This window comes from Actinoplanes campanulatus, assembly GCF_014647795.1.
Lineage (GTDB): Bacteria > Actinomycetota > Actinomycetes > Mycobacteriales > Micromonosporaceae > Actinoplanes > Actinoplanes campanulatus.
This window is the reverse complement of the sequence record NZ_BMPW01000002.1, coordinates 228,473-283,566: the sequence shown is the minus strand read 5'-3', so window position 1 is coordinate 283,566 and position 55,094 is coordinate 228,473. Positions and strand designations below refer to the sequence as shown.

At 71.6% G+C, this 55,094-nt stretch carries 57 protein-coding genes (2 of these 57 running past the window's edge); 22 read left to right on the top strand and 35 right to left on the bottom strand.

The window, feature by feature from the left end; genetic code table 11:
* Positions 1-839, top strand: the 3' portion of a protein-coding gene (locus IEZ13_RS06150) for a serine hydrolase domain-containing protein (RefSeq protein ID WP_183218359.1). It extends 469 nt beyond the left edge of the window; 839 of the gene's 1,308 nt are visible here — the last part of the coding sequence; its start codon lies beyond the left edge, outside the window; the stop codon is at positions 837-839.
* 321 nt (positions 840-1,160) lie between these two features.
* Here IEZ13_RS06150 and IEZ13_RS06145 read toward each other — a convergent pair whose 3' ends face one another.
* Complete coding sequence (locus IEZ13_RS06145) at positions 1,161-2,123, bottom strand: DMT family transporter (protein ID WP_183217677.1); 963 nt, start codon at positions 2,121-2,123, stop codon at positions 1,161-1,163.
* A 66-nt stretch (positions 2,124-2,189) separates the two neighbouring features.
* Between IEZ13_RS06145 and pdxR the strand changes: the two genes are divergently transcribed.
* The gene (gene pdxR, locus IEZ13_RS06140) at positions 2,190-3,611 is read left to right on the top strand and encodes a MocR-like pyridoxine biosynthesis transcription factor PdxR (protein ID WP_183218357.1); all 1,422 of its coding nucleotides are present in this window, start codon (positions 2,190-2,192) and stop codon (positions 3,609-3,611) included.
* Here the strand turns inward: pdxR and IEZ13_RS06135 are convergent.
* Positions 3,592-4,398, bottom strand: coding sequence for a DUF3097 domain-containing protein (locus IEZ13_RS06135; protein ID WP_183217675.1), 807 nt, complete (start codon positions 4,396-4,398; stop codon positions 3,592-3,594). The genes pdxR and IEZ13_RS06135 overlap by 20 nt on opposite strands.
* A 90-nt stretch (positions 4,399-4,488) precedes the next feature.
* Between IEZ13_RS06135 and IEZ13_RS06130 the strand changes: the two genes are divergently transcribed.
* Both IEZ13_RS06130 and IEZ13_RS06125 read left to right on the top strand, forming a co-directional pair.
* Positions 4,489-5,271 carry a hypothetical protein gene (locus IEZ13_RS06130; protein WP_183217673.1) on the top strand — a complete coding sequence of 261 codons (783 nt, stop codon included), beginning with the start codon at positions 4,489-4,491 and terminating at the stop codon, positions 5,269-5,271.
* Positions 5,268-5,798 carry an NUDIX domain-containing protein gene (locus IEZ13_RS06125; RefSeq protein WP_183217671.1) on the top strand — a complete coding sequence of 177 codons (531 nt, stop codon included), beginning with the start codon at positions 5,268-5,270 and terminating at the stop codon, positions 5,796-5,798. The genes IEZ13_RS06130 and IEZ13_RS06125 overlap by 4 nt, the downstream gene beginning before the upstream one ends.
* Here the strand turns inward: IEZ13_RS06125 and IEZ13_RS06120 are convergent.
* From IEZ13_RS06120 to IEZ13_RS06085, 8 genes are all read right to left on the bottom strand, one after another.
* Entirely contained in the window at positions 5,772-6,173 is a 402-nt protein-coding gene (locus tag IEZ13_RS06120) for an NUDIX hydrolase (RefSeq protein ID WP_183217669.1), read from the bottom strand. The two genes, IEZ13_RS06125 and IEZ13_RS06120, sit on opposite strands and share 27 nt — an antisense overlap.
* Complete coding sequence (locus IEZ13_RS06115) at positions 6,170-7,006, bottom strand: HAD-IIA family hydrolase (protein WP_372441843.1); 837 nt, start codon at positions 7,004-7,006, stop codon at positions 6,170-6,172. Before IEZ13_RS06115 ends, IEZ13_RS06120 begins: the two co-directional genes overlap by 4 nt.
* On the bottom strand, positions 6,949-7,977 hold the full coding sequence (locus tag IEZ13_RS06110; protein ID WP_183217666.1) for a ferrochelatase: 1,029 nt from the start codon (positions 7,975-7,977) through the stop codon (positions 6,949-6,951). The genes IEZ13_RS06115 and IEZ13_RS06110 overlap by 58 nt, the downstream gene beginning before the upstream one ends.
* 20 nt (positions 7,978-7,997) lie before the next feature.
* Complete coding sequence (gene fabI / locus IEZ13_RS06105) at positions 7,998-8,765, bottom strand: enoyl-ACP reductase FabI (RefSeq protein WP_183217664.1); 768 nt, start codon at positions 8,763-8,765, stop codon at positions 7,998-8,000.
* A 35-nt stretch (positions 8,766-8,800) separates the two neighbouring features.
* The gene (gene fabG, locus IEZ13_RS06100) at positions 8,801-9,505 is read right to left on the bottom strand and encodes a beta-ketoacyl-ACP reductase (RefSeq protein WP_183217662.1); all 705 of its coding nucleotides are present in this window, start codon (positions 9,503-9,505) and stop codon (positions 8,801-8,803) included.
* Positions 9,506-9,970: 465 nt separating this feature from the next.
* The gene (locus tag IEZ13_RS06095; protein ID WP_183217660.1) at positions 9,971-10,921 is read right to left on the bottom strand and encodes a VWA domain-containing protein; all 951 of its coding nucleotides are present in this window, start codon (positions 10,919-10,921) and stop codon (positions 9,971-9,973) included.
* Positions 10,918-11,931 carry a DUF58 domain-containing protein gene (locus tag IEZ13_RS06090; RefSeq protein ID WP_183217658.1) on the bottom strand — a complete coding sequence of 338 codons (1,014 nt, stop codon included), beginning with the start codon at positions 11,929-11,931 and terminating at the stop codon, positions 10,918-10,920. Before IEZ13_RS06090 ends, IEZ13_RS06095 begins: the two co-directional genes overlap by 4 nt.
* On the bottom strand, positions 11,928-13,181 hold the full coding sequence (locus IEZ13_RS06085) for an AAA family ATPase (protein ID WP_229794482.1): 1,254 nt from the start codon (positions 13,179-13,181) through the stop codon (positions 11,928-11,930). The genes IEZ13_RS06090 and IEZ13_RS06085 overlap by 4 nt, the downstream gene beginning before the upstream one ends.
* Before the next feature lie 351 nt (positions 13,182-13,532).
* On the opposite strand from IEZ13_RS06085, the gene IEZ13_RS06080 reads away from it, so the two are divergent.
* The 4 genes from IEZ13_RS06080 to IEZ13_RS06065 are packed head-to-tail and all read left to right on the top strand — an operon-like array spanning position 13,533 to position 16,099.
* The gene (locus IEZ13_RS06080; RefSeq protein WP_183217656.1) at positions 13,533-13,754 is read left to right on the top strand and encodes a hypothetical protein; all 222 of its coding nucleotides are present in this window, start codon (positions 13,533-13,535) and stop codon (positions 13,752-13,754) included.
* 9 nt (positions 13,755-13,763) lie between these two features.
* Positions 13,764-14,279, top strand: coding sequence for a PH domain-containing protein (locus IEZ13_RS06075; RefSeq protein WP_183217653.1), 516 nt, complete (start codon positions 13,764-13,766; stop codon positions 14,277-14,279).
* Positions 14,276-15,697 carry a PH domain-containing protein gene (locus tag IEZ13_RS06070; protein WP_183217651.1) on the top strand — a complete coding sequence of 474 codons (1,422 nt, stop codon included), beginning with the start codon at positions 14,276-14,278 and terminating at the stop codon, positions 15,695-15,697. The genes IEZ13_RS06075 and IEZ13_RS06070 overlap by 4 nt, the downstream gene beginning before the upstream one ends.
* Before the next feature lie 3 nt (positions 15,698-15,700).
* Positions 15,701-16,099, top strand: a complete 399-nt coding sequence (locus IEZ13_RS06065) for a thioesterase family protein (RefSeq protein WP_229794481.1) — start codon at positions 15,701-15,703, stop codon at positions 16,097-16,099.
* Between the two features lie 45 nt (positions 16,100-16,144).
* On the opposite strand, the gene IEZ13_RS06060 is transcribed toward IEZ13_RS06065, so the two are convergent.
* Positions 16,145-17,068 (bottom strand): carbohydrate kinase family protein, encoded by a 924-nt coding sequence (locus tag IEZ13_RS06060; RefSeq protein WP_183217647.1) that lies wholly within the window; start codon positions 17,066-17,068, stop codon positions 16,145-16,147.
* Between the two features lie 91 nt (positions 17,069-17,159).
* On the opposite strand from IEZ13_RS06060, the gene IEZ13_RS06055 reads away from it, so the two are divergent.
* Together IEZ13_RS06055 and IEZ13_RS06050 are read left to right on the top strand one after the other, a co-directional pair.
* The gene (locus IEZ13_RS06055) at positions 17,160-17,759 is read left to right on the top strand and encodes a superoxide dismutase family protein (RefSeq protein WP_183217645.1); all 600 of its coding nucleotides are present in this window, start codon (positions 17,160-17,162) and stop codon (positions 17,757-17,759) included.
* A gap of 74 nt (positions 17,760-17,833) precedes the next feature.
* Entirely contained in the window at positions 17,834-19,300 is a 1,467-nt protein-coding gene (locus IEZ13_RS06050; protein WP_183217643.1) for an aminopeptidase P family protein, read from the top strand.
* Between the two features lies 1 nt (position 19,301).
* Here IEZ13_RS06050 and IEZ13_RS06045 read toward each other — a convergent pair whose 3' ends face one another.
* From IEZ13_RS06045 to pulA, 3 genes are read right to left on the bottom strand one after another with little or no spacing between them, the layout of a single operon-like run.
* A complete protein-coding gene (locus IEZ13_RS06045; RefSeq protein ID WP_229794480.1) occupies positions 19,302-19,808 on the bottom strand; it encodes a hypothetical protein in 507 nt (168 codons plus the stop codon).
* A 47-nt stretch (positions 19,809-19,855) separates the two neighbouring features.
* Positions 19,856-20,965, bottom strand: coding sequence for a DUF6891 domain-containing protein (locus tag IEZ13_RS06040; RefSeq protein WP_183217641.1), 1,110 nt, complete (start codon positions 20,963-20,965; stop codon positions 19,856-19,858).
* A gap of 12 nt (positions 20,966-20,977) precedes the next feature.
* Positions 20,978-24,109, bottom strand: coding sequence for a pullulanase-type alpha-1,6-glucosidase (gene pulA / locus IEZ13_RS06035; RefSeq protein WP_229794479.1), 3,132 nt, complete (start codon positions 24,107-24,109; stop codon positions 20,978-20,980).
* Between the two features lie 207 nt (positions 24,110-24,316).
* Between pulA and acnA the strand changes: the two genes are divergently transcribed.
* Complete coding sequence (gene acnA / locus IEZ13_RS06030) at positions 24,317-27,094, top strand: aconitate hydratase AcnA (RefSeq protein WP_183218353.1); 2,778 nt, start codon at positions 24,317-24,319, stop codon at positions 27,092-27,094.
* A 383-nt stretch (positions 27,095-27,477) separates the two neighbouring features.
* On the opposite strand, the gene IEZ13_RS06025 is transcribed toward acnA, so the two are convergent.
* Together IEZ13_RS06025 and IEZ13_RS06020 are read right to left on the bottom strand one after the other, a co-directional pair.
* Positions 27,478-27,963 carry a GNAT family N-acetyltransferase gene (locus IEZ13_RS06025; RefSeq protein ID WP_229794517.1) on the bottom strand — a complete coding sequence of 162 codons (486 nt, stop codon included), beginning with the start codon at positions 27,961-27,963 and terminating at the stop codon, positions 27,478-27,480.
* Between the two features lie 8 nt (positions 27,964-27,971).
* Positions 27,972-28,562, bottom strand: coding sequence for a sugar O-acetyltransferase (locus IEZ13_RS06020; protein WP_183217634.1), 591 nt, complete (start codon positions 28,560-28,562; stop codon positions 27,972-27,974).
* Between the two features lie 76 nt (positions 28,563-28,638).
* Between IEZ13_RS06020 and IEZ13_RS06015 the strand changes: the two genes are divergently transcribed.
* The gene (locus IEZ13_RS06015; protein WP_183217632.1) at positions 28,639-28,884 is read left to right on the top strand and encodes a DUF2630 family protein; all 246 of its coding nucleotides are present in this window, start codon (positions 28,639-28,641) and stop codon (positions 28,882-28,884) included.
* A gap of 70 nt (positions 28,885-28,954) precedes the next feature.
* Here IEZ13_RS06015 and IEZ13_RS06010 read toward each other — a convergent pair whose 3' ends face one another.
* Complete coding sequence (locus IEZ13_RS06010; protein WP_372441836.1) at positions 28,955-29,860, bottom strand: serine protein kinase RIO; 906 nt, start codon at positions 29,858-29,860, stop codon at positions 28,955-28,957.
* Between the two features lie 145 nt (positions 29,861-30,005).
* A complete protein-coding gene (locus tag IEZ13_RS06005; RefSeq protein WP_183217630.1) occupies positions 30,006-30,653 on the bottom strand; it encodes an HAD family hydrolase in 648 nt (215 codons plus the stop codon).
* A gap of 164 nt (positions 30,654-30,817) precedes the next feature.
* Between IEZ13_RS06005 and IEZ13_RS06000 the strand changes: the two genes are divergently transcribed.
* Entirely contained in the window at positions 30,818-31,402 is a 585-nt protein-coding gene (locus tag IEZ13_RS06000) for a TetR/AcrR family transcriptional regulator (RefSeq protein ID WP_183217628.1), read from the top strand.
* A 3-nt stretch (positions 31,403-31,405) separates the two neighbouring features.
* Here the strand turns inward: IEZ13_RS06000 and IEZ13_RS05995 are convergent, their stop codons facing one another.
* Entirely contained in the window at positions 31,406-31,771 is a 366-nt protein-coding gene (locus tag IEZ13_RS05995; protein WP_183217627.1) for a nuclear transport factor 2 family protein, read from the bottom strand.
* A 121-nt stretch (positions 31,772-31,892) separates the two neighbouring features.
* Here IEZ13_RS05995 and IEZ13_RS05990 point away from each other — a divergent pair, with 121 nt between their 5' ends.
* The 3 genes from IEZ13_RS05990 to mug are packed head-to-tail and all read left to right on the top strand — an operon-like array spanning position 31,893 to position 34,025.
* Positions 31,893-32,672, top strand: a complete 780-nt coding sequence (locus tag IEZ13_RS05990) for a helix-turn-helix domain-containing protein (protein ID WP_183217626.1) — start codon at positions 31,893-31,895, stop codon at positions 32,670-32,672.
* The gene (locus IEZ13_RS05985; protein ID WP_183217625.1) at positions 32,653-33,414 is read left to right on the top strand and encodes an SDR family oxidoreductase; all 762 of its coding nucleotides are present in this window, start codon (positions 32,653-32,655) and stop codon (positions 33,412-33,414) included. Before IEZ13_RS05990 ends, IEZ13_RS05985 begins: the two co-directional genes overlap by 20 nt.
* The gene (gene mug, locus IEZ13_RS05980; RefSeq protein ID WP_183217624.1) at positions 33,411-34,025 is read left to right on the top strand and encodes a G/U mismatch-specific DNA glycosylase; all 615 of its coding nucleotides are present in this window, start codon (positions 33,411-33,413) and stop codon (positions 34,023-34,025) included. The genes IEZ13_RS05985 and mug overlap by 4 nt, the downstream gene beginning before the upstream one ends.
* Here the strand turns inward: mug and IEZ13_RS05975 are convergent.
* Positions 34,009-34,395 carry a RidA family protein gene (locus tag IEZ13_RS05975; protein ID WP_183217623.1) on the bottom strand — a complete coding sequence of 129 codons (387 nt, stop codon included), beginning with the start codon at positions 34,393-34,395 and terminating at the stop codon, positions 34,009-34,011. The two genes, mug and IEZ13_RS05975, sit on opposite strands and share 17 nt — an antisense overlap.
* A gap of 97 nt (positions 34,396-34,492) precedes the next feature.
* Here IEZ13_RS05975 and IEZ13_RS05970 point away from each other — a divergent pair, with 97 nt between their 5' ends.
* A complete protein-coding gene (locus IEZ13_RS05970; RefSeq protein ID WP_183217622.1) occupies positions 34,493-35,968 on the top strand; it encodes a cation:proton antiporter domain-containing protein in 1,476 nt (491 codons plus the stop codon).
* A gap of 69 nt (positions 35,969-36,037) precedes the next feature.
* Here IEZ13_RS05970 and IEZ13_RS05965 read toward each other — a convergent pair whose 3' ends face one another.
* The 4 genes from IEZ13_RS05965 to IEZ13_RS05950 form a co-directional block, all read right to left on the bottom strand.
* A complete protein-coding gene (locus tag IEZ13_RS05965) occupies positions 36,038-37,936 on the bottom strand; it encodes an ABC transporter ATP-binding protein (RefSeq protein WP_183217620.1) in 1,899 nt (632 codons plus the stop codon).
* Positions 37,937-38,009: 73 nt separating this feature from the next.
* Positions 38,010-38,801: an enoyl-CoA hydratase/isomerase family protein gene (locus IEZ13_RS05960; RefSeq protein WP_183217618.1), complete on the bottom strand. Its 792-nt coding sequence runs from the start codon at positions 38,799-38,801 to the stop codon at positions 38,010-38,012.
* Positions 38,798-39,025, bottom strand: coding sequence for a helix-turn-helix domain-containing protein (locus IEZ13_RS05955; RefSeq protein ID WP_014441759.1), 228 nt, complete (start codon positions 39,023-39,025; stop codon positions 38,798-38,800). The genes IEZ13_RS05960 and IEZ13_RS05955 overlap by 4 nt, the downstream gene beginning before the upstream one ends.
* A 405-nt stretch (positions 39,026-39,430) precedes the next feature.
* A complete protein-coding gene (locus IEZ13_RS05950; protein WP_183217616.1) occupies positions 39,431-41,035 on the bottom strand; it encodes an ABC-F family ATP-binding cassette domain-containing protein in 1,605 nt (534 codons plus the stop codon).
* A gap of 204 nt (positions 41,036-41,239) precedes the next feature.
* Here IEZ13_RS05950 and ypfJ point away from each other — a divergent pair, with 204 nt between their 5' ends.
* Positions 41,240-42,145, top strand: a complete 906-nt coding sequence (gene ypfJ, locus IEZ13_RS05945; RefSeq protein WP_183217614.1) for a KPN_02809 family neutral zinc metallopeptidase — start codon at positions 41,240-41,242, stop codon at positions 42,143-42,145.
* A gap of 27 nt (positions 42,146-42,172) precedes the next feature.
* Here the strand turns inward: ypfJ and IEZ13_RS05940 are convergent, their stop codons facing one another.
* Positions 42,173-42,802 (bottom strand): acVLRF1 family peptidyl-tRNA hydrolase, encoded by a 630-nt coding sequence (locus IEZ13_RS05940; RefSeq protein WP_183217612.1) that lies wholly within the window; start codon positions 42,800-42,802, stop codon positions 42,173-42,175.
* Between the two features lie 56 nt (positions 42,803-42,858).
* Here IEZ13_RS05940 and IEZ13_RS05935 point away from each other — a divergent pair, with 56 nt between their 5' ends.
* Positions 42,859-43,548: a DNA alkylation repair protein gene (locus IEZ13_RS05935; RefSeq protein WP_183217609.1), complete on the top strand. Its 690-nt coding sequence runs from the start codon at positions 42,859-42,861 to the stop codon at positions 43,546-43,548.
* Here IEZ13_RS05935 and IEZ13_RS05930 read toward each other — a convergent pair.
* Positions 43,538-44,140, bottom strand: coding sequence for a LysE family transporter (locus IEZ13_RS05930; protein ID WP_183217607.1), 603 nt, complete (start codon positions 44,138-44,140; stop codon positions 43,538-43,540). The genes IEZ13_RS05935 and IEZ13_RS05930 overlap by 11 nt on opposite strands.
* A 714-nt stretch (positions 44,141-44,854) precedes the next feature.
* Between IEZ13_RS05930 and IEZ13_RS05925 the strand changes: the two genes are divergently transcribed.
* Positions 44,855-45,544 carry a histidine phosphatase family protein gene (locus tag IEZ13_RS05925; protein WP_183217605.1) on the top strand — a complete coding sequence of 230 codons (690 nt, stop codon included), beginning with the start codon at positions 44,855-44,857 and terminating at the stop codon, positions 45,542-45,544.
* A gap of 103 nt (positions 45,545-45,647) precedes the next feature.
* Positions 45,648-46,895 (top strand): MFS transporter, encoded by a 1,248-nt coding sequence (locus tag IEZ13_RS05920; protein WP_229794478.1) that lies wholly within the window; start codon positions 45,648-45,650, stop codon positions 46,893-46,895.
* 44 nt (positions 46,896-46,939) lie between these two features.
* Here IEZ13_RS05920 and IEZ13_RS05915 read toward each other — a convergent pair whose 3' ends face one another.
* From IEZ13_RS05915 to IEZ13_RS05875, 9 genes are all read right to left on the bottom strand, one after another.
* Entirely contained in the window at positions 46,940-47,695 is a 756-nt protein-coding gene (locus IEZ13_RS05915; RefSeq protein WP_183217601.1) for a maleylpyruvate isomerase family mycothiol-dependent enzyme, read from the bottom strand.
* Between the two features lie 184 nt (positions 47,696-47,879).
* Positions 47,880-48,272, bottom strand: a complete 393-nt coding sequence (locus IEZ13_RS47710; RefSeq protein ID WP_372441844.1) for a metal-sulfur cluster assembly factor — start codon at positions 48,270-48,272, stop codon at positions 47,880-47,882.
* 236 nt (positions 48,273-48,508) lie between these two features.
* Entirely contained in the window at positions 48,509-48,964 is a 456-nt protein-coding gene (gene sufU, locus IEZ13_RS05905) for a Fe-S cluster assembly sulfur transfer protein SufU (protein ID WP_183217599.1), read from the bottom strand.
* Complete coding sequence (locus IEZ13_RS05900; RefSeq protein WP_183217597.1) at positions 48,964-50,193, bottom strand: cysteine desulfurase; 1,230 nt, start codon at positions 50,191-50,193, stop codon at positions 48,964-48,966. Before IEZ13_RS05900 ends, sufU begins: the two co-directional genes overlap by 1 nt.
* An 11-nt stretch (positions 50,194-50,204) precedes the next feature.
* Positions 50,205-50,963 carry a Fe-S cluster assembly ATPase SufC gene (gene sufC, locus IEZ13_RS05895; protein WP_183217595.1) on the bottom strand — a complete coding sequence of 253 codons (759 nt, stop codon included), beginning with the start codon at positions 50,961-50,963 and terminating at the stop codon, positions 50,205-50,207.
* Positions 50,960-51,292 carry a Rieske (2Fe-2S) protein gene (locus tag IEZ13_RS05890; protein WP_183217593.1) on the bottom strand — a complete coding sequence of 111 codons (333 nt, stop codon included), beginning with the start codon at positions 51,290-51,292 and terminating at the stop codon, positions 50,960-50,962. The genes sufC and IEZ13_RS05890 overlap by 4 nt, the downstream gene beginning before the upstream one ends.
* Complete coding sequence (gene sufD / locus IEZ13_RS05885) at positions 51,292-52,419, bottom strand: Fe-S cluster assembly protein SufD (protein WP_183217592.1); 1,128 nt, start codon at positions 52,417-52,419, stop codon at positions 51,292-51,294. The genes IEZ13_RS05890 and sufD overlap by 1 nt, the downstream gene beginning before the upstream one ends.
* A 46-nt stretch (positions 52,420-52,465) precedes the next feature.
* Positions 52,466-53,887: a Fe-S cluster assembly protein SufB gene (gene sufB, locus IEZ13_RS05880; protein ID WP_183217591.1), complete on the bottom strand. Its 1,422-nt coding sequence runs from the start codon at positions 53,885-53,887 to the stop codon at positions 52,466-52,468.
* The gene (locus tag IEZ13_RS05875; RefSeq protein WP_372441845.1) at positions 53,884-54,639 is read right to left on the bottom strand and encodes a helix-turn-helix transcriptional regulator; all 756 of its coding nucleotides are present in this window, start codon (positions 54,637-54,639) and stop codon (positions 53,884-53,886) included. The genes sufB and IEZ13_RS05875 overlap by 4 nt, the downstream gene beginning before the upstream one ends.
* Positions 54,640-54,726: 87 nt before the next feature.
* Here IEZ13_RS05875 and IEZ13_RS05870 point away from each other — a divergent pair, with 87 nt between their 5' ends.
* Positions 54,727-55,094: the 5' end (the start) of a COX15/CtaA family protein gene (locus IEZ13_RS05870; protein ID WP_183217589.1), read on the top strand. Its footprint extends 619 nt past the window's final position; 368 of the gene's 987 nt are visible here — the first part of the coding sequence; its start codon is at positions 54,727-54,729; its stop codon lies beyond the right edge, outside the window.

The window sequence follows — 55,094 nt, the reverse complement described above, 5'->3', positions numbered from 1 at the left end:
CGGTCCTTGAACGGGTCACCGGCATGGGCTGGGCCGAACTCGCCGGCAAACGCCTCCTCGACCCGCTCGGCATGAAGCGCACCACCTACGCGCCGGTCGAGCCGTACGCCCGCGGCTATGTGGTGCAGCACGCTCTCGGCGGCGCCCTGCACGAGGAGCCGCGCCCGGACACCGGCGCCATGGCGCCCGCCGGGCAGCTCTGGTCGACGGTCACCGACATGGCGAAATGGGCCGCCTTCCTGGCCGATCCGGCGCCGGCCGTCCTGGCCCGGGAGACGGTCGACGAGATGTGCACGCCGGTCGCCATCAGCGATCTGGAGTCCTGGACCGCCGGGCACGGCCTCGGCCCACAGCTGTACCGGGTCGGCGAGCGGGTCTACGCCGGGCACGGCGGCTCGATGCCCGGCTACGTCGCGCACCTGGCCGTACACCGCCGCAGCCGGATGGGCGTCATCGTCTTCGCCAACGCCTACGGCCTCGACGGCACCAGCATCAAGGACGTCGGCCTGGCGGCTCTCACCGCGACCCTGGACAGCGAGCCCACCCCCGTCCCCGCGTGGCGCCCGCCCGCGGCCCCCGAGGGCGAGGCCGCCGAGATCTGCGGCCGCTGGTGGTGGATGGGCCGCGAGTACTCGCTCCTCCCCGACGGCGACGCCCTCGTCATGACCGGCCCCAACCATCACACCCGCTTCGCGCGCGAGGCCCCGGACCGCTGGCGCGGCCTCTCCGGCGACAACGAGGGCGAGATCCTGCGCATCCTGCGCGACCCCGACGGCACGGCCGAACGCCTGGACATCGCCACCTTCCGCTACAGCCGCGCCCCCAGCCATCTGGCCTGAAAAACTCGACCCCATCCCCGGTACGGACATCGCACCCCCAACCACAACCACCCCGTCCCGCCACCTCCGCGACCACCTGCCCCCTCCCGCCCGTGCCGCCCCACCGGCCTGAGCCGCCCGTCCTCTCCACCCGCCTCTCCCTCTCTCTCCGCGCCCTCTCCCCTCCGCACTCACCACCCCCAACCTCCCGCGATCTTGACCGTTTTCCCACCACCCAAGATCGAGGAGGCGCTCAACAGGCGAGTGGGCACGACGCCAGACGCGCCACCCCCACCGGCCGCGATCTTGGACGATCGGCTACCGCAGACGGTGGGGAAGCGTTCAAGATCGCGGGCGGGCGGCGGCTGCCGCGGTGGTGGCGGCGGTTGAGGTGGGCATGGGGGTGGGGCGGTGGGAGAGGCCGAGGGCCAGGCCGGCAGCGACTGTGGCTATGCCCAGCCAGACCAGGGGGGCCGGGGACGGGGCACCGAGGGCCATGCCGGTGGCGGCGGCCGCGACCGGGGCCACGCCGGTGAGCAGGCCGGCGGGGCCGGAGCCGATGCCGGCCACGCACGTGTACCAGAGCAGGAACGCGACGGCCGTGACCAGGACGGCCAGGTAGGCGCCGGCCAGGACGTCGTCGAGGTGGAGCCGGGTGACCGCGCCGGGGCCCTCGACCGTGAGGCCGATCGCGGCGAACACGGCGGCACCCAGCCAGGTGGCGTGCACGGAGACGCCGAGCGGCCCGTGCCGGCCCAGCACCGGCACCGCGAGCAGGGTGAAGGCGGCCTCGCAGGCGAACGTCACGGCCGCCCAGGCCACGCCGGTCGCGTCGGTGCGGCCGAGCCCCTGCACCAGGGCCGCGCCGGCGGTCACCACCACGGCGGCGGCCAGCACCCGGGCGGCCGGGCGGCGGCCCTCCAGGAGCGGGCCGACCGCGGCTAGGACGATCGGCACGCAGGCCACGGCGACGCCGATGACCGCGGGTTCGGCGTGCCGGGAGCCCTGGATCAGGGCGACGTTGAAGATCACCAGGCCGGTCAGGGTGACGCCGAGCAGCCAGAGCCACTCGCGGCGGCGGGGCCGGTGCACCGGGGTGCCGGCCCATCGGGCGTAGCCGAGCAGGAGCAGGCAGGCCACCCCGTACCGGGCGGCCTGCACGGTGAACAGCGGTGCGTCGGCGAGGTGGCCGGAGACCGCGACGCTGCCGCCGACGAAGACCATGCCGGCCGCCCCGGCCAGCCCGTAGCGCGCGGTCCGCGGAAGGCGTGGCGGTGCGGCGGATTCCCGAACGGAGGGTGTCATGAGGAGAATCGTTCCCCCGAGTATGGTCCGGTTCGAGGGCCAATTCGAGCGGGATGAGGTGGACCAATTTCCGGATCGGACTTTCTCCAGCTACGGGCCGACGAGGCGCCGGCCAAGGGGCTGACCGCCTGGCTGACCGAGGGCCTGCGGGCGGCGATCACGGCCGGGCGGCTGGCGCCGGGCGCCCGGCTGCCGGCCACCCGGCTCCTCGCCGGGGAGCTGGGCGTCTCCCGGGGTGTGGTGGTGCAGGCCTACCAGCGGCTGGTCGACGAGGGGCTGGCCGGGGCGCGGACCGGGTCGGGCACGGTCGTCACCGGGCGCGGCACGGCGCTCGGGTCACGGCCGGCCGGGGACCGCCGGCGGACCCTGGACGAGCTACGGCTGCCGGTCTCCGCCCCGGACGGCATCGACCTGGACCTGTCGCCGGGTGTGCCGGACCTGTCGGCGTTCCCCCGGGCGGTCTGGCTGCGGGCCGAGCGCGCGGTGCTGGACCGGATCACGGCCGCGGACCTCGGCTACGGCGACCCGGGTGGCACGCCCCGGCTGAGAGCGGCACTGGTCGCCTGGCTCACCCGTACGCGTGGGGTGCGCTCCGAAGCGGACGACGTGGTGGTCACCGCGGGCGTGGCGCAAGGGCTCGCCCTGGTCGCGCACGTCCTCAAGGCCCGGGGCGTCACGACGGTCGCGGTCGAGGACCCGGGGTCGCGGGGCGCCGCCGACCAGATGGCGTTCTGGGGCATGGCGCAGGTGGGGGTGCCGGTCGACGCGGACGGGATGCGGATCGGCGATCTGGTCGCGACCGGCGTCGGTGCGGCCGTGCTGACGCCGGCGCACCAGTTCCCAACCGGGGTGGTGCTGGCCCCGGAACGCCGCCGGGAGCTGCTGGCCTGGGCGTCCGCCGGCAACCTGGTGATCGAGGACGACTACGACGCCGAGCACCGGTACGACCGGGCGCCGGTCGCCGCGGTGCAGGGGTCGATGCCGGAGCGGGTGGCGTACCTCGGCAGTGTCTCCAAATCGCTGGCGCCGGCCATGCGGATGGGCTGGCTCATCGCCCCGCGCCCGATGCAGGCCGAGCTGCTCGCCGCCAAGCACGCCAGCGACCTGGGCAATCCGGCGCTGCCGCAGCTGGTGCTGGCCGAGTTGCTGGCGTCCGGCGACTACGAGCGGCATCTGCGGGCGGTCCGGGCCCGCCAGCGGGCACGGCGGGACGCGCTGCTGGCCGGGTTGCGCGAGCATCTGCCGGGTTTGCGGGTGGCCGGGGTGGCGGCCGGGCTGCACCTGCTCGTGCTGCTGCCGGAGACGGCCGACGACGTGGAGGTGGCCGGGCGGGTCGCGGCCACGGGCGTACTGGTGCAGCCTCTGACCTGGCACCGGCGCCGCACCGGACCGCCGGGCCTGGTGATCGGTTATGCCGCCCACCCGCCGGACCGCCTCGCCGAGGCCGCCCGCCGCATCGGAAGCGTGCTCAGTCCTCGAAGACCGTGACGAAGTCGATCAGCCGTTCCATCGAGTTGATCAGCGGCGTCTCGACGTCCCTGTAGGAGCTGACCGAGGCGAGGACGCGGCGCCACATGTCGGCCGGCTCCCGGACACCGACGGCCGCGCAGACGCCCTCCTTCCACGGACGGCCCGGCGGGATCACCGGCCAGGCGCGCAGGCCCACCCGTTCGGGCCGGACCGCCTGCCAGATGTCCACGTAGGGATGACCGGTGACGAGCACGTTCGGGTCGGTCACCCGGGCCACGATCCGGCTCTCCTTGGACCCCGGGACGAGATGATCGACCAGTACGCCGAGCCGTCGCGCCGGCCCGGGCCGGAACGCGGCGACCGCACCGGTCAGGTCGTCGATGCCGTCCAGCGGCTCCACGACGATGCCCTCGATCCGCAGGTCGTCGCCCCAGATCCGCTCCACCAGCGCGGCGTCGTGGATGCCCTCCACCCAGATCCGGCTGGCCTTCGCCACCTGGGCCCTCACGTCGTCGACGGCGATCGACCCGGACGCGGTGACCCGGCGCTGTTTCTTGATCCGGCCGGCGACCGGGCGGACCAATGTGACCGGACGGCCGTCCAGCAGGAACGCGGCCGGGGCGAGCGGGAAGTTGCGGCGCCTGCCGTTGCGGTCCTCCAGGACGACGGCGCCCAGCTCGAACCCGACGACCGCACCGCAGAACCCGGAATCGGCGTCCTCGACCACCAGATCCGGTTCGGCCTCCACCTCCGGTGTCACCTTCCGGCGGCGCCAGTCGCCCGCCAGCACATCCTCCCCATACATGTCCCGCACGGTAACGCGCGATCACGGACACACAGGCGGTGACGCTCCGAGCCGAGACAACTCTCCGCACCGGCACGTACCCTTGCTCGCATGTCACCCGCAGCCGATGCGGCCACCCGTACCGCACGCCGGTCCACCAGGTTCGTGGCCTGGGTGCGCGCCTGGCGCGCCGGCCTCGTCCCGTTCGACGAGCTGGCCGACGAGATCGCCGCGGACGAGGAGCACCTCGTCGCCGACGCCCCCGGCACCTGGACCGACGTCCCGCTGCCCCAGGGCCTGCCGATCTTCGCGAAGCTGCACCCCGACGAGATCCGCCTGGTGCTGCCGGTGCCCGGTGACCCGCGCGGCCTGCCCGGCCCGGGCGACCTGACCGGGGCGGCGCTGCTGGCCGGCGAGGCGGTGATGACTCCGTCGTTCGGGGTGGTGCCGGAGGTCCGCCGGCACACGTCCGGCTCGGGTGTGGAGTTCTCCACCGTGCTGTGGCGGGTCCACGAGGCGCCCGAGCACCGGCAGGTCTTCCAGATGGGCGCCGCCGAGGCCGAGGCGCAGCTCACCGTCGCGCTCGGCGAGGCCACCGCCCGGCTGACCCGGCTCGACGTGGCGCAGTGGAAACCGGAGCTGGCCGGCGCCCTCCAGGCGCTGCGCCGGCCGGAGAGCGCCGAGACCCTGCCGCCCGGGTTCGACCCGCGCTCGCGGCGGCTGTTCGCCCGGGCCAGCGTCCTGGACCAGGTCCTCGCCCTGGCCGAGACGAGCGCGCCGGGCGGCGCCGTGAACGGTTACGAGGCCCAGCAGCGTGACGAGGCGCTGCGCCCGCTGACCGCCGCCTGCCGCCAGGCCCTGGTGGCGGCCTGCAACTCCCCGTTGCGCCCGTGAGCCCGGCCCTCGACCGGCACGCGCACTGCAGCTTCTGCGGCGCCCGGTTCACCGTCAATCAGCCGTGGCCGCGCCGCTGCACGGCGTGCGGCGAGGTCAGCTATCTCAACCCCACCCCGGTGGCGGTGGCGGTCCAGCCGGTCGGCGCCGGTCTGCTGGCGGTCCGCCGCGGGATCGCGCCGGCTCGCGGGCGGCTCGCGCTGCCGGGCGGTTTCATCGACGTGGGCGAGACCTGGCAGGCCGCCGCGGTGCGGGAGCTGTTCGAGGAGACCGGGGTGGTGGCCGATCCGGGCCACATCCGGCTGTACGACACGGTCAGCGCCCCCGACGGCACGGTCCTCATCTTCGGCCTGCTGCCGGCGATGCGCAGCCCGGCCGACCTGCCGCCGGAGCCGGACACCGAGGAGACGGTCCGGCGGGAGGTGCTCTACGGGCCGACCGAGCTCGGGTTCGGCATCCACACCGCGATCGCCACCCGGTTCTTCACCGAGCACGCCCGCTCAGTCGATCAGGTCCGCGCCGACTAGCTCGTCCAGGACGATCCGGATCGCGGGCGCGCACCGCCCGGCGTCGGCCGACGTGAACCAGCCGATCTCGGCGATCTCGTTGGCCGCCTTCGGCTCGCCGCCGGGTCCCTCACCGAGAAAACACACGAGACGTACGCGAGTGCCCGGCGGCCGGTTGTGCGCGGGCGCGTCGATCGTGGCGAAATGCCGCAGCGCGGCCGGGTCGACGTGAAGGCCGACCTCCTCGGACACCTCACGGGCGGCCGCCTCGGCGTCGGACTCCCCCGGCTCGGGTTTGCCGCCCGGCAGGTAGAAGGCGTCCGACCCGATGGCCCGGACCACCAGCACCCGCCGCTCCCGCACACACACCCAGGCCGCCGCCTCGACGACGCTCAAATCTCGTCGATCAGGTCGGCGACGGAGTTGACGATCCGGGACGGCCGGTACGGGTACGTCTCGCTCTCCATCCGGCTGCTGATCCCGGTGAGCACCAGGATCGTCTCCAGCCCGGCCTCGAGACCGCACAGCACGTCGGTGTCCATCCGGTCGCCGATCATCGCGGTGCTCTCGCTGTGCGCGCCGATCGCGTTGAGCGCCGACCGCATCATCATCGGGTTCGGCTTGCCGACGAAGTACGGCTTCACGCCGGTCGCCTTGGAGATCATCGCGGCGACCGATCCGGCGGCCGGAAGCAGGCCCTCGTTCGACGGGCCGGTGGCGTCCGGGTTCGTGCAGATGAACCGGGAACCGGCGCTGATCAGCCGGATCGCCTTGGTGATCGCCTCGAAGCTGTAGGTGCGGGTCTCGCCGAGCACCACGTAGTCGGGCTCGAACTCGGTGAGGATGTAGCCGGCCGCGTGCATGGCGGTGGTCAGGCCGGCCTCGCCGATCACGTAGGCGGTGCCGCCGGGCCGCTGGTCGGCGAGGAACTGGGCGGTGGCCAGCGCGGCCGTCCAGATCGAGGTCTCGTCGACGTCGAAGCCCATCCGGTAGAGCCGGGCCTGGAGGTCGCGGGGCGTGTAGATGGAGTTGTTGGTGAGGATGAGGAACGGCTTGCCGCTCGCCTTCATCCGGTTGACGAACTCGGGCGCGCCCGGCACCGGCTCACCCTCATGGACGAGGACACCGTCCATATCGGTGAGCCAGCTCTCGATCGCCTTACGCTCCTTCATCAGGGTGCCTTTCGTCGCGCGGGTGGGGGGCAGCAGTCCGCGGGGCAGACGTCCCAGGTCGGCAGCGTACCGAGCGCTGGCCGTTCCTGATCATCGGTCCGCTCCTGGACGAGTTGCCGCACCATTGCGACGAACTCGGGATGAACGCCGGGCGTCGCCGCCCGGGCATAGCCGAGGCCGAGCCGGGCCGCGGTCTCCTTCGCCTCGTTGTCGAGGTCCCAGATGACCTCGAGATGGTCGGAGACGAACCCGATCGGGCTGACCACCACGTCCGTCACCCCCTTCTCGGCGAGCAGCGCGAGATGGTCGTTGATGTCCGGTTCCAACCAGGGGATGTGCGGCGGGCCGGAGCGGCTCTGCCACACCAGGTCGTAGCCCAGGTCGGCGGCGGCCGCCGCGTGCACCAGCCGGGCGGTCTCCTCCAGCTGGGCGGTGTACCGCCCGCCCTCGGGGCCGGCCGACCGGGCCATGCTGACCGGGACGGAGTGGGCCGTGAAGACCAGGCGGGTGGAGGCCCGGCGGGCCGGTTCCAGCTCCGTCAAGGCTTCCCGTACGGCGGACACGTGCGGATTCACGAAGCCGGGATGGTCGTGGAACTGCCGCAGCTTGGCGATCCGTGGGGCGCCCGGCCCGACGTGCGCCCGGGCCGCGGCGATGTCCTCCCAGTACTGCCTGCAGGACGAATACCCGCCGTACGCGCTGGTGGCGAACCCGAGCGCGTGCTCGACCCCGTCGTCGCGCATCGTCGCCACGGTGTCGGCCAGCATCGGATGCCAGTTGCGGTTGCCCCAGTAGGTGGGCAGGCTCACGCCGTGCGCCGCGAACTCGGTCCCGATCGCGGCGAGCAGGTCGCGGCACTGCTGATTGATCGGGGACACCCCGCCGAAGTGCATGTAGTGCTCGTACACCTCGGCGAGGCGCTCGTCCGGGACGCCGCGCCCGCGGACCACGTTGCGCAGGAACGGCATCACGTCATCGGGCTTCTCGGGCCCGCCGAAGGAGAGCAGGACGAACGCGTCGTAAACCACGCGCCCATCCTGCCACCGGACTATGCGGCAAGCGCGTGGTAACCCCCGTCGACGTGGACCATCTCACCGGTGGTGGCCGGGAACCAGTCGGACAGCAGGGCGCACACCGCGCGGGCGGTCGGCTCCGGGTCGGTGAGGTTCCAGCCGAGCGGCGCCCGCTGGGTCCAGGCGTCCTCGAACTCGCTGAAGCCCGGGATCGACTTGGCCGCCATGGTGCGCAGCGGGCCGGCCGACACGATGTTACTGCGGATGCCGTGCTTGCCCAGGTACATGGCGAGGTAGCGGGAGGCCGACTCGAGCCCGGCCTTGGCGACGCCCATCCAGTCGTACAGCGGGTACGCCTTGGTCGCGTCGAAGGTCAGGCCGACGATGGAGCCACCCTGATCCATCAGCGGCAGGCAGGCGGTGGCCAGGGACTTGTACGAGTACGTCGACACGTGCAGCGCCTGCGAGACCTCCTCCCAGGTGGTGTCGAGGAAGGCGCCGCCGAGGGCGTTCTGCGGGGCGAAGCCGATGGAGTGGACCACGCCGTCCAGTCCGTCGACGTGCTCGCGAACCTTGCCGGCGAGGCCGTCCAGGTGCTCCTGGTTGGTCACGTCCAGTTCGATGACGGGCGCCGGCTCGGGCAGCCGCTTCGCGATCCGCTCCACCAGCGAGAGCCGGCCGAAGCCGGTGAGCACCACGGTGGCGCCGGCCTCCTGGGCCAGCTTCGCCACCGAGAAGGCGATCGAGGCGTCGGTGATGACGCCGGTGACGAGCAGCCGTTTACCGGCCAGCAGTCCAGACACTTTTTACTTCTCTCCTGAAAAAGTCTCGGAAAACATCAGTGCCCCATACCGAGGCCCCCGTCGACGGGGAGCACGGCGCCCGAGATGTACGCCGCACTGTCGCTCGCGAGGAAGGTCACCGCGGCGGCGACCTCGTCCGTGGCCGCGAGACGACCGGCCGGGACGGCCTTGATGATCTCGGCCTTGCGCGAGTCGGGCAAGACGGCGGTCATCTCGGTCTCGATGAAACCGGGCGCCACCACGTTCGCGGTGATGTTGCGGCTGCCCAGCTCACGCGTGATGCTACGGGCCATGCCGACCAGGCCCGCCTTGCTCGCCGCGTAGTTCACCTGGCCGGGGCCGCCGTACAGGCCGACGACCGACGAGATGAAGACGATCCGGCCCCACTTGGCACGCAGCATCTTGGTGCTGGCCCGCTTCGCGCACCGGAACGCGCCGGTCAGGTTGGTGTCGATCACCCGCTCGAACTGCTCGTCGGACATCCGCATGAGCAGCGTGTCGTCGGTGATGCCGGCATTCGCCACCAGCACCTCGACCGGGCCGAGCTCGTTCTCCACGAAGGTGAACGCCGCGTCGACGGCCGACGAGTCGGTGATGTCGCACTGCACACCGAACAGGCCCTCGGGGACGTTCGAGCCGCGGTGGGTGACGGCCACCCGGTCTCCCTGCTTGACGAAGGCCTGGGCGATGGCCAGGCCGATGCCGCGGTTTCCTCCGGTCACCAGAACGGTGCGAGCCACAACACACTCCAATCGACGGGTCATCACACAGGGTCACGACGATCCCTCTGAAAGGCGAGACTATCGGCCCGCACCACCCCTGCCGAGGGAGGTCCCGCCGACTTACACCCCGTTCAGGGGCCGCGCCGATTTTCTTAAGTTGTGGTTAAGGAGTACAGTCCGACACGGTTCTGGCCCGGCTATGTAGTGGAGGTGATCGCTGTGCGAGATAGCGATCCTCCCAGTCGTGGCCGGGACGCTCGTCAGCGTTTCTGACCGCTGACATTCGACCCCCACCCGCATGCCACCGGCCCGTCGAGGCCGGCCCGTCGGCGTGCGGTGGTTCTCGGCCGCGAAGTGACCTACGCCCGTAGCTCAGTCACCAGCGGAAGACGGTTCAACCATGAAGAAGATCGTCGCGCCCCTCGGTTTCACCCTGCTCTCGGCCTGGGTTGTCGTGCTGTTCGTCCTGGCGCACAACACACCCTAGGGCAACCGGGACGTCCACAGCAGACTCATCGCCGCGCCGGCCAGCCCCAGCAGCAGGCCCACGGCGGCGTACCACCGTGTCACCTCGCGTGGCTCGGTCCGGTGCCCGATCGAGCTGCCCATGTCCTCGTAGACCTGCTTGAGCTCGCTCACCGAGGCCGCCTCGTAGAAGTAGCCATCGGTGTTCTCGGCCAGCTCCTGCAGGGAGAGGCGGTCCACCGGCACCCGCTGCACCGAGCCGCGGATGTCGACCACACCCGTGTCGGTGCCGAACGCGATCGTCGACACCGGCACATTGGCCTGCGCCGACGCGGTCGCCGCGTCCTCGATCGAGCGGCCCGACGTGCGGTAGCCGTCGGAGAGCAGCACGATCCGGGCGGGTGGGGCGCCGTCCGCGCCGTCGGCCGGCACCATCCGGATGGCGTCCAGCGAGGTGAACACCGCCTCACCGGTGGCGGTCGCCTCGGCCAGCGTCAGCCCGTCGATCGCGCTGATCACCGCGGACCGGTCCTTGGTCGGCGCGACCAGCACGTTCGCCGCCTTCGCGAACGACACCAGGCCCAGGTTGTAGCTGGGCGGCAGCTCGGCCACGAACGCCTTCGCGGCCTCCTGCGCCGCCTCGATCCGGCTCGGCGCCACGTCCTCGGCCTGCATCGACAGCGACACGTCGATGGCCAGCATCACGGTGGCCCGCTCCAGCGGCTCCTCGGTGTCCACCGAGGGGCGGGCGGTGGCCGCCGCCAGCGCGCCCAGCATCAGCAGGAACGCGCCCGCCGAGACGTGCCGGCGCCAGCCCAGGCCCTTCGGGGCGAGGGTGCGGAGCAGGTCGACGTTGGTGAAGCGCATCGCGTACTGCCGCTTGCGGAACTGCCGCCAGACGTACAGCCCGGCCATGGCCAGGACCGGCAGCAGCGTCAGCAGCCACCACGGCTCCAGAAAACGGATCATCGTGTGGTCCCTCGGGTACGGGCGTGGCGCTGAGCGGCCACGAAGCGGACCATGTCGAGCAGCCAGTCGGTGTCGGTGCGCAGCCGCAGGTGGGCCGCGCCGGCGGCGCGCAGCGCACGGGCGATCGCGGCGCGCTGCTCCCCCGCCGCCTCGGCGTACCGCCGGCGCAGCCCCGGATCGGCGGTCTGCACCTCGTGCAGCATCCCGGACTCCGGATCGGCCAGGGTCAGCACCCCGACGTCCGGCAGCTCCAGCTCACGCGGGTCGACCACCTCGATGGCGAGCACGTCGTGCCGGACGCCGAGCTTGCGCACCGGCCGGGCCCAGCCCTCCACAGGGGCCAGGAAGTCGGAGATCACCACGGCCACGCCGCGCCGCCGGGGCGGCCGGTTCAGCATGTCGATCAGCTCGCCCAGGTCGGCGCGGCCGGGCCGGATCGTGGTCCCGGCGATCGCCCGCAGCAGGCCCTGCGCCTCCTTGCGGCCGGCCCGCGCGGGCAGCCGCAGAACCGGGCCGCCCGGTGGGGGCTCACCCACCGTCTCCGGCCTGCGGCGCCACCAGCTCCGGCTCACCTTCCTCTCCGGTACGCCGAAGCCGGTGCCCACCACGGCGCCGATCCGGTTGCCGCCCCGGACGGTCAGATGGGCCATCGCGGTGGCGGCCGCGAGCACCAGGTCCCGTTTGAGCCATTTCGCGGTGCCGAAGTCGAGGCTCGCCGACAGATCCACGGCCAGCCAGGTCTCCAGTTCCCGGTCGGCCACCGTACGGCGGACGTGCGGCAGCGTGGTCCGGGCGGTCACCGGCCAGTCCATCCGGCGCACGTCGTCGCCCGGCCGGTACTCCCGCGACTCGCCCGCCTCACTGCCCGGGCCGGGCAGCAGGCCGGCGTAGTCCCCCTGGAGCAGGCCGTCGAGTTTCCGGGTGACCAGCAGTTGCAGCTTGGCGAGGACGGCCTCGGCCCGGGCCGCCTCCTCCGGGGCGACCGGCACCGCCGCGCCGGGCCGGATCATTGGGGTCCGGGCTGGCCGGGGTGACCGGGGGCGGGCCAGGGCCCGGCCGGCGGCTGGGGCCGGCCGTTGTCGAACACGCCCGCCGGGACGCCGCTGGTCGGCTGCACCCCGGCCGGGCCGGCCACGTACTGCGCGGACTGGGCCACCCCGGCCGGGACCGGGGTCATCGGGCCGGGCGGGACCGGCGGCGCGACGGGGGATCCGCCGTTCGGCCCGGAGCCCTGCCGGGAGGAGACCTGCGGCGGCGGCACGGTCTGCATGATCCGGGCCACGATGTGGTCGGCCGGGATGTCGTCGGCCAGCGCGTCGTAGCTGAGCACCAGCCGGTGGCGCAGAATGTCCGGGGCGATGTCCTGCACGTCCTGGGGCAGCGCGTAGTCACGGCCGCGCAGCAGCGCCAGCGCCCGGGTGGCCCGGACGATGCCGAGCGAGGCGCGGGGGCTCGCCCCGTACTGGATCAGCTGGGCGACGTCCGGCATGCCGTGCTGTGCCGGGGCCCGGGTGGCCAGCACCAGCCGGACCGTGTAGTCCACCAGCGCGTTGTGCACGAACACCTGGTCGGCTCGGCCCTGGAGGGCGAGCAGGTCCTCCGGGGTGAAGATCTGCTTCGGCTCCGGGGCGCTCACCCCCATCCGGTAGACGATCTCCCGCTCCTCGCTGTCCGTCGGATAGCCCACGAGGATCTTCATGAGGAAGCGGTCCCGCTGCGCCTCCGGCAGCGGGTAGACGCCCTCCTGCTCGATCGGGTTCTGTGTGGCCATCACCAGGAACGGGTCGGGCACGTCGTAGCTCTTGCCGCCGATCGACACCTGGTGCTCGGCCATCACCTCGAGCAGCGCCGACTGCACCTTGGCCGGCGCCCGGTTGATCTCGTCGGCCAGCAGGAAGTTGACGAACACCGGGCCCAGCTCCACGTCGAACTGCTCGCTCGACTGCCGGTAGATCCGGGTGCCCACGATGTCGGCCGGCACCAGGTCCGGGGTGAACTGCACCCGGGAGAACGTGCCGCCGACCACCTTGGCCAGGGTCTCCACCGCGAGGGTCTTGGCCACGCCGGGCACACCCTCGAGCAGGCAGTGCCCGCGGGCCAGCAGGGCCACGAACATCCGCTCGATCATCCGGTCCTGGCCCACGATGACCCGCTTGACCTCGAACATCGCGCGCTCGAGCTGCGACGCGTCGTGCGCCGGGGGCACGGGCGCCGCGGACCCGCCGCTCGTCTCGGTCTCGGGCGTGCTCGGCTGCGCCACCGGTCCTCCACAACGGTCGAGATGCGCCGGCTCTTCGACGCCGACGCTCAAGACTTACACGACATACGACAACACACGGCTGGGAGGTTCCTAAGAGCCGGTCCCAGCGGCGCCGCCCAGCCTAGGGCGGCCCGTCGTCATCCGGCCGTCATCATCGACGAAACCCTGTGATCCGCGCAGCCCACGGCGCCATGGGCCGTTTGTGTTGATCTTTCTGCGCGATCCGCCGGATCGGGCACGGTCACCGGGTGGATACCCGACCATGGGATGCGTGTAGCATTTGGCTCGTCGCCGGGCGGCTTCCCCCGTGGCCGCCCGGCGCTACAACTCCCATTCCGTAATGTCTACGGCATGGTCGAGGAGATCAACCCCCAGTGTTCCGCCAAGGGTTGCCGCGCGCCCGCGGTCTGGCAGCTGCGGTGGAACAACCCGAAGATCCACACTCCGGAGCGGCGGAAGACCTGGCTGGCCTGCGACGAGCACCGGGCCTCGCTCGGCTCCTTCCTGGAGGCCCGCGGGTTCCTGCGTGAGGTCACCCCCTTCACCTCGTCGGGAGAGGCGATCATCTCTTAGGCTTCAGGGGTGAGCGAGCCGCCCGCGCGAACCGTCGTCGATGCCCTCGAACCCTGGCCGGACACCGTCACCTGGCGTCCGCTCTCCAGCCGTCTGATCATCGTGCACCTGATCGGCGTCGCCACCTGGACCGTCGTGCTGCTCGGCGGCCTGCTCGCCGGCCGGATCATCGGCGGCCAGACCGCGTGGCTGTGGGGCATGGCCGCGGTCCTGGCCCTCGGCCTCTGGCGCGCCGGCGTGGCCGTCCGTGCGGTCCGGGCCTGGGGCTACGCCGAGCGCGACAACGACCTGCTGGTGCGGCACGGCCTGGTGGTCCGCCACCTGTCCATCGTTCCGTACGCGCGGATGCAGTACGTGGACGTCACCGCCGGGCCGCTGGAGCGCGCGTTCGGCCTGGCCACGGTGCAACTGCACACGGCCGCCGCGGCCAGCGACGCCCGGGTGCCCGGACTGCCGCCGGACGAGGCGGCCCGCCTCCGCGACCGGCTCACCGCCCTCGGCGAGGACCGGGCCGAGGGCCTGTGAGCGACACCGGACATCCCGCCCCCTCCGGGCGGCCGGCGCCGGAGATCGAGCCGCGCCGGCGCCTGCACCCGCTCAGCCCGCTGCTGAAAGGCGCCAAGAGCATCGTCGTGATCGTGGCGGCGCTCTCCTGGCAGACCCTCGGGCAGGTCGGGCCGACCGACTTCGCGCTCATCGTGCTGGCGCTCGCGGTCGGGGTGGTGATCTTCTCGGCGGTCGGCTGGTGGAACACCGGCTACCACGTCGTCGCCCGGGAGCTGCGGATCACCGAGGGCCTGGTCTGGCGGCGCAACCGGGCCATCCCGCTCGACCGGCTCCAGGCCGTCGAGCTGCGCCGGCCCCTGCTCGCCCAGCTCAGCGGCCTGGCCGAGCTGCGGCTCGAGGTGGTCGGCGGCAACAAGGCGGAGGCCCCGCTCGCCTACCTGACCGTGCGGGACGCGGCCACCCTGCGGGAGCGGCTGCTGGCGCTGTCCGGGCGGGCCGCCCCGGTGGACACCGCCACCACGGACGAGCCGGCCGGCGGCGCGCCGCTCTACCGGGTGCGCAACCACGACCTGCTGATCAGCCAGTTGCTCACCCCACAGGCGATCTTCCTGCCGTTCGGTGTGGCCTGGGTGTCCGCCCAGTTCCTGCTGGAGGGCTCGTGGACGTTCATCGGCATCGCCAGCACGATGACCGCGATGGCCGGTGTCCTCCTCCAGCCGATCCGCCGGGTGCTGCGCGACTGGGACTTCCAGCTCGCCCGGGAGGGCGGCGACCGGCTGGTGCTGCACTACGGCCTCACCGAGACGCGCAGTCAGGTGGTGCCGCCGAACCGGGTGCAGGCGGTGCGGCTCACCTGGCCGTTCCTCTGGCGGGCCAAACGGTGGATGAGCCTGCGGATGGACATCGCCGGCCTGTCCGGTCCCGACCCCGGCGACGACAAGAGCTCCGACCGCCTCATGCCGGTCGGTGACCTGCCGACCGCCCGCGCCCTGGTCGCCGCGGCGCTCCCCGGCGTCGACCTGGCCACCCTGGCCACGTCGCCACCCCCGCCGTGGGCCCGCCTGCTGCATCCCTTCGGGCTGCGTTTCCTGGGCGCCGGCCTGGCGGCCGACGTCTTCGTCTCCCGCTCCGGGCGGATCACCCGAGAGACGACCCTGATCCCGTACGCCCGGATGCAGAGCGTCCGCGTCGTCCAGGGCCCGGTGCAGCGCCGCCTGGGACTGGCCACGGTGTACGCGGACACCGCCGGCGGCCACGCCGGCGCGGCCCGGGACCGGCCCCTGGCCGAGGCCTACGCCATCGCCGACCAGCTCGCCCTGCGCGCCCGCCGGGCCCGCTGCGGCCCGCTCGCCCCGGTCGACGTCGCGGGTCCGGTTACCGACGGATCGGAAGCACCCGTGGACGAGACGTTCTGGCAACCGCCCGAACAGCCTTAAGCTTTGACAATGGAGCCTCCGGAGTTCGCGCCCGGTCTCAGCGCCCGGGTCGAGTTGTTGGTCACCGACGCCGACACCGCACAGTCCCTCGGCTCCGGTGACGTGCCGGTGCTCGGCACGCCCCGGGTGCTCGCCCTGGCCGAGGCGGCGACGGTCGCGGCGACCGCCCGCCAGATCCCCGGCGGCATCACCACGGTCGGCACCCGGGCGGAGGTCGAGCACCGGGCGCCCACCCCGCTCGGTCGCCGGGTCGTCGCCCAGGCCACGCTGACCAAGGTGGACGGGCGCAAGCTCCTCTTCGAAGTGACCGTCCACGACGGCGAGCTGCTGGTGGCCGAGGTCCGCCTGGAGCGGGTCGTCCTCGACCGGCAGCGCTTCATCGCCCGCGCCTTCGGCGACTGATCCCCAGCCGGTGCGCTTCGGGCGTACCGGGGATGGGTTTGATCTTCAGCTGATGCCCCAGCGGGCCGCCAGGTCGGCCGGGGTGGGCATGGCCGTGGCGCCGCCCCGGCGTTCGCAGACGAGGCCGGCCACCGACAGGGCGAAGTCGACGTGGCCCGGCGTGGTGGGCCCGCCCTCGGAGAGCAGGCGGCTGATCAGGGCGGCCATCACCGAGTCGCCGGCGCCGGTGGCGTCGACCGCGTCGACCTTCGGCGCGGGGAGCGTGACCGCGCCGTCCGCGGTGGCGAGGTGGGCGCCCCGCGCGCCGTCGGTCACCACGACGGTGGCCGCGCCGAGGGAGCGGATGTGCGCGGCGGCGGCCGCCGGATCGGGTTCGCCGTAGAGCGTCGCGGCGTCGGCGGCGCTCAGTTTGACCAGGTCGGCGGTGGCGAAGAACTCCTCGACGAGGTCACGCAGCGCGGTCACGGCGGCGGCGCCGGGGAGCAGGGTGGGCCGCACGTTCGGGTCGAAGACGCGCAGCGGGCCGGGGACGGCCCAGGCGGCGCGGGCGGCGTCCAGGAACGGGCGGCGCAGCAGGCAGATCGAGCCGGCGTAGAGGACCGCGGCGCCGGCCACCTCGGCCGGGTCCAGGTCGGCCGGGGCGAGCAGGGTGTAGGACGGCGGCTCGCCGTAGAAGGTGAAGGTCGGCTCGGCGCCCTCGAAGGTGGTCACGGCCAGCGTGGTGGGGACGGGCACCCGGCGGACCCCCCGGTCGCCGACGCCGGTATCCCGGAGGAATCCGGCGATCCGGTCGCCGAGCGTGTCGTCGCCGACCGTGCCGGCGTAGCGGGCCTCGCCGCCCAGCCGGGCCACGCCGACGGCCACGTTGAGCGGGGCGCCGCCGATCGCCTGGCGGTAGACGCGCTCGCCGTCGAGATCGGCTTCGAGCAGGTCGATCAGCGCCTCGCCCATCACCATCGCGTAGCCCATGGCGGTCAGCCTCTCATCCGTCGCGGGGCACCGACGGGCCAGTACCCGCGATCAACGAAGCCGATATGGGTGAATTTGGGACAATTACCGGATGAATGGTCGTCTGTTGATCCTCACGGCGCCGCTCGCGCTGAGCCTGCTCTCCGCGCCCGCCGCGAACGCCGCCACGCCCAAGCACGAGTTCGAGGGCACGTTCAAACGCTGGCGCGCGGGCGCCACCGCGATCACCTATCAACCCGAGCTGGTCCCGCAAGGCGCGCGGGCCACGGTCACGACCGAGAAGACCGAGGGCGGGGTACGGGTGGAACTGCTCGCCACCGGACTGATCCCGGGCCGGGCCTACGGGGCGCACGTGCACACCAGCCCGTGCGGCAAGGATCCGGCCGCCGCCGGGCCGCACTACCAGCACCGCCTGGATCCGGCCGCCGGACCGGGCCGCCCGTCGGTGGACCCGGCCTACGCCAACCCGCGCAACGAGGTCTGGCTGGACTTCACCGCCGACCGCAACGGAGTGGGCCGCTCGGTGAGCGCGCAGGACTGGATGTTCGACCTGAAACGGGCGCCGTGGTCGCTGGTGCTGCACGCCGAACACACCCATAGCGGACCGGGTGAGGCGGGCACCGCGGGGGCACGGCTGGCCTGCCTGACCAGGGACGCGCTGCCGACGTTCGGGGAACGGGCCGGCCGCTGACCGAACACCGCCCGGCCCTGCCAGGCTGGGCGGCCCAGGCGGTAACGTCGGTGGCACCGAGAACGGAGGCACCCATGACGGCCGAGAACAGCGGCACCCAGCCCAAGACCGAGTCGCACGACCCGGAATTCCCCCAGGCGTTCCTGAGCTTCATGCGCCAGGGCTGGCGGGAGGATCCGCTCACCGTCGCACCCCTGCCCGAGGTGCCCAACTACGCGAAGCGGCGGGCCGCGCTGTCCGAGGCGTTCCCCGGCGAGACGCTGATCATCCCGAGCGGCAACGAGAAGGTGCGGGCCAACGACACCGACTACCACTTCCGCCCGGGCAGCGACTTCTTCTACCTGACCGGTGACCACGACCCGGACAGCGTGCTCATCCTGCACCCGAGCGGCTCCGGCCACGACGCGGTGCTCTACACGCGGCAGCGCAACTCCAAGGACACCGACCGCTTCTTCCGGGACCGCAACGGCGAGCTCTGGGTCGGGCGCACACACACGCTGGCCGAGAAGTCGACCGAGCTGGGCCTGCCCGCCGCCGCCCTGCACGACCTGGGCCGGGCGCTGGCCGGGGCGGCGCCGGGGCGGACCCGGGTGCTGCGCGGGCTGGACCCGAATGTGGACCGCGCCATCCTGCCGTACGAGCCGGATCGTTCCCGGCTCCGCGACCGTGAGCTGACCCACGTGATCTCCGAGCTGAAGCTGGTCAAGGACGAGTGGGAGATCGCCCAGCTGCAGGCCGCCATCGACGCCACGGTGCGCGGCTTCGAGGACGTGGCCCGCGTCCTGCCGGCCGACCGGGGTGTCAAGGAGCGGCTGCTGGAGGGCGTGTTCGGGCTGCGCGCCCGGCACGACGGCAACGACGTCGGCTACGCCACGATCGTGGGCGCCGGCCCGCACGCGACGATCCTGCACTGGGTGCGCAACAACGGTGTGACGGTGCCGGGTGAGCTGCTGCTGATGGACATGGGTGTGGAGGGCCACAACCTCTACACCGCCGACGTGACCCGGACGGTGCCGGTCAACGGCGTCTTCACCCCGTTGCAGCGGCAGGTGTACGACATCGTCCACGCCTCCCAGGAGGCCGGCATCGACGCGATCAGGCCCGGCGTGGTCTTCCGCGACGTGCACAAGGTCTGCATGCGGGTGCTCGCCGAGGGCCTGCACGACCTGGGCCTGCTGCCGGTCGGTGTGGACCAGGCGATGGCCGACGACAGCACGGTCTACCGGCGGTGGACACTGCACGGCTTCGGCCACATGCTCGGCATCGACGTGCACGACTGCTCGGCGGCGCGCAACGAGACGTACCGGGAGGGCGAGCTGAAGGAGGGCTTCGTGCTCACCGTCGAGCCGGGCCTCTACTTCCAGCCGGAGGACGAGCTGGTGCCCGAGGAGCTGCGCGGCGTCGGCATCCGCATCGAGGACGACGTCCTGGTGACCGCGGACGGCTGCCGCAACCTGTCGGCCGGCCTGCCGCGCTCCTCCGGTGAGGTGGAGCAGTGGCTCGCGGCGCAGCGTGAGGCGGGTCCCCGCCTGCCCGGCTGAGTCAGCCCGTCCGGTAGTCGGAGACGATCCAGCACTCGGCGCCGGCCGCCGTGTCGGTGACGTTGATGGTCACCTTGGCCGGATGACCGTCGGTGAGGTCGAACTCGGTGGCCACCTCGGCCCCGTCCTCCTCGGCGGTCTCCGCCATGGTGACCAGCTCGCCCAGCGTCGGCACCTCGATCTCCTCGCCCTCCTGCCCGGTCGCCGGGCCGAGGTCGACGGCGGCCGAGGCGGTCGGCGCCGCGGCGGACGCGCCGACCCGCTGCGAGCCGGTCACCTTCCCGCCGGAGACGGTGGCCTGGTAGCGGCCCAGCGGCGCGGCGGCGTCGCAGCCCCGGGTCAGCACGAAGCTGTAGGCCGAGGGCTCGGTCCACGCCGGCGCGGACGCGGCCACCGACGACGGCGGATCCTGGATGACCGGCTCACTGTCCGGAGAGGACGTGCATCCCCCGGCCAGCCCGGCGACGACCACCGCACACAGCACACGCTCGAACCGCAGAACTCCCACGCGGCGCAATCTAGCGCAGCCGTGCCCGTCCACCGTGCTCCGCCTCGTCACCAGGGCCGGCTGATCACATCCGGCAGGTCTCGGACGGCGACCCGGTCCTCATCGGCCAGCACGCCGAACATCCGCTCCGCCTCGTCGAGGGTGGCGTGCCTACCGATCGACGCGGCCGCTTCGACGTCCGGCGTCTCCAGCCACAGCCCGTTCTCCTCCCAGGCCACCTGCACGCACCCACCCGACCGGCCGACCGCGCTGAGCCACGACCCGGTCCGCGGGGGCAGCCGCCGCAGCACGTCGGTGACCTCGGCGATCGTCATCGGCCGCCCGGCGGGCTCGGCGGGCCCGGCGGGCAGGGTCTGGTAGGTCACCTCGATCAGCCCCGCCTCGGCCGGCGGCTCCTCGCCCGCCCCGTCCGCCAGCAGCCGCAGCCCGTCGAACCGGCCCACCGCACGGCCGTCGCCGATCAGCCGGTCGAACTCCCGGTGCACCGCCACCGACCGCTCGCCGTCGGTGAGCTGGAGCTCGACCCCGGCGGGCAGCCAGGGCAGCTCGACCTCGCCGAGCACGGCCGCCGGGAGCCGCCCGGGGACGCGGTGCCGCCCGCGGGCCACCGCGACGCCGATCTCCCGGCCGGACGGCCCGGACGGGTGGGCGGCCATCCGCCCGTGCCGGTGGCGGGCCCACCGCAGCCGCACGTGGATCCGCTGGCCGGCCGACTCGTCCCAGTCCACGTGCAGGCCCTCGGCGCGCAGCGCGGCCGCCACCTCCCGGCCGGTCTCGACGTCCGGGCCGAAGGCGAGCCACAGGCTGCCGCCGCCGGCCGCCCGCTCGGCGTCCTGCTGGTGGTAGAAGACGAAACCCCGGCCCGGGGCGTCGCGCAGCTCGGCGACCCCGCAGTTCTGGCAGCAGGAGAAGTCCTGCCGGGCGGTGATGCCGGCGGTGTCCAGCGCCCGGAACGCGTCGGTGAGCCGGTCGCTGTCGGTCCGCCGCGGCCAGCCCACCTGTGCCTCGAGGTGGGCCGCGAAGTGCCGGGTGGCCAGTGTGCGAATCTTCTCCGGGTCGATCTCGCCGCTGAAGTCCTCGGCGCACTCCTCCACCAGGGTGATCCAGTCGTGCTCGCCACGCGCCACGGCAACCCGCACGTTCTCCTCGACGGACATGTATCTCCCTGCTCAGACGGTGTCATTGACGAAGACCGCGACCGATCGGGCCGGCACCTCGTGCGGTGTGGCGGCGCGCAGCGCCGGATCCGCCGACGCGGTCTGCTCCGGATGCGGGCGCAACGACCCCGGCTCGGGCAGCCCCGGCCGGGACGGCTCGGTGGTGGCGTTGAACACCACCACGACCCGGCTCCAGCGGGCGTCCAGCCCGGTGCCGTCCAGGCACATCACGATCACGCCGGGCGGCTCCTGCGGGCCGCCGAGCGGGAACGACAGGCGCCGCTGCACCTCCTCGGCGGTGGGCAGCCCGAAGACCGGCGAGGACCGGCGGATGCGGAGCAACTCCCGGTAGCGCTCGGCGGTCAGCTCGATCACGTCGGGCCGGGGCACCAGCTCCGGGTCGGCGAGCAGCGGCCGGGCGTAGTCCCACTTGCCGGCGTTGTCGGGCTCCGGCGGCAGGCCCACGCCGAACCCGTTGCCCAGGCCCGGATCCCAGCGGATCTGGTTGAACCAGTCGCCGGAGTTGTAGGAGTTCCGGTCCAGCGACTTGGACCGCAGCAGCTCGGTGCCGAGCGCCACGAACCCGGCGCCCTGGCCCAGCACCACGAAGGACAGAGCGAGGATCTGCATCCGGGCGCGGTCCAGCTGGGACGTGTCCGGGGGCAGCTTGAACGCCATGGCGTCGTACAGGATCTCGTTGTCGTGGGCGTCCACATAGTTGACCGCCTCGCCGGGGTCGTGGGCGTAGCCGCACGGTGAGCCGTTGTAGTCGATCTGGGCGCCGCTGCGCTCCACCCCGTCGTGGTTGACGAACCGGTACGTCGTGAGCGCCCCGGACAGCCCCACCTTGATCCGGTCGTGCAGCCACAGCGGCGTGGCCGAGCCGAGCCCGGTGGCGAACCCGGGCACCCCCGGGTCGTCGCCGAACGCGCCGCCGCCGCGCAGCGCGTCCCGCAGCCGGTCGTTGAACGTGGCGACGCCGGTGCCGGCCATGTTGACCTGGGTGGCCTGGACGAAGCGGGCGTCATAGGCCACCTCCCCGAAATTCCATCCCTCCCCGTAGAGCACCGCGCCGGGGCCGAGCGCCTCCTGGACGCGCAGGATGTTCGCCTTCGGGTGGTGGCCCATCAGGTCGAACCGGAACCCGTCGATCCGGTAGTGCCGCGCCCAGGTGACCAGCGAGTCGACGACGAGCCGGTCCATCATGGCGTGCTCGGTGGCGGTGTTGGGGCAGCAGGAGGACTCGGCGGTGCTGCCGTCGGCGAGCAGCCGGTGGTAGTAGCCCGGCACGATCCGGTCGAGGACGCTGAACCGGCCGAGCCCGTCGTGCATGGTGTGGTTGTAGACGACGTCGAGGACCACCCGCAGCCCGGCCGCGCCGAGGGCCGTCACCGCCTGGCGCAGCTGGAGGATCCGGTGCGGCCCGGCCGGGTCGGTGGCGTAACCGCCCTCCGGCGCCGTCCAGTGCCAGGGGTCGTAACCCCAGTTGAACCCGTCGGTGTCGGCGACCGCCATGACGGCCCGCTGCTGCTCCGGCGAGTCCGGCGGGAAGGTGGCCAGGTCGCACGCGGGCACCGACTGGTCGGCGCGGCGGTCCGGCACGGTGGCGAAGTCGTTGACCGGCAGCAGGTGCACGTGGGTGAGCCCGGCCTCGGCGAGCGAGCGCAGATGGCGCATCCCGGCCGACCCGGGGTGGGTGAAGGCCAGGTAGGTGCCGCGCTCGGCGGCCGGCACCGAGCCGTCCAGGATGGAGAAGTCGCGCACCGACAGCTCGCTGATCTGCATCCGGGCGGGGGCCACCGGCGGCGGTTTGACCAGGGTGTCCCAGCCGGGTGGGCGCAGCGCCGGATCGTCCAGGTCGATCAGTTGGCTGTGGGTGGAGTCGGTGGCCAGGGACACCGAGTACGGATCCGTCACGCTGGTCGTCACCACCCGCTGTGCGGCCGGTTGCCACACCTGGACCCGGAATCTGTACCACCTCCCGAGCCACTTGCGCCGGCCGGTGATCGACCAGACGCCGGTCGTGTCGTCGCGCTCCATCGGCAGGACCCGTGGCTCGTCGGCGGGGTCCTTGAAGAGCTCCAGCTCCACCGTGCGGGCGGTCGGCGCCCACACCGAGATCCGGGGCCGGTCGTGGTCCTCGATGACCGGGCCCAGCTCGGCCCCGGCGGCGGTCTCGTAGAGGTCGTCGAGCACTCCGGCGAGCTGCACCGCGGTGACCGCGACCACCTCGCCCGAGGAGTCCCGGCCCTCGACCAGCAGCCGGTCCCGCAGCAACGGGTCCAGATCCGTCTCCGGCACAGCGAAGGCGCGGTACGCCCGGAGGTGCGGAAACCGCCGGCTCTGCGCCTGGAAGAGGCCGCCCGGCCGGGGTGCCAGGGGCAGCCCGCCGAGCGTGAACGTGGCCGCGCGGACGGCGAACCAGTCGGGCAGCGCCACCGTGGTCCGGTCGATGAAGACGGCGTGCGCCCGGGCCGGGTCCAGCTCCGGCCCGAGGGTCCCCAGGTCGGGGCGGACCGGCGCCCGCACCCCGGCGGTCAGCCACACCTCCCGGCAGACGGTGAGGTCGAGCCGCTGGTCGTCGGGCAGATCCTTCTCCTCGCCGCGGTGCAGCACATAGCGCAGGCCCACCGCGTCGGGCCGGACCGGAACCTCGAAGACCGCGCCGAACGCGTCGAATCGGGTGGGCGCCAGCGGCGTGCCCCAGCGGGTGCGGTCCTTGACGAAGACGCCCTCCCAGCAGTGCAGACCCCACCCGGCGTAGTCGCCGGCGGGCCGCCGGTAGTGGATCACCACGGTGGTGGGGCCGGGTGGGGTGGTCTCCGGTGCGACGGTGGAGACCGTCCGGTCACCGGCGGTCACCCAGATCTCGTTCGTCTCGCGGATCGAGACCCATCGGTCGGCCTCGACGTCCTTGGCGCCCCGGCGGTTCAGCACCAGGAAGCCGGCCTTCTGCGCGTCGCGGGCCAGCGGCGCCCAGGCGAAGCGGCCCCACTCGTCCTCCCCCGCGAACGGGACGCCGTCGGGATAGACCGGACCAGCGCCGGGCTCGAGATCGCCCCAGGCGTGCAGCACCCAGTCCGCGTAGTCATCGTCGTCGCGCCGGTAGTGCACGATCAGCCATCGCGGATCGGCTCTAGTCACCGGCACATCATCGCAGCGGGATACGACATTTTCCGGGCGTCCCGATGAAGGGCTGGAAGACTCGGCCCGTGGGACCCGCCTTGCACGGGATTACAAGACGGACGTACGGTTTACCGGACACGCACAACCGAGAGTTAGGCAAACCTAACCCGAAGGTCGCCCTTTCGGTGCGAAAGACTTGACTTCCAGTCGCTGGGTGTGAAGGAGATGACGGTGGCCAGCCTCGACACCTTTGGTGCGAAGAGCGAGCTGCGCGTCGGAGACGCGAGCTACGAGATTTTCACGATCGACAAGGTCAAGGGGCACGATCGCCTGCCCTACTCCTTGAAGATCCTCCTGGAGAACCTGCTGCGCACTGAGGACGGCGCGAACATCACCGCCGACCACATCAACGCGCTCGGCAGCTGGGACAAGGACGCACAGCCGAACGTCGAGATTCAGTTCACCCCGGCACGGGTGCTGATGCAGGACTTCACCGGCGTCCCCTGCGTGGTCGACCTGGCCACCATGCGTGAGGCCGTGAAGGACCTGGGCGGCGACCCCACCAAGGTCAACCCGCTCTCGCCGGCCGAGATGGTCATCGACCACTCGGTCATCGCCGACCTGTTCGGCCGTGAAGACGCCTTCCAGCGCAACGTGGAGCTGGAGTACCAGCGCAACCGCGAGCGCTACCAGTTCCTGCGCTGGGGCCAGACCGCGTTCAACGAGTTCAAGGTCGTCCCGCCGGGCACCGGCATCGTGCACCAGGTCAACATCGAGTACCTGGCCCGCACCATCATGGAGCGCAACGGCCAGGCCTACCCGGACACCGTGGTCGGCACCGACTCGCACACCACCATGGTCAACGGCCTGGGCGTGCTGGGCTGGGGCGTCGGCGGCATCGAGGCCGAGGCCGCCATGCTCGGCCAGCCGGTCAGCATGCTGATCCCGCGGGTCGTCGGCTTCAAGCTCTCCGGCGAGGCCCCGGCCGGCACCACCGCCACCGACCTGGTGCTCACCATCACCGAGATGCTGCGCAAACACGGTGTGGTCAGCAAGTTCGTCGAGTTCTACGGCCCCGGCGTGAGCGCCGTCCCGCTGGCCAACCGCGCGACCATCGGCAACATGTCGCCGGAGTACGGCTCCACCGTCGCGATCTTCCCGATCGACGAGCAGACCATCGACTACCTGAAGCTGACCGGCCGCACCGAGCAGCAGGTGGCGCTCGTCGAGGCCTACGCGAAGCGCCAGGGCCTGTGGCTGGACCCGAACGCCGAGCCGGACTACTCGGAGAAGCTCGAGCTGGACCTGTCGACGATCGTCCCGTCGCTGGCCGGCCCGAAGCGCCCGCAGGACCGGGTCCTGCTGAGCGAGGCCAAGTCCGCCTTCCGCCAGGCCCTGCCGAACTACGCGGCTCCCCACGGCCACGCCGACGAGGCCAGCGAGGAGTCCTTCCCGGCCTCCGACTCGCCCGCCAACGGGATCGACGACGAGGCGGACAAGCCGGTCGCCTTCAGCGCCGCCAACGGGGCACAGGGCCGCACGTCCAAGCCGACCCTGGTCAAGGGCGAGGACGGCGTCGAGTACGAACTGGACCACGGCGCCGTCGTCATCGCCGCCATCACGTCCTGCACCAACACCTCGAACCCGCAGGTCATGATCGGTGCCGCGCTGCTCGCCAAGAAGGCGGTGGAGAAGGGCCTGACCCGCAAGCCGTGGGTCAAGACCACCCTGGCCCCCGGCTCCAAGGTCGTCTCCGACTACTACGACCGGGCCGGGCTGACCCCCTACCTGGACAAGATCGGGTTCAACCTGGTCGGCTACGGCTGCACCACCTGCATCGGCAACTCGGGCCCGCTGCCCGAGGAGGTCTCGGCCGCCATCAACGAGGCCGACCTGACCGCGGTCAGCGTCCTCTCCGGCAACCGGAACTTCGAGGGCCGGATCAACCCGGACGTCAAGATGAACTACCTGGCGTCCCCGCCGCTGGTGGTCGCGTACGCCCTGGCCGGCTCGATGGACATCGACATCACCACCGAGCCGCTCGGCACGGGTTCGGACGGCGAGCCGGTCTACCTCAACGACATCTGGCCGACCAACCAGGAGATCGACGACACCATCGCGCAGGCGATCGGCGCCGAGGGCTTCTCCACGGCGTACCAGGACGTCTTCGCCGGCGACGAGCAGTGGCAGTCGCTGCCCACCCCGACCGGCGACACCTTCGCCTGGGCGAGTGACTCCACCTACGTCCGCAAGCCCCCGTACTTCGAGGGCATGCAGGCCGACCCGAGCCCGGTGACCGACATCACCGGCGCCCGCGTCCTGGCCAAGCTGGGCGACTCGGTCACCACCGACCACATCTCCCCGGCCAGCTCGATCAAGCCGGACTCCCCGGCCGGTAGGTACCTCGCGGCCAACGGCGTCCCGCGCGCCGAGTTCAACAGCTACGGCTCGCGCCGCGGCAACCACGAGGTCATGATCCGTGGCACGTTCGCCAACATCCGGCTGCGCAACCAGCTGCTGACGGATGTCGAGGGTGGCTTCACGCTCAACCACCTGACCGGCGAGCAGACCACCATCTACGACGCCTCGGTCGCCTACCAGGAGGCCGGCATCCCGCTGGTCATCCTGGCCGGCAAGGAGTACGGCTCGGGCTCGTCGCGTGACTGGGCCGCCAAGGGCACCATGCTCCTCGGCGTCCGCGCGGTCATCGCCGAGAGCTACGAGCGCATCCACCGCTCCAACCTGATCGGCATGGGCGTGCTGCCGCTGCAGTTCCCGCAGGGCCAGAACGCCGCGTCGCTCGGCCTCACCGGCACCGAGACCTTCTCGTTCGCCGGCGTCACCGAGCTGAACAACGGCTCCACCCCGCGCACGGTCAAGGTGACGACGGACACCGGCATCGAGTTCGACGCCGTCGTCCGCATCGACACCCCCGGCGAGGCGGACTACTACCGCAACGGCGGCATCCTCCAGTACGTCCTCCGCAAGATGCTCCGCGGCTGACGATCACCGAGACGCCCCGCCTTCCACTCACGGGAGGCGGGGCGTTCCGCTTTCCAGGGTCAAAACCCGATGTCGCACCTGAGCGGGTGGTACAGACCGCTGCTCCCGCCGAGGGCCCGGCGCGACTCGCTGGCCGCTGACGCGTCCAAAACGCTCCCCACCCCGGGCGACGTGCGTGAGCGGTCACCCCAACCCCAACCCCAACCGCCCTAACCGGGCAGCCCCCTGACCGGGCAGCCGGGGTTGGGGTGAGGGTGACCGCTCACGCACGTCGCCGGGTGGGGGTGGCCGTTCAGGAGCCGCCAGGCGACTGGCCGCCCGCGCCCGGCCCTCGGCGGGAGCAACGGTCTGTACCACCCACCCAGCTGCGACATCTTGATCTTTCAGAACTTGAGCGCGTAGAACAGCAGATCCTCGAGCTCGGTGCGGATCAGGGACATCCCGTGGCGCTCGACGATGCGCCGGGACGCGGCGTTCCGCTCGCGGATCGTGGCCCAGACCCGGCCGATGCCGGCTCGCCGGCACTCGCCCAGCAGAGCGCCGACCGCCTCCCCGGCGAAACCCCGGCCCTGGAACGGCCAATGGATCAGGTAGCCGATCTCCGGCTCCACGGCGCCCGTCCGTCCCGGGAAGACGCCGCAGTTGCCGATCAACGTGCCGTTCAGGCGTACCCCGTACCAGACGAATCCGAGATCGGCCCGGACCTGATCGCGGCGCGCGAGCCACCGCCCGGTCTGCCCGATCGAGGTGAACGGCCCGCCGCCGATCGTGTGGGTCCGCGGGTCGGAGAAGAGAACGTGCAGGTCAGCGGCATCGGACGGCCCGAACGTCGACAGTCGCAACCGCCGCGTCGCGAGCTCGGCGACCATGGCCACGGTCAGGGACGGTAGCCGGTCTTGTCGGCGCCGGTGATCTCGCGCAGCACCCGGGCCGGGACGCCGGCCGCGATCACCCCGGCCGGAACGGACTTCGTGACCACGCTGCCGGATCCGATGATCGCCCCGTCGCCGATGGTCACGCCCTGGTTGATGGTGACGCCGCCGCCGACCCAGACGTTGTTCCCGATGACGACCGGTTTCGCGTAGCAGGCCCCGGCCGCCCGCTCGGCCGCGTCGACCGCGTGGTTGGAGGTGTAGATGCCGACCCGGGGCCCGAACAGCACATGGTCCCCGATGGTGATGCCGCCGCCGTCGAGCATCACGCAGTCGAAGTTGGCGTAGAAGTGGTCGCCGACGCTGATGTTGAACCCGAACTCGCACCGGAACGTCGGCTCGAAGTGGCACTCCCGCCCCACCGACCGCAGCAGCCGCCGCAGGACGGCCTCGCGCTCCGCCTGCGGCCGGCCGAAGCTGTCGTTGTAGTCGCTGGTCAGCAACACGGCCCGCGTCCGGGCTCCGACCAGTTCCGGGGTCAGGTCGTTGTACATCCGCCCGGAGAGGATGTGATCCCGCTGAGCCTCAAGCGTCACCACATGATCCTAATGTCGGCGTGAACTCGGTGCGGTGAGCGCCCACCGGCACGGCCGGGATGCTTAGGCTCCGGGAATGGATGACAAGAATGTGCTGAGCCGCATCAGCGACCTGGTCGACGAGGAGCACGAGCTACGCCGTCAGCTGAGCGACGGCAAGATCTCCTCGGACGAGGAGCACACCCGCCTCCGGGAGCTGGAGGAGTCGCTGGACCAGTGCTGGGACCTGCTGCGCCGGCGCCGTGCGGCCCGCTCGGCCGGGAACGACCCCGACGCCGAGCAGGCCCACAGCGTCGACGAGGTGGAGAACTACGTGCAGTGAGCCGGCGCCGGTCGCGGCCGCCGTGGACGCGGCGGCCGCGGGCCGGGCAGTGGCCGGCACGGGACCGCGCTCAGCGCAGCCCCGCCTCGTAGTGCAGGCGCTCGACCAGCGCCTCCTCGTCGACCTCCAGCCCCCGTGGCCGGAACCAGCCGGCCACGTTGCGCACGTCCCGCGCGATGAACTCGCCGCCGCGCGGATTCGCGATCACGTCCACGATCTGCGGCAGGTCGATGAGCACCAGCCGCCCGTCGTGGACGAGGGTGTTGTACGGCGACAGGTCCCCGTGTGCCACCTGCGCCCGGGCCAGCACCGACAGCGCGTCGGTCATCTGCCGCCACAGGTCGGCCAGCCCGTCGGCGTCGGCGCGCACCTGGGCGAGCCGTGGCGCCGCCTCACCGGTCTCCCAGTCGCCGATGAACTCCAGCATCAGCTCGGTGCCGATCAGCTGCACCGGGTAGGGCACACAGATCAGCCCGCTCTCCTGGCCGACCTGCCACAGCCGGCTGAGCGCGCCGAACTCGGCGGCCGCCCACTGCCCGGAGATCATCTCCTTGCCGAAGGCGGTCCGGTTGGTCATGGCCCGCATCTCCCGGGACCGGCGGACCCGGCGGCCCTCGAGATAGCCGGCGTCCCGGTGGAACATCCGGTGGTCGCCGTCGCGGTACCGCTTGGCGGCCAGCATGCTGATCTGGCCGGTGCTCGGGATGGCGCGCCGGACCAGGAAGACGTCGGCCTCCTTGCCGGTCTTCAGCATCCCCAACTCGGTGTCGACGGCGCCGTACTCGGTACGGACCCAGTCGGGCCGGGGATCGGGACCGTGCAGAGCGCCGTCCCAGGTGGACCAGCGGTCGCCCTCCTCGGGCAGATCAGGGTCCTCCTGCAGGGCCGGCTCGAGCCGGCCGCGCTTTACGAAAGTCGGTTCGTCGTCGTCGAACTTGGGGCGCCCACGGCGCATGGTCGTCTCGTGCTCGCGCACTGAAGGGTCTCCTCAGAGAAAGAAGTCATCGGGGAAAACGGGGACGCAGGCATGACAAAGACAGCCACGAGGTCCACCCCCTTCTTTCTCGTCGGGAAACACGCGCGCCCACTCTGTCCGATCACCGGACCGGGGCGCAACCTATTTATCGGGCGGCCATGATCGCCGAGATTCCCTGGATCACGTTGCCCACCACCCGGGTCGGCGCGAACCGGTTGTCCACCCAGTCCCGCCCGCGGTGCAGCCACACGCTGGGCAGCCCGAGCGCCGCGGCGCCGCCGATGTCGGCCTCCGGGCTGTCCCCGAGCACCCAGGCCCCGGCCAGCCGCATCCGCACCCGCTGCGCGGCCAGGGCGAAGATCCGCGGGTTCGGCTTGCTCACCCCGCACTCCTCGGAGATCACCCAGTCGGCGACATAGCGGTCCACCCCGGTACGCCGGATCCGCGCCTCCTGCTGTTCGGTCTGCCCGTTGGTGACCACCACCGGCACCAGCCCCGCGTCGCCCGCGATCTCCAGCGCGCAGCCGACCATCGGGTCCAGCCGTTCGAAGGTGAGCGGCCCGGTGTTCAGTTCGTCGACCAGGTCGATCACCGGCACCCGCAGCCGGTAGCGTTCCCGGATGAGGTCCGCCAGGTCCCAGCGCGAGGTCAGGCCATCGGCGTCGACCGACACCAGCCACTCCAGGTCGTCCTGAGGGGCGGCGATCTCGTCGAGGAACCCCTTGGACCACAGCCGGAACGCGCCGCTGCGGTCGAGCAGGGTGTCGTCCAGGGCGAGGAAGACTAGGGGCACGCGGGCACTTTACGTGAGCGCCCGCCGGACCGCCCAGTCCAGGACTGTTAACAAAACACCGAGCCGATGAGGAAATTCGCATCATCCGATCGTGGGACGGCCATTTGTAGTAAGCCGTACGTACGGATTGCAAGACGGTCCGGCCACATGACACGATCAGCGACGTGCCCAGGGTGAGTCAGGACCAGCTCTATGCGCGCCGCCACGAGATCCTCAGTGCGGCCCGCGCCTGTTTCGCGCGGTTCGGTTACGGGGGCGCCACCGTCCGCCGCCTCGAAGAGGCCACCGGCATGTCGCGCGGCGCGATTTTTCACCATTTCCGGGACAAGGAGCACCTGTTCCTCGCCGTGGCCGAGGACGACGCCGCCACCATGGTGGAGACCGTCGCCCGCAACGGCCTGGTCCAGGTGATGCGCGACCTGCTGGACCGGGCCGGCAACAGCGAGGGCGACACGGCCGGGTGGCTCGGCACCCAGCTCGAGGTGTCACACCGTCTGCGTACCGACCCGGCCTTCGCCAAGCGCTGGGCCCAGCGGTCCGCCGCGATCGCCGACGCCACCCGCGAGCGGCTCCAGCGGCAGCGCGAGGCCGGGGTGCTGCGCGAGGACGTAGCGGTCGAGGTTCTCACCCAGTTCCTGGAGCTCGCCTACGACGGCCTGGTGTTGCACCTGGCCACCGGCCGCCCGGCCGGCGAGCTGACCCGCGTCCTCGACGTGGTCGAGGAGGCGGTCCGCAAGCCCGCCGCGTGATTCCTACCGGCCCGGGGCCCGGTCGATGAAGCCGAGCACCTGGAAGATCCGGCCGTCGGCGTCGCGTTCCGCCACGTCGAAGCCGACGACCAGTGGCTCACCGCCCGGCCGGCCCAGATGCCAGGTGAAACGCGCCTGGTCGTGGTGCGCGTCGACCGGCCCGCCGGAGCTGAACACCAGCCCGGCGAACTGCTGCCGCGCCGCCCCGATGACCGCGTCCAGTGCGGCCCGGCCCTCGACCGCCGCGAGCGGGTCCACGTAGCGGACATTCTCGGCGAACAGCTCGTCGATCGCGGCCCGCCGGGCGACCGGGTTGGCCTCGTTCCACACGCCGAGGTAGCGGTCGATCACGGTGTCGAAGTCGCTCATCACTGTCGTCCCTCCATTGCCGGTCGGCTGATGACCGGAAGCCTGCCCGGGCGGAGACAGCGGCGTCGATTACCCCGGAGGTAATGGTGACGGCGCACGGCCGCTGCCTAGGCTGCCGGGTATGGGCGAGGTGGGAATGCTGCTGCGCGGCTGGCGGGACACCCGGAGGATGAGCCAGCTCGATCTGTCCGGCCGGTCCGGGGTGTCGACCCGGCATCTGTCGTTCGTGGAGACCGGCCGGTCCCGGCCGACCCGGCAGATGCTGCTGCGGCTGGCCGAGGAGCTGGACGTGCCGTTGCGCGCCCGCAACGAGCTGCTGCTGGCCGGTGGGTACGCGCCCGCCTACCCGGAGTCGGCGCTGGACGGCCCACCGCTGGCTGACGTGCTGTCCGCGCTCCGCGACCTACTGACCGGGTACGGTCCGAACCCGGCGGTGCTGGTGGACCGGCACTGGACGATGGTGGACGGCAACGCCGCGGTGGCCCTCTTCACCGAGGGATGCGCGCCGGAGCTGCTGGCGCCACCGGTCAACGTGCTGCGGCTGGCACTGCATCCGGCCGGCATGGCGCCGCGGATCGGCAACCTCGCCGAGTGGCGCACCCACCTCCTGCACCAGCTGGACCGGCAGGCCGCGGCCACCGGCGACCCGGTGCTGCACGAGCTGCGGGCCGAGCTGGCCGGCTATCCCGGCGGCGAGTCCGACGCCCGCCCGGACGGCCTGGTGGTGCCGCTGCGATTCGACGACCTGAACATGTTCAGCATGACCTCGGTGCTCGGCACCCCGCGTGACGTCACCCTGTCCGAGCTGGCCATCGAGGCGTTCCTGCCGGCCGACGCGGCCACCGCGACCGCGCTCGGCCGCCGGATGGCAGGATCGTCCCATGGACCTTGGGCTGGCTGATCGTGTCTTCATCCTCACCGGCGCCTCGCGCGGGCTGGGGTTCGCCACCGCGCAGGCGCTCGTCGGCGACGGCGCACGGGTGGTGATCTCCTCGCGCGACGCCGACCGGGTCGCCGAGGCGGTGGACCGGCTGGGCGGCCCCGAGCACGCCCTCGGCGTGACCGCCGACCTGGCCGACCCGAGCACACCGCGTGAACTCGTGCACGCCGCGCAGGAGCGGTTCGGCCGGCTGGACGGCGCGCTCATCTCGGTCGGCGGCCCCACTCCGGGCACCGCGGCCAGCATGAGCGACGACCAGTGGACGACCGCCTTCGAGACGGTGTTCCTCGGTTCGGTGCGCGCGGCCCGTACATTCGCCGCCGCCCTGCCCGAGGGCGGCGCCATCGGCCTGGTCCTGTCCACGTCGGTGAAGACGCCGCTGGCCGGTCTGGGCCTCTCCAACGGCTTCCGCCCCGGCCTGGCGATGGCGGCGAAGGACATGGCCGACGAGTTCGCCCCGCGCGGCGTCCGGGTGCTGAGCATCCTGCCGGGCCGTTTCATGACCGACCGCAGCCGCGAGCTCTTCGAGGCCGCCCCCGACCCGGCGGCCGCGGCCGAGGCGGTCGCCGCGAACATCCCGCTGAGCCGGATCGGCGAACCCACCGAGTTCGGCCGGGTGGCGGCCTTCCTGCTCTCCCCGGCCGCCAGCTACGTGACCGGCGTTGCGGTCCCGGTCGACGGCGGCGCCCTCCGCGCCCTGTGACCCGTCCGCCCACCGGGCCCGCCTCCGCGGGCCGGCACCAGGGCAGACCCGCGGCGGTACGCCGTCCGAGCGCCGAAGAGGTGGCGGCGGCCGCCGGGCGGACCATCCCGGACGTGGCCGGGCCCGATCTGCTGGTGCTGTTCTCCGGCATCAACCCGAGCCTCTACTCGGCGGCGACCGGCCACCACTTCGCCCGGCCAGGCAACCGGTTCTGGCCGGCGTTGCACGGCGCCGGCTTCACCGACCGCCTGCTGACGCCCTCCGAACAGCACCTGCTGCCCGGTCTCGGACTCGGCATCACCAATGTGGTGGCCCGGGCCACCGCCCGCGCCGACGAGCTCTCCCCCGAGGAGTTCACCGAGGGTGGCGCCCGGCTCACCGAACGGGTGGCCCGCCTGCGGCCGCGGTGTCTCGCGGTGCTCGGGGTGACCGCCTACCGCGCCGCCTTCCGCCGCCCGAGGACACGGCTCGGGCAGCAGGACGAGGCGCTCGCGGGCGTACCGGTGTGGGTGTTGCCGAACCCGAGCGGCCTGAACGCGCACTTCCAGCTACCCGCCCTGATCAGCGAGTTCGCGGCGCTGCGCGCCGCGACGCTCAGGCGACAGCGATGATCTCCAGCTCGATGAGCCAATCGCTCTCCAGCGTCTGTACGACGATCGCCGTGGTCGGAATGGCACGCCCGCCGAGCGCCGCAACCCGGGCCGCCGCGTTCTCCCCGGCGTAGGACACGTCCCGCAGGTAGCTGGTCTGGCGGACGATGTTGTCCACCGTCATCTCCGCCGAGGCCAGGATGGCGCGGATGTTGTTCCAGACGAGTTCGAGCTGTTCGGTGAGATCCGCGCCCGGCCGCCCACCCGGATCGAGCCCCATCGTCCCGGAGACGAAGAGCATCCGCTGCGCCCCTCGAACCTCCATGGCGTGCACGTAGTCGCCGGTGGCCGGATAGATGCCGTCGACCGGATTGCGCGCGACCGTCTCCATCCGGCCGAGCCTAATCCAGTACCTTCGATTTCGGGCACCGGAGCGCTCATCCGGCCGGGGTGATCCGGTCGCACCCGTCGCACGGTCTGATCGGGGCATGAACGAAGCGGCGGCGGCGATGGTGCTGCTCGCCGTCTTCGGTTGGGGGTTGTGGTCGGCGCGGCTGGGTCGCGCCGACCTCACCGCGCCGATCCTGTTCGTCAGCGCCGGCCTGCTGCTCTCCACCGGCCCGGTGCCCGATCCGGAGGCCACCCGTGAGGTGGTCCGGCTGCTGGCCGAGATCACCCTGGTCTGGGTGCTGTTCGCCGACGCGTCCCGGGTGGGGTTGCCGGAGTTCCGCGCCGACCTGGGCCTCTTCGCACGCCTGCTGGGGATCGGCCTGCCGCTGACGATCGCGGTGGGCACGCTGCTGGCGGCCGCGTTCTTCGGCGAGCTGGGATTCTGGCTCGCGCTCCTGATCGGTGCCGCCCTGGCCCCGACGGACGCGGCCCTGGGCGCGGCGGTGATGTCCGACCCGTCGGTGCCGGAGCGGATCCGCCGGACGCTCAATGTGGAGAGTGGACTCAACGACGGCATCGCGACCCCGGTCGTGTCGCTGGCGATCGCCGGCGCGGCCACCGCCACGGTCGCAGGCCCGCAGGCGGCGATCGGCGAACTGGCGATCGGCGTGGCCGTCGGTATCGGTGCCGGGCTGGTGGGCGGCCGGGCCATGCGCACCGCCCGGGCCCGGGGCTGGGCGTCCGAGGATTTCGCCGGGCCGGGCGTGCTGGCGCTGGCCCTGGCCGTCTACACCGGAACGCACTGGCTGGACGGCAACGGTTTCGTCGCCGCTTTCGTGGCCGGCATCGTGTTCGGGGCGGCGGCCGGCCGGGGCAGCGCGCGCGAGGTCTTCTACGTCGAGCAGACCGCCGGCCTGGCCTCCCTGCTGACCTGGTTGATCTTCGGTGCGGCCGCGGTGCCGATCGTCATCGCCCACACCGACTGGCTGGTGATCGGGTACGCGCTCCTGAGCCTGACGGTGATCCGGATGCTGCCGGCCGGGCTGTCCCTGATCGGCACCGGCCTTCCACTCCGGACGATCGCCTTCATCAGCTGGTTCGGGCCCCGCGGCCTGGCGTCGATCGTCTTCGCCATGCTCGCGGTGGAGGATCTCGGCCCGCAGGCGGACCGCGCCGTCGCCGTGATCGGTCTGACCGTCCTGTTCAGTGTCTTCGCTCACGGCCTGACCGCGAAGCCCCTGGCCGCCCGCTTCGCATGGCACAACGGCCAGCCGACGGCCACCGCCACCGCGCCCGGTAGCGTTCTCGCCCCGGCCGACGACGACAGCAGCGAGGCCGGAACCGCGGAGGAACCACCCGAAGCCGCCACACGGCCGCCGAGCGCCGCTCCCGATCCGGCCCGGTCCACCACGGGCCCACACGCCGGCCCGCCGGATTCCGGCGAGGACGCGACCGCCCCAGCGGCCCCGGAGCGTGCCGGGTCCCCTCACCCGGCCGGTGTGCTACCGGCGCGCGGCCTGCTCCACCGTCACCCCGCCCACCATCGCCCCGCCAAGCCGTGGCGATCACGGTAAGAGCCGGTCCAGCCGACCCCCTCGCACCAGGCCTCGATCGCACACGTGGCGGACCCGGCCGGACGGGCCCTAACCACGATCGTCACCGGCGAGTGGCCCGACCGCCATCTCCCGCGACGGGAGTTCCGCGAACTGGGTCCGGTAGAGATCGGCGTAGAGCCCACCCGCGACGATCAACTCCTCGTGCCGGCCGCGCTCGACGATGCGTCCCCTGTCCAGAACCAGAATCTGGTCGGCCTCCCGAATGGTGGAGAGCCGGTGCGCGATGACCAGCGCCGTCCGCCCGCGCAGCGCTTCGCCGAGCGCCCTCTGCACGGCCGCCTCGGATTCGCTGTCCAGGTGGGCGGTGGCCTCGTCGAGGATCACGATCGACGGCTGTTTGAGCAGCAGCCGGGCGATGGCGAGCCGCTGTTTCTCCCCGCCGGAGAACCGGTAGCCGCGCTCCCCCACCACGGTGTCGAGCCCGTCCGGCAGGGCCCGCACCAGCCCGGCGATCCGCGCGCCGGTGAGCGCGTCCCACATCTGCTCCTCGGTGGCGCCTGGTCGTGCATACCGAAGGTTGTCGGCGATGCTCTCGTGGAACAGATGCGAGTCCTGGGTGACGACGCCGACGGTGTCGCGCAGTGACTCGAGGGTGGCGTCGCGCACGTCGACCCCACCGATCCGGACCGAGCCGCCGGTCACGTCGTAGACCCGGGAGACCAGCATCGACGTGGTGGACTTGCCGGCGCCGGACGGGCCGACGAGCGCGACCATCTGCCCCGGCTCGACGGTGAAGTCGAGGCCGGCGAGGACCTCCTCGTTCTCCCGGTGGTCGAGGGTGGCGACGTCCTCCAGGGTGGCGAGCGACACCTCGGCGGCGCTGGGGTAGCGGAACCGGGCGTCCCGGAACTCGATGAGCCCGGAGCCGGCCGGGATGGGTATGGCGCCCGGCTTCTCGGCGATGCCCGGTCGCAGGTCCAGAACCTCGAAGACCCGGTCGAAGGAGACCAGCGCGCTCATCACGTCGACCCGGACGTTGCTGAGCGCGGTGAGCGGACCATACAACCGGGTGAGCAGCAACGCCAGGGTGACGACGGTGCCGGCCGAGACGTCGCCGCGGACCGCCAGCCAGCCGCCCAGCCCGTACGTCAGCGCCTGCGCGAGCGAAGCGACGAGCAGCATCGCGACGAAGAAGGTCCGGGAATACATCGCCTGCTGGACGCCGATGTCGCGGACCCGGCCGGCGCGCTCGCCGAACCGGGCCGCCTCGACCTCCGGCCGCCCGAAGAGCTTGACGAGCAGCGCGCCGGAGACGTTGAACCGCTCGGTCATCGTCGCGTTCATCTTCGCGTCGAGGTTGTACGACTCCCGGGTGATCTCGGCGAGCCGCTTGCCCACCCGTCGCGCCGGCACGATGAAGACCGGCAGCAGGAACAGCGACAGGGCGGTGATCTGCCAGGACAGGGTGAACATCACCCCGGCCGTGAGGACCAGCTGGATGACGTTGCTGACCACGCCGGAGAGCGTCGACGTGAAGGCCCGCTGCGCGCCGACGACGTCGTTGTTGAGCCGGCTGACCAGGGCGCCGGTCTGGGTGCGCGCGAAGAACTGCAACGGCATGCGCTGCACGTGGTCGTAGACCCGGGTGCGCAGGTCGAGGATGATGCCCTCGCCGATGCGTGCCGAATACCACCGCTGGGCGAGCGACAGCAGCGCCTCGGCGACGGCCAGCCCGGCGATCACCAGGGCGATCCGGATCACCTCGTCCGCTCGGCCGGCGGTGATCGCGTTGATCACGTCGCCGGCGAGCAGCGGGGTGGCCACGCCGATCCCGGCGGCGAGCACCACGGTCAGCAGGAACACCGCGATGTCACGCCGGTACGGCACGGCGAACCGCAGGATCCGCCCCGACGTGCCCTTGCGCACACGGTGCCGGCTGACCCGGTCCGCGTTCTGAATCGAGCGCAGGACACTCCAGCTGGACATGTCACCTCCCGGGTGCCGTTCGACGGGGCAGCACACAGTCTGCCCCGTGGGTACGACAATCCCGGGAGGTGATCTACTCCCCGGAACCCAGCAGGTCGCTCAACCTGCGGGTCTGTGCTTCGCGCTCGGCCCGGTCCTGCTCCGCGTACGACCGCAGGGGCGCACCCGCGAGCAGGCCCTTGATCTCGGCGACCGCGCCGCCGTCCGCGGCCAGCACCGCCGCGGCGAGGTCGGCCACCGCCCCGTCCAGTTCGGCTCGGGGGACCACGGCCGTCGCCAGGCCGATCCGGTCCGCCTCGTCGGCCGCCATCCGCCGGCCGGTCACGCATATCTCCAGCGCCCGGGACGGGCCGACCAGCTCGGTGAGCCGTTTCGTACCGCCCAGATCGGGAACCAGCCCGAGGGTGACCTCGGCCATGGAGAACCGCGCGTCGTCGGCGAGGACCCGCATGTCACAGTTCAGCGCAAGCTGGAAGCCGGCGCCGATCGCATGTCCTTGCACAGCGGCAATCGTCACAATGGACGGACTGCGCAACCAGGTGAACGCGGTCTGGAACCCGGCAATCCGATCCGCGCACTCGGACGCGGACAACTGTGCCAGGACGGCCAGAGAAGAATCGCCGTCGCCACGTGCCACCGACAGATCCAGGCCGGCGGAAAACGCGCGTCCCTCGCCCCGGACAATGACGACCCGGACGTCACCCGGTAATTTTCGTGAAATGTTGCCGAGTTCCGTCCACATGGCCGGAGTCTGGGCATTGAGAACGTCGGGCCGACACAACGTCACCGTCGCGACCGGCCCGTCCTGTTCGTAGCGAACGCCGACGTCGTCGGTGGAACTGGGTCGAGCGTTGTCGGTCGTCACGCCTTCTTACGGCGGCGGGCGCCGCCACGCTGGCGCAACTGAACACCCGACTCGGTGAGCACGCGGTGGACGAATCCGTAGGAACGGCCGGTGGAAGCGGCCAGCGCGCGGATGCTCTCGCCGGAGGTGTAACGCTTCACCAGGTCCTTGGCGAGCGACTGCCGCTCGCTACCGACGATTCGACGACCCTTCTCAGTACTGGTAGCTGTGCCAGTGGCTGCCATCTTGAATCCTCACGTCGCAGACAGTGCGGTCAGATACGGTCCCTCCTATTACACCGTCTCGAACGATCATGCGCCAGGCATCTAGCCCCCGTGAACGTGCCCATTTATTACTGTCAGGAACTTGACGGTTACCACCGGCATCAATGTCAGACAGTTTGCCGGCAGCCTCCCGGAAGGCATTTCCGGGCGGCGGGGCCACCGCCCAAGACCATCGATCACCTGCGGAAACACTCGATCGAGGGGAGGCCCTCGATCGCTCCGGAGAGTGCTGTGATCGCTCCATGGCGTGACACTCGACCTTGGGACCGAGCCCCGCCCGAGCGCCCGACCTGTTGGCAAACGCCCGAACATCGCACTGTCTGTGTGGGCACCTGTTGACAACTGACGATCGGCAATGATCCCGGCTCAGGCCAGCTCGACGAGCTCCAGGAGGTCGTCGCTCCAGGCGTCCTCGTCGCCGTCCGGCAGCAGGATCGCCCGGTCCGGCTTCAGCGCCTGCACACAGCCGGCGTCGTGGGTGACCAGCACGATCGCGCCCGGGTAGTTGGCGATCGCGTCCAGCACCTGCTCGCGGCTCACCGGGTCGAGGTTGTTGGTCGGCTCGTCCAGCAGCAGCACGTTGGCGCCCGAGCAGACCAGGGTGGCCAGGGCCAACCGGGTCTTCTCACCGCCGGAGAGCACACCGGCCGGCTTGTCGACGTCGTCGCCGGAGAAGAGGAACGCGCCCAGGATCTTGCGCAGCTCGGTGTCGGTCTGCTCGGACGCGGCGCTGCGCATGTGCTCCAGGATGGTCCGGTCCACGTCCAGCGTCTCGTGCTCCTGGGCGTAGTAGCCCAGCCGCAGCCCGTGCCCGGCACGCACCTCGCCGGTGTCCGGCTCCAGCAGGCCGCCCAGCATCCGCAGCAGGGTGGTCTTGCCGGCGCCGTTGAGGCCCAGGATGGCGACCCGGGAACCGCGGTCCACCGCCACGCTGACGTCGGTGAAGATCTCCAGCGAGCCGTACGACTTCGACAGCCCGGCCGCGGTCAGCGGGGTCTTGCCGCACGGTGCCGGGCTCGGGAACCGGACCTTCGCCACCCTGTCGGAGGTACGCACCTCTTCCAGCCCACCGAGCAGCTTCTCGGCACGACGGGCCATGTTCTGGGCGGCGACCGTCTTGGTGGCCTTGGCACGCATCTTGTCCGCCTGCGCCATCAGGGCGCCGGCCTTCTTCTCCGCGTTGGCCCGCTCCCGGCGGCGCCGGCGCTCGTCGGTCTCGCGGGCCTCCAGGTACGTCTTCCAGCCCATGTTGTACATGTCGACGACCGAGCGGTTGGCGTCCAGATACCAGACCTTGTTGACGGCGGCGTCGAGCAGCTCGACGTCGTGACTGATCACCACGAGGCCGCCCTTGTGCTGCGCCATGTAGCCGCGCAGCCAGGTGATCGAGTCCTGGTCGAGGTGGTTGGTCGGCTCGTCGAGCAGCAGGATGCCCTTGCCGTTCTGCCCCGAGTTGGCGAACAGGATGCGGGCCAGCTCGATCCGGCGGCGCTGACCGCCGGAGAGGGTGCCGATCGTCTGGGCCAGGGCACGCTCCGGCAGGCCCAGGTTGGCGCAGATCCGGGCGGCCTCGGCCTCGGCGCCGTAGCCACCGAGGGCGGAGAACTGGTCCTCCAGCTGCCCGTAGCGCCGGACCAGCTTCTCGTCGCCGCTCTCCTCGAGCTGGACCTCGAGCTTCTGCATCTCGGCGAGGATGGTGTCCAGGCCGCGGGCGGACAGGACACGGTCGCGGCCGGTCACGTTCAGATCCCCGGTACGCGGGTCCTGCGGCAGGTAACCGATCTCACTGGTCCGCTCGACGCTTCCCGCGTACGGGATCCCCTCGCCCGCGAGCACCTTCAGCGTGGTGGTCTTGCCCGCGCCGTTGCGGCCGACCAGGCCGATCCGGTCGCCGGGCTGCACCCGCAGCGTGGTCGGGGAGATCAGGATGCGCGCGCCGGCGCGGAGTTCCAGTCCGGTGGCGGTGATCATGAGGTTTCTCGCTCTCGGTGAGACGGCTGACTCAGGGCGCAGAAAAGCGCCGGCCATCGCAGATGACGGTCGGCGCCGGGGCAGGTCAGCCTTCGCAGAGCAGCACGCGGCCATACTACCGGGCCGCCACGGCACCTCCCACTCGATTAATTCACAAGATCAACGGGTAACCCGCCGGGCAACCGTGGTGAAGGTGGGACGACTATGGAACTCAACGAACGCGCCGACATCGACACCGGATCGATCGAGGACGGCCGCGGATCGGGTGGTGGCGGTGGCATCGGCGGGCTGCCGATCGGCGGTGGCGGCCTCGCCGGCGTCGTGGTCACCCTGATCATCGCCCTGGTCGGCGGCTACTTCGGGATCAACACGATGGGCGAAGGCGGCGGCGAGTCGACCGGCCAGCCGATCACCCAGTGCAGCACCGGCGCGGAGCAGCTCCAGCAGCTGGTGTGCCGCAACGGGCTCTACGTGACGTCGATCCAGGCGTATTGGCGTGACGAGCTGCCGCAGGCGTTCGGCGAGCAGTACGTCCCGGCCAAGACTCACCTCTTCGAGGGCTCGGTGAACACCGCCTGCGGCGCCGCCGACTCCGGCGTCGGACCGTTCTACTGCCCGGCCGACGACAAGGTCTACATCGATCTCTCCTTCTACCAGGTGCTGTCCCGGCAGTTGGGCGCGCCGGGCGAGTTCGCTCAGCCGTACGTGCTGGCCCACGAGTACGGGCACCACATCCAGGACGTGCTCGGCACCGAGGCCGAGATGCGCCGCCGGCAGGAACGCGACCCGGACTCCGCCAACCAGGAGTCGGTGAAGCTGGAGCTCCAGGCCGACTGCTACGCCGGGGCCTGGGCGAACGCGGCCGCGAACACCACCGACAAGGACGGCGACAAGATCTTCACGAGCCTCACCGACACCGACATCCAGGAGGGCATCCAGGCCGCCGGCCAGATCGGCGACGACACCCTCCAGCAGCGCGGTGGCGGCCGGGTCGACCCCGAGCAGTTCACCCACGGCACGTCCGAGCAGCGCCAGCACTGGTTCCGCGTCGGTTACGAGTCCGGCGACCCGAAGCAGTGCGACACCTTCAAGGCGGGCGCCGTCGCCTGACCCACCCGGATCAGGATCGGCAGGGCTTCACTCGCGGATCAGGATCGGCACGGCGCGAGCCGCGGCCACGGCGGTCACCAGGACCGCGTGCCGCGGCTCCGGCACATCCAGCAACCTTCCGGTACGCAGAGCGGCCACCGCCCTCAGCTGCGGCACGGCCAGGATGGTGTCCACCGCCACACGGTCACCTCCGGCCACGAGCGCGGCCATCGTCCGTACCTCCGGAAGGAGAATGCGCCCCACGATGCCGGCGGCGTCCGCAGCGGCCGCTTTGGCCTGATTGTCCCGGCGGCGGGCGAAGCGCTGCTGCGACCAGCCGCCCGCGGCCGTGCGCCCCTGCACGTAATGGGTGTCCACCTTGGACGCGACCAGCTCGTCGCCGTCGGCGATGCCGACCGCGACCGCGCCCTTGCGGGCCAGCAGCAATCCCAGCCGTCGCGGCGCCCGCGCTTCCCGGATCAGCTCGGCCAGCGTCGTGACCGGCCCGGCTCCCGGGGGCGCGTGCAGCGTCGCCGACGCGCCGTCCTCGGCGGTCACCGTCAACCCTTCTTCACGGTACGGGCCATGGCGCGCCGCGAAGTTCTCCAGCCATCGTGGCAGCCGCCCGGGCGCGACATCGACCCACTTGCCACCGCCGGCCGCCGCACGTTCCCCCATTCCGCCCACCCTACTTCCGCGGATTTCCGTCGTACCCCGGTGGCAGGATGCGGGACATGAGCGATCTGGCTGTGGTTCTGGTCGACCGGCTCGCCGCCGCGTTCGACGAGGCCCGTGACCCGGTGCGGGCGGTCGGGGCGGCGGCCTACATGCGCGATCAGTTCCCGTTCCTCGGCCTGACCAGCCCGGTGCGGCGCGCCCGCGCCCGCGTGGCCCTGGCCGGCCTGCCACGACCGACCGAGGCCGAGCTGCGTGACGTGGCGCTGACCTGCTGGTCCCGTGACGAGCGCGAGTTCCAGCAGTTCGCCTGCGACTACCTGGCGAAGCACATCCAGGTCCCAGGGCCGGCGTTCCTCGACACGGTGGCCGAGCTGATCGTGACGAAATCCTGGTGGGACACAGTGGACGCGCTCGCCGCCCACGTGGTCGGCGGCCTGGTGCGACGGCACCCGGAGACGGTCACCCGGATGGACGAGTGGTCCCGCGCCGACGACATGTGGCTGGTCCGGGCCGCGATCCTGCACCAGCTCACCTACGGCCCGGCCACCGACACCGACCGCCTGTTCGGCTATTGCGCCGCCCAGGCCGGCCACCGCGACTTCTTCATCCGCAAGGCGATCGGCTGGGCGCTGCGCCAGCACACCCGCACCGACCCGGAGGCGGTCCGCGCCTTCCTGTCCGCCCAGGGCGATCGCCTGTCCCCACTCTCCCGCCGAGAGGCGGCCAAACACCTGGTCAACCGGTGACGAGCAGCTGGAGGGCCAGGCCGGCGATCACGATGCTGGAGACCAGGGCGGTGATCAGGCGGCCACGCCGGCCGGTGAGGAACCGGCCGATCAGCGAGCCGCCACCGGCGATCAGCAGCTGCCAGCTCGCCGAGGCGAGGAAGGCGCCGGCCACGAACCACACGCCGCCTCCCGCGCCGCCGCTGGCGAGCACCAGCGCCGCGAAGTAGATCACGGTGGCCGGGTTGAGCAGCGTGAGACCGAGAACACCGGCGTAGGCGCGGAACGCCGTCGCCGGCCGCTCGTCCCGCTCGGTCACCCCGGTCGCGCGGATCGCACCCCAGGCGGTCCATCCGGCCAGCGCGAGGAGCACCATCGCCCCGGCCCAGCGGAGCGGCACGGCCACCGGCGCGATCACGGCCGCGACAGCCGCTCCCCCGGCCACGGCGACCAGCGCGTAGATGCCGTCCGCGGTGGCCGCGCCGAGCCCGGCGGCCGCGCCGACCCGCAACGAGGTCCGGGCGCTGAGCCCGGCGATGAGCACACCGATGGCTCCCACGGGCACCGCGATGCCGTAGCCGGCGACCACGCCGGCCAGGAACGCCCCGCTCATGACCGCTGCCGGCGACCCGACATCGACTCGGCGCCGGTCTGCTGTCGCACGGCCCGATCGGCCACGGCGACAGAGACGGCGGGGTAACGCTTCAGCTTGGTCACGCCGCCATCTTGAACGCGGCCCACCCCTCCCGGCCAGCGATTTTCCGCACGCGAGCCCCCGGCCGCCCCACCCACGACCAGCCCCATCACCCACCGCCGCCGCCCATCGACATCGACATCGCGCTCACACGGCTCGTCCGAGTCGGCGGTAGGCCATCGGGCGGGGACTGTACGGATAGCGGCTGGTCTGACCCGGCTGGTTGGTCCTCTGTCCGTCCCTCCGGCTCGTTCGCGCCGACCAGCGCACACGTAACGGTTTCCGTGGTCGCCCGCCCACGTCATAGCCGCAGGCCGGGCACACGGACGGCGCAACGTGAGCGCCCGCCGCGCCGAGAGGGCGGGCGCACGACCAGCTGAGCAAGATCAGCCGCTGACCGGACGGCGCGGCCATCGGCGGCCGGGCTCGGCACTGATTCCGGCGGCGCGATCGGGGTCTGCTTCCGGTCTGTTTCGCGGGCGCCCGCCCGTACAAGATGCGTCGGGCCGGCGGCGGGAGGACGACCGTGCGAATGCACCGGAGGGTCATTTCACGCAATGAACGCAGTTACCAGACGCTTTCTGTTGAACTCGGAACGTGACCGGACACGGGCGGACTCGGTAGGGTCCGATCATGGTCGCTGAACTGATTCTGGTCCGGCACGGGCAAAGCCTGGCCAACGTGGCGTTCACCGCAGCCAACGCGGAGGGGCTCCTGGAAGCGGCGGTGAGCGGCCGCGACGCGGAGGTGCCGCTCACCGAAACCGGGGAGGAGCAGGCCGCTGCCGTGGGCAAATGGCTGGCCGCTCTCCCGGAGGAGCACCGGCCAGAGGCGGTGATCACGTCGCCGTACCTGCGTGCCCGCGAGACGTGGCGGATCGCCGCCGCGTCGTCGGGCCTGGACCTGCCGGCGCCGCGCACCGACGACCGCCTGGTGGACCGGCTGATGGGCGAGCTGGAGCTGCTCACCCACGCCGCGGTCGCGGCCCGCTACCCGGACGAGGCGGCGCGACGGGCCGAGGCCGGCGAGTTCGAGTACGTGCCACCGGGCGGCGAGTCGTTCGCCGACATCGCGATCCGGCTCAAGTCGTTCCTGGACGACCTGCACACCGACCACGCCGGGCAACGGGTGATCGTCGTGGCCCACGATGCGGTGGTGCTCATGATGCGGGCCGTCATCGAGCAGCTGAGCTGGGACGAGGTGCTGGAGGTGGAACGCGAGGCGGGCAACGTGCGGAACGCGTCCATCACCCGCTTCGACGGCGGTTCCGGGGAGCTGACGCTGGACCGCTACAACGTGATCGACCACCTGCCCCCGACCTGAGTCTTATATCGATGACCGTCTTGTCACGAACGGCCAGCGATCTTATGTTCGGTCGATGCCCGTCGCCCATTCTCTCCGCGGGCCGGCTCCCCCGCGTCGTGCGGTGAGCCGCCAGCTGGGCGCTCTCCTCACCGCCGAGGCGATCTCCATGCTCGGCAGCCGGATCACCTTCGTCGCCGTACCCTGGCTGATCCTCGTCACCACCGACTCGGCGCTGCTCGCCGGGGTGGCCGGATTCGCCGAGATGCTGCCCTACGTGCTGTCCGGCCTGATCGGCGGCCCGATCGTGGACCGGGTCGGCCCACGGCCCACCGCCGTGACGGCCGATGCGGCGAGCGTCCTCGCGGTGGCCGGCATCCCGTTGATCGCCTACTGCGAAGGTGTGTCGTTCGGCGCGCTGCTGGTGCTGATCGCCCTGGCCGGCGCGCTGCGTGGCTTCGGTGACGCGGCCAAACGGGCGCTGCTGCCCCGCACGATCGCCGCGGCCGGCCTCTCCACGGAACGCGGCACCGCGATGTACGACGGCACCTGCCGCGCGTCGACCCTGGTCGGCCTGCCGCTCGCCGGGGTGCTGATCGCCACGCTCGGCCCGGCCGCGGTCCTGCTCTTCGACGCGCTCTCGTTCGCGGTCAGCGCGCTGATCATCGGCGTGCTCGTCCGGGTCGGTCACGCCGACGCCGCGGCCCGCGCCGAGAGCAAACAGCAGGGGTACGCCGACGCGCTGCGCGACGGCTTCCGGTACGTACGCGGGGATCGCCTCATCGTCGGTGTCATGGCGATGCTGTTCGCCACCAACCTGTTCGACCAGGCGTTCGCGACCGTGTTCGTACCGGTGTGGGTCCGCGACGGCCCGCACGGACCCGCCGCACTGGGGGTGATCGGCACCGCCTTCGGCCTGGGCGCGGTGGCGGGCAACCTCCTCTACACGGTGCTGGCGCCACGCCTGCCCCGGCGCCGTACCTTCGGCATCTGCTTCTTCCTGGGCGGCCCGGCGCAGTTGCTGGCCCTGGCCCTCACCGACCGCGTCTGGGTCGTGCTGACCACCGCGGCGATCGCGGGCGCCCTCATGTCCACGGTCAACCCGATCCTGATGGCCTCCGTCTACCGCCGGATCCCGACCCACCTGCACGGCCGCGTGATCAGCGTCCTGATCGCGGTCTCCTGGGCCGGTATCCCGTTCGGTGGCATCGTCGGCGGCTGGGCCACCGACGTGCTCGGTCTGCACACTGCCGCGTTGCTGGCCGCGATCGGCTATCTGGCGGTGACGGTCTCCCCCTTCCTCTTTCCCGCGTGGCAGGAACTCGACGAGACCCCACACCCCGAACGCAACAAGGCGGTAGCCACCGTCTGACCGAGCCGGGCCCCTCCGGCGGGAAGGGGCCGGCAGCGGGCGGGTCAGTCCATCTTGCTCCAGGCGAGGAGCTGGTCGGCGACGGCGCGGTCGCCGTCGATGCGGATGTCGGACAGGGGAATGCGGCGATAGAGGGCCAGCACCAGGTCACTCGCGGTGCCCCGGAGGCTGGTGACCGGCTCGCCGCTGGCCGCCGGGTCGGCCCTGGCCCCGGCCGGGGACAGGTCGAGGGTCCAGGACGGGCCCTCGATCGCCTGGAAGGCGACCCGCGCCGGACGGTGCGGCCAGGCCCCGAGCGAGCCGAGGCAGACGGTCAGGAACTCGCTCACCCCGTCGACCGCGACGGCCGCCGGCAGCGTCTCCGGCCGGCCGATGGCCTCCTGAGCGTCGTAGGCGTGCACGGCCGCCTCCTGCACCTGGTGCCGGGCGACCGCCCCGGCGGTCAGCGGCGCGCCCGACTCGGCCCACCAGGCCCAGCAGGGCGCCTCCGGCCCGGCGGTGCGCAACGCGCCGAGCAGCAGGCCGGTGGACTCGCTGAACCACCCCGGCAGGTCGCCCTCGGGATCCTGCTCGCCACGCTGCCCTGGTGGAAGGGGCCCGGAGTCATCGGCCGCGGCGACCGTGGCGGCCCAGAACCGCTGGACACCGCCGAGGTGGGTGACGAGGTCGGTGAGCGACCAGTCGGGGCAGCCCGGAACGCGGACCGTCGGATCCGGCGCGGCGTCGACGGCGTCACGCAGCGCTGCCGACCGGCCTTCGATCAGGGCGAGAAGCGCGGAGAACGGCGGGGTCGAATTCATGCCCGGTTTCTACCATCGAGGTACGACAGAAAACCGTCTGCCTGATCATGCGCCGCCCTCAGGACGTACCCGGCGGGACGGAAACGGCGGAGAAGGCGGCACACCAGCCTCGGCCCGGGCTCGGACACACCGGAACAGCGAAGGGCGGCACGCTGATCGCGTGCCGCCCTTCACCGGAGATCTCTCAGACGTTGAAACCGAGCGCCCGAAGCTGGTCGCGGCCGTCGTCGGTGATCTTGTCGGGGCCCCACGGCGGGAGCCACACCCAGTTGATGCGGAAGTCGTTGACCAGGCCGCCGCCGGGACCGGAGAGCAGCGCCTGCCGGGTCTGGTCCTCGATGACGTCGGTCAGCGGGCAGGCCGCCGAGGTGAGCGTCATGTCGATGGTGACCACGTTGTCGTCGTCGACGTGGGTGCCGTAGACCAGGCCCAGGTCGACGACGTTGATGCCGAGCTCGGGGTCGACGACGTCCTTCATCGCCTCCTCGACCTCGGCGGTGGTCGCCTTCTTCACCGCGTCACCGGCCGCCGGACCATCGGTTCCCGGGCCGGAGGCGACGACGGGAGCAGCGTCCACGGCTTCGGACGGTGCGTCCGCGCCGGGCGAGGCCGAGACGCTGACGCCCGGCACCTCGACCGGTTCGCCGGCCTCGGCGGCCGCGGCCCGCTCGGCGGCCAGCCAGTCCGGCACCTCTTCGCCCGCGCCGGGAGCCGCACCGGAAGCCGGAGCGGAAGCAATCGTCCGGGCCACGTCGGCCTCCGGAGCGGATACGGCGTCCGGAGCCGGGCCGGGAACCGTGTCGGTCTTCTCTGTCATGCCTTCACCTCCGGGCTCACGCCCACCTCCACGCCGGCCCGCGCGGCCGCGTCCTTGAACGCCATCCAGGGCAGCAGCGCGCATTTCACCCGGGCCGGGAACTTGGCCACCCCGGCGAAGGCGATGCCGTCGCCGAGGATCTCCTCGTCGGCCTCGACCTGGCCGCGGCTCTGCATCAGCTCGACGAAGGCGTGGTGGATCTCCGAGGCCGCGGCGGCGTCCCTACCCTGCAGCAGCTCGTGCAACACCGACGCCGAAGCCTGACTGATGGAACATCCAACACCATCGTACGAAATTTCGTTCAAATCGTGGGATACGCGTACGGTGATCTCATCGCCACACGTCGGGTTGACGTGATGCGCCTCACCGTCGTAAGGATCCCGCAGGCCACGCCCGTGCGGGTTCTTGTAGTGGTCGAGGATGATCTCCTGGTAGAGACCGTCGAGCATCATCAGCCGAACACCTTCCGGACCTGGTCGAGGCCGCGCGCCAGAGCGTCGATCTCCGCCGTGGTCGTGTAGAGGTAGAACGAGGCCCGGGTCATCGCCGGGACGCTGAACCGGGAGCAGACCGGCCGGGCACAGTGATGCCCGACCCGCACCTCCACGCCCAGAGCGTCCAGAATCTGTCCCACATCGTGCGGATGTACCCCGTCCACGTCGAACGACACCGTACCGCCCCGGCCCTCGACCGTCGCCGGACCGAAGATCCGTACGCCGGGGACCGAGGTGAGCGCGTCCAGCGCGTACCGTGTGATGTCCTGCTCGTGCTGGTGGATCGCCTCCATGCCCAGCCCGGTCAGATAGTCGACGGCCGCGCCGAGGCCGATGGCCTCGGTGATCGGCGGCGTGCCGGCCTCGAACCGTGCCGGCGGCGCGGCGAAGGTGGTCCCGCCCATCGTGACCGTCTCGATCATCGATCCGCCGGCCAGGAACGGCGGCATCTGCGCGAGCAGGTCGAGCCGGCCCCAGAGCACGCCGATGCCGGTCGGGCCGAGCATCTTGTGCCCGGTGAAGGCGATCAGGTCGGCGCCGAGGGTGGCCACATCGATGGGCAGATGCGGCACCGACTGCGAGCAGTCCAGCATCACGAGGGCGCCGAACGAGCGGGCCCGCGCGGCGATCCGGGACACGTCGTTGATCGTGCCGAGCACGTTGGACATGTGCACCAGCGAAACGATCTTGGTGCGCTCGTTGACCAGCGAATCGAGATCGGCCTCATCCAGCCGGCCATCGTCGGTGATGCCGAACCAGCGCAGGGTCGCGCCGGTCCGCTCGCAGAGCAGCTGCCACGGCACCAGGTTCGAGTGGTGCTCCATCTCGGAGATCACCACCTCGTCGCCGGGCCCGAGCCGCAGCATCTGGCCCAGCGAGTGCGCCACCAGGTTGATCGCCTCGGTGGAGTTCTTGGTGAAGACCACCTCGTCCGGGCTCGCCGCGCCGATGAACGTGGCGATGCGAGCCCGGGCGCCCTCGTACGCCTCGGTCGACTCGGTGCCGAGCGTGTGCACGGAGCGGGACACGTTGCCGTTGTACCGCTCCTGGTGCGCACGCATGACGTCGAGCACCTGAACCGGCTTCTGCGAGGTGTTGGCGCTGTCCAGGTAGACCAGCGGGTGGCCGTTGACCTCCCGCTCGAAGATTGGAAAGTCCTTACGGACCCGCTCGACGTCGAAGCTCATCAGTTAACCCCTCAGGCCCTGACCTTGTACTTGTCGTAACCCTCGGCCTCGAGCTGCTCGCCGAGCTCCGGGCCACCCTCTTCGACGATCTTGCCGCCGACGAAGACGTGCACGAAGTCCGGCTTGATGTAGCGGAGGATCCGGGTGTAGTGGGTGATCAGCAGGAAGCCGGTCTGCCCGGTCGCGCGGACCCGGTTGACGCCCTCGCTGACGATCCGCAGCGCGTCGATGTCCAGGCCGGAGTCGGTCTCGTCGAGGATCGCGACCTTCGGCTTGAGCAGCTCGAGCTGCATGATCTCGTGACGCTTCTTCTCACCGCCGGAGAAGCCCTCGTTCACGTTGCGCTGGGCGAAGGACGGGTCCATCTCCAGCTTCTCCATGGCGCCGCGCAGCTCGCCGGCCCAGGTGCGCAGCTTGGGCGCCTCGCCGTCGATCGCGGTCTTGGCGGTGCGCAGGAAGTTCGCCACCGAGACGCCGGGCACCTCGACCGGGTACTGCATGGCCAGGAAGAGGCCGGCCCGGGCGCGCTCGTCGACGCTCAGCTCGAGCACGTCGGCGCCGTCGAGGGTCACCGAACCGCCGGTGATCTCGTACTTCGGGTGGCCGGCGATCGAGTAGGCGAGGGTCGACTTGCCGGAGCCGTTGGGACCCATGATGGCGTGGGTCTCGCCGGCCTTCACGGTCAGGTCGACGCCGTTCAGGATCGGCTTCAGCTCGCCATCCGGCAGCTTCACCGAAACCTGCAGGTCGCGGATCTCCAGGGTGCTCACGGCTCTACTCCATTGCTTGGTGTCGTCGAAACGTAGATGTCGCCGTCGCGGATCTCGACGGGGTAGACCGCCACCGGGTGGATGGCGGGCGGTCCGGAGGGTTCACCGGTACGCAGGTCGAACCGGGAGCCGTGCAGCCAGCACTCCAGCGTGCACCCGTCGACCTCGCCCTCGGAGAGGGCCACCGAGGCATGGCTGCACTCGTCGCGGACCGCGTAGAAGGCGTCGTCGTCGGCGTGGACGAGCGCGATCTCGACCCCGTCGACCTCCACCTGGAGGGCGGTGCCCTTCGCGACGTCCGACACCGGACCGACGTACTCGAAATCCACTACCGGCCTGCCTCGGCAAGGCGTGCCTCGATGGCGTCGCCGAGCCGCTCGCGCAGCTCCTCGACCGGAATCTTGTTGATCAGCTCGGCGAAGAAGCCGCGGACCACCAGCTTCCGGGCCTCCCCTTCGGGGATGCCGCGGGCCATCAGATAGAACAACTGCTCATCATCGAAGCGGCCGGTCGCGCTCGCGTGCCCGGCGCCGGCGATCTCGCCGGTCTCGATCTCCAGATTGGGTACGGAGTCCGCGCGCGCCCCGTCGGTAAGGAGCAGGTTCCGGTTGATCTCGTAGGTGTCGGTGCCGGTCGCCGCGGCCCGGATCAGCACGTCACCGACCCAGACCGTGTGCGCCGACGCGCCCTGGAGCGCCCCGCGGTAGCCCACGTAGCTGCGGCAGTCCGGCACCGCGTGGTCGACGAGCTGCCGGTGCTCGTGGTGCTGACCGGAGTCGGCGAAGTAGAGGCCCCACAGCTCGGCGTCGCCGCCACGGCCCGCGTACTCGACGCTGGTGAACTGCCGGACCAGGTCGCCGCCCAGGGTGACCTGGACGTGCTGGACCCGGGCGTCGGAGCCGACCCGGAACTTGACGTGCTGGGCCTGGACCGCGTCCCGGTCCCACTCGGCCAGGGTCACGAAGGTCAGCTGGGCGCTGTCGCCCACCAGGACCTCGATGTTGTCGGCCAGCGTGACCGAACCGGTCTGCTCCAGGATGATCGTCGCCTTGGCGAAGTTGCCGACCTTGACGAAGGTGCGGGCCGCCGCGGCGTCGCCGCCCTTGCCGACCAGCCGGATCACGGCGGCCTCGGCGGGCTCGGCCTCGGCGGCCACCTCGATCACGGTGACGGCGGCGGCCGACCCGTACGCGAGAGCGCTGACCCGGTCGAACGGCGTGAGCACCGACGGCACGTCGTCCGTCTCGGACACCGTCACGCCGGCGGGCAGGTCACCGAACTCCACGGAGGGAGCCGCCCCGCTCAGCGTGCTCGCGGTGACCAGGTCACGCAGCCGCTTGAGCGGGGTGAAACGCCACTCCTCCTCCAGGCCGTTGAGGGCCGGGAAGTCGGCGACGTCGAAGGAGCGCAGCACCTGCGACTTGGTGCTCGGCGGGGCGATGGCCTCGGTAGTCATTTCGTCCTTTATGTCCGCTTCGTAAGGGGTGGGAGAGCCGGCCGGGTCAGCCGACCGCCCCCTCCATCTGGAGCTCGATGAGGCGGTTCAGCTCCAGCGCGTACTCCATCGGGAGCTCCTTGGCGATCGGCTCGATGAAGCCGCGCACGATCATCGCCATCGCCTCGTCCTCGGTCAGACCGCGGCTCATCAGGTAGAAGAGCTGGTCCTCGCTGACCTTGGAGACGGTCGCCTCGTGGCCCATGTTGACGTCGTCCTCACGGATGTCCACGTACGGGTACGTGTCCGACCGGGAGATCGTGTCGACCAGCAGCGCGTCGCACTTGACCGTGCTCTTGGAGTGCGACGACCCCTCCAGCACCTGCACGAGGCCCCGGTACGACGTGCGGCCGCCCCCGCGGGCGATCGACTTGGAGATGATCGTCGAGGAGGTGTACGGCGCGGCGTGCACCATCTTGGCGCCGGAGTCCTGGTGCTGGCCCTCACCGGCCATGGCGATCGAGAGCACCTCGCCCTTGGCGTGCGGGCCGGTCATGTAGACGGCCGGGTACTTCATCGTCACCTTGGAGCCGATGTTGCCGTCGATCCACTCCATGGTCGCGCCCTCTTCGCAGGTGGCGCGCTTGGTGACCAGGTTGTAGACGTTGTTCGACCAGTTCTGGATGGTCGTGTAGCGCACCCGGGCGTTCTTCTTCACGACGATCTCGACGACCGCGGAGTGCAGCGAGTCGGACGAGTAGATCGGCGCGGTGCAGCCCTCGACGTAGTGCACGTACGAGCCCTCGTCGGCGATGATCAGGGTCCGCTCGAACTGGCCCATGTTCTCCGTGTTGATCCGGAAGTAGGCCTGGAGCGGGATCTCCACGTGCACACCCTTCGGCACGTAGATGAAGGAGCCGCCGGACCAGGTCGCGGTGTTCAGCGCGGCGAACTTGTTGTCGCCGACCGGGATCACCGTGCCGAAGTACTCCTTGAAGACGTCCTCGTGCTCCTTGAGGGCGGTGTCGGTGTCGAGGAAGACGACACCCTGCTCCTCCAGGTCCTCACGGATCTTGTGGTAGACGACCTCGGACTCGTACTGAGCGGCGACGCCGGCCACGAGGCGCTGCTTCTCCGCCTCCGGGATGCCGAGCTTGTCGTACGTCGCCTTGATGTCCTCGGGCAGGTCCTCCCAGGAGGCGGCCTGCTTCTCGGTGGAGCGGACGAAGTACTTGATGTTCTGGAAGTCGATGCCGGTGAGGTCGGCGCCCCAGTGCGGCATCGGCTTGCGGTCGAACAACCGCAGGCCCTTGAGCCGGAGGTTCAGCATCCACTCCGGCTCGTTCTTCAGTGCGGAGATGTTGCGCACCACCGCTTCCGACAGGCCGCGCTGCGCGGCCGCGCCGGCGACATCGGCGTCGGCCCAGCCGTACTCGTAGCGACCCAGAGCGGCGAGGTGCTCTTCCTGGGTGGCGATCTGGTCAGTCATGTATCTGTCCTAACCGTGTTTTCGGCGGGGTGCGGTTGCGGGTGCGCGTGGCGGGTGGGGATGTGCGTGGTGCACACCCCGTCGCCGTGCGCGATGGTGGCGAGGCGCTGCACGTGAGTGCCGATGAGCCGCGAAATGACTTCGGTCTCGGCGTCGCACAGCTGAGGAAACTCGGCGGCCACGTGAGCCACCGGGCAGGAATGCTGGCACAGCTGCCCACCGGACGCGATCGTGGTCGCGCTGGCAGCGTAACCCTCGGCGGTCAGCACCTCGGCGAGTGCCTCGGCACGCGTGATCGGATCGCCGTCTGCCGTTCGCAACGCCGCCTGGCAGCGCTCCTCGAGCGCCGCGACCTGGGCCGCCGCGAAGGCGGAGACGGCCTCCGGCCCGTGGTGCTGGGCGATCCAGCGCAGGGCCGCGGAGGCGATGCCGTCGTAGTGGTGCGGGTTCAGGTCCTCGCGGGCGGCCACGGTGAGGGCGAACGCCTTCGCCGGCCGGCCCCGGCCGCGCGGCCGGTTGCTGCGGACCTCCCTGGCCTCCACCAAGTGGTCGGCGAGCATCGCGTCGAGGTGCTTGCGGATGGCCGCGGGACTCAGGCCCAGAGCGGCGCCGAGCTCGGCCGCGGTGGCCGCGCCCCGCTTCAGCAGGAGCTGGGCGACCCGGTTGCGGGTGCGCCCGTCCGTCGCGCCGGCATGCGCCGGTGCGCCGATCTGGAGCAGCACCTCGTTTTTCACTACGGCAACGTTACGTATTTCCCGGGGACCCTGCAAACCAGGGGTCGGTGATCCGCCCCACCGGCATGCGGAGCTGGGAAAATCAAGATCCATGGCAAGCGTACGATGCGCGGGGTGAAGTCCTCCAAGGTGCGCCCGGCGTCCGCTTTCCTGGCCTCCCGCCCCGTGCGATGGTGCGGATCGTCGCTGCGCGGGCTGGCCCTGGCATCGCTGGTGGCCAACATCGGGATCATCGTCACCGGCGCGGCCGTCCGGCTCACCAAGTCCGGCCTCGGCTGCCCCACCTGGCCCCGGTGCACCGACGAGTCCTACACGACGACGCCCGAGATGGGCATCAACGGCGTCATCGAATTCGGCAACCGGCTGCTGACCTTCGTCCTGATCGCGATCGCGGTGGCCTGCTTCCTGGGCGCGCTGGCCCGGGGCCGGCGCTCGCTGATCAGGCTGTCGGTCGCGGTGGCGCTCGGCATCCC

Excerpts from the sequence above, each read along its gene's own strand:
- IEZ13_RS06145 (WP_183217677.1), bottom strand. The coding sequence starts at position 2,123 with ATGACACCCTCCGTTCGGGAATCCGCCGCACCGCCACGCCTTCCGCGG.
- IEZ13_RS06135 (WP_183217675.1), bottom strand. The coding sequence starts at position 4,398 with ATGTATGGGGAGGATGTGCTGGCGGGCGACTGGCGCCGCCGGAAGGTG.
- IEZ13_RS06130 (WP_183217673.1), top strand. The coding sequence starts at position 4,489 with ATGTCACCCGCAGCCGATGCGGCCACCCGTACCGCACGCCGGTCCACC.
- IEZ13_RS06095 (WP_183217660.1), bottom strand. The coding sequence starts at position 10,921 with ATGATCCGTTTTCTGGAGCCGTGGTGGCTGCTGACGCTGCTGCCGGTC.
- IEZ13_RS06090 (WP_183217658.1), bottom strand. The coding sequence starts at position 11,931 with ATGATCCGGCCCGGCGCGGCGGTGCCGGTCGCCCCGGAGGAGGCGGCC.
- IEZ13_RS06080 (WP_183217656.1), top strand. The coding sequence starts at position 13,533 with ATGGTCGAGGAGATCAACCCCCAGTGTTCCGCCAAGGGTTGCCGCGCG.
- IEZ13_RS06060 (WP_183217647.1), bottom strand. The coding sequence starts at position 17,068 with ATGGGCTACGCGATGGTGATGGGCGAGGCGCTGATCGACCTGCTCGAA.
- IEZ13_RS06055 (WP_183217645.1), top strand. The coding sequence starts at position 17,160 with ATGAATGGTCGTCTGTTGATCCTCACGGCGCCGCTCGCGCTGAGCCTG.
- IEZ13_RS06050 (WP_183217643.1), top strand. The coding sequence starts at position 17,834 with ATGACGGCCGAGAACAGCGGCACCCAGCCCAAGACCGAGTCGCACGAC.
- IEZ13_RS06040 (WP_183217641.1), bottom strand. The coding sequence starts at position 20,965 with ATGTCCGTCGAGGAGAACGTGCGGGTTGCCGTGGCGCGTGGCGAGCAC.
- acnA (WP_183218353.1), top strand. The coding sequence starts at position 24,317 with ATGACGGTGGCCAGCCTCGACACCTTTGGTGCGAAGAGCGAGCTGCGC.
- IEZ13_RS06025 (WP_229794517.1), bottom strand. The coding sequence starts at position 27,963 with ATGGTCGCCGAGCTCGCGACGCGGCGGTTGCGACTGTCGACGTTCGGG.
- IEZ13_RS06015 (WP_183217632.1), top strand. The coding sequence starts at position 28,639 with ATGGATGACAAGAATGTGCTGAGCCGCATCAGCGACCTGGTCGACGAG.
- IEZ13_RS05995 (WP_183217627.1), bottom strand. The coding sequence starts at position 31,771 with ATGAGCGACTTCGACACCGTGATCGACCGCTACCTCGGCGTGTGGAAC.
- IEZ13_RS05990 (WP_183217626.1), top strand. The coding sequence starts at position 31,893 with ATGGGCGAGGTGGGAATGCTGCTGCGCGGCTGGCGGGACACCCGGAGG.
- IEZ13_RS05985 (WP_183217625.1), top strand. The coding sequence starts at position 32,653 with ATGGACCTTGGGCTGGCTGATCGTGTCTTCATCCTCACCGGCGCCTCG.
- IEZ13_RS05975 (WP_183217623.1), bottom strand. The coding sequence starts at position 34,395 with ATGGAGACGGTCGCGCGCAATCCGGTCGACGGCATCTATCCGGCCACC.
- IEZ13_RS05970 (WP_183217622.1), top strand. The coding sequence starts at position 34,493 with ATGAACGAAGCGGCGGCGGCGATGGTGCTGCTCGCCGTCTTCGGTTGG.
- IEZ13_RS05965 (WP_183217620.1), bottom strand. The coding sequence starts at position 37,936 with ATGTCCAGCTGGAGTGTCCTGCGCTCGATTCAGAACGCGGACCGGGTC.
- IEZ13_RS05955 (WP_014441759.1), bottom strand. The coding sequence starts at position 39,025 with ATGGCAGCCACTGGCACAGCTACCAGTACTGAGAAGGGTCGTCGAATC.
- IEZ13_RS05950 (WP_183217616.1), bottom strand. The coding sequence starts at position 41,035 with ATGATCACCGCCACCGGACTGGAACTCCGCGCCGGCGCGCGCATCCTG.
- ypfJ (WP_183217614.1), top strand. The coding sequence starts at position 41,240 with ATGGAACTCAACGAACGCGCCGACATCGACACCGGATCGATCGAGGAC.
- IEZ13_RS05940 (WP_183217612.1), bottom strand. The coding sequence starts at position 42,802 with ATGGGGGAACGTGCGGCGGCCGGCGGTGGCAAGTGGGTCGATGTCGCG.
- IEZ13_RS05935 (WP_183217609.1), top strand. The coding sequence starts at position 42,859 with ATGAGCGATCTGGCTGTGGTTCTGGTCGACCGGCTCGCCGCCGCGTTC.
- IEZ13_RS05930 (WP_183217607.1), bottom strand. The coding sequence starts at position 44,140 with ATGAGCGGGGCGTTCCTGGCCGGCGTGGTCGCCGGCTACGGCATCGCG.
- IEZ13_RS05925 (WP_183217605.1), top strand. The coding sequence starts at position 44,855 with ATGGTCGCTGAACTGATTCTGGTCCGGCACGGGCAAAGCCTGGCCAAC.
- IEZ13_RS05915 (WP_183217601.1), bottom strand. The coding sequence starts at position 47,695 with ATGAATTCGACCCCGCCGTTCTCCGCGCTTCTCGCCCTGATCGAAGGC.
- sufU (WP_183217599.1), bottom strand. The coding sequence starts at position 48,964 with ATGATGCTCGACGGTCTCTACCAGGAGATCATCCTCGACCACTACAAG.
- IEZ13_RS05900 (WP_183217597.1), bottom strand. The coding sequence starts at position 50,193 with ATGAGCTTCGACGTCGAGCGGGTCCGTAAGGACTTTCCAATCTTCGAG.
- sufD (WP_183217592.1), bottom strand. The coding sequence starts at position 52,419 with ATGACTACCGAGGCCATCGCCCCGCCGAGCACCAAGTCGCAGGTGCTG.
- sufB (WP_183217591.1), bottom strand. The coding sequence starts at position 53,887 with ATGACTGACCAGATCGCCACCCAGGAAGAGCACCTCGCCGCTCTGGGT.